The 57,671-nt window shown below is 68.9% G+C and carries 45 protein-coding genes (1 of these 45 running past the window's edge); 30 read left to right on the top strand and 15 right to left on the bottom strand.

Annotated elements, in window-relative coordinates:
* From ALI144C_RS06195 to ALI144C_RS06120, 16 genes are all read left to right on the top strand, one after another.
* Window positions 1-270: the 3' end of an aldehyde dehydrogenase family protein gene (locus ALI144C_RS06195; protein WP_076986039.1), read on the top strand. The gene continues 1,095 nt to the left of window position 1, outside the view; the window shows 270 of its 1,365 coding nt (coding positions 1,096-1,365); the start codon falls outside the window, past its left edge; its stop codon occupies window positions 268-270.
* A 112-nt stretch (window positions 271-382) separates the two neighbouring features.
* Window positions 383-1,783: an NAD(P)/FAD-dependent oxidoreductase gene (locus ALI144C_RS06190; RefSeq protein WP_076986038.1), complete on the top strand. Its 1,401-nt coding sequence runs from the start codon at window positions 383-385 to the stop codon at window positions 1,781-1,783.
* A gap of 38 nt (window positions 1,784-1,821) precedes the next feature.
* On the top strand, window positions 1,822-2,706 hold the full coding sequence (locus ALI144C_RS06185; RefSeq protein WP_083752769.1) for a 2-amino-3,7-dideoxy-D-threo-hept-6-ulosonate synthase: 885 nt from the start codon (window positions 1,822-1,824) through the stop codon (window positions 2,704-2,706).
* The gene (locus ALI144C_RS06180) at window positions 2,687-3,793 is read left to right on the top strand and encodes a 3-dehydroquinate synthase II family protein (protein WP_076986037.1); all 1,107 of its coding nucleotides are present in this window, start codon (window positions 2,687-2,689) and stop codon (window positions 3,791-3,793) included. Before ALI144C_RS06185 ends, ALI144C_RS06180 begins: the two co-directional genes overlap by 20 nt.
* Complete coding sequence (locus ALI144C_RS06175) at window positions 3,790-4,566, top strand: amidohydrolase family protein (protein WP_237774012.1); 777 nt, start codon at window positions 3,790-3,792, stop codon at window positions 4,564-4,566. The genes ALI144C_RS06180 and ALI144C_RS06175 overlap by 4 nt, the downstream gene beginning before the upstream one ends.
* Window positions 4,563-5,882, top strand: coding sequence for a phenylacetate--CoA ligase family protein (locus ALI144C_RS06170; protein WP_076986036.1), 1,320 nt, complete (start codon window positions 4,563-4,565; stop codon window positions 5,880-5,882). The genes ALI144C_RS06175 and ALI144C_RS06170 overlap by 4 nt, the downstream gene beginning before the upstream one ends.
* Before the next feature lie 17 nt (window positions 5,883-5,899).
* Window positions 5,900-7,618: an FAD-dependent oxidoreductase gene (locus ALI144C_RS06165; RefSeq protein ID WP_168211182.1), complete on the top strand. Its 1,719-nt coding sequence runs from the start codon at window positions 5,900-5,902 to the stop codon at window positions 7,616-7,618.
* Window positions 7,615-8,463 carry an arylamine N-acetyltransferase family protein gene (locus tag ALI144C_RS06160; RefSeq protein ID WP_076986034.1) on the top strand — a complete coding sequence of 283 codons (849 nt, stop codon included), beginning with the start codon at window positions 7,615-7,617 and terminating at the stop codon, window positions 8,461-8,463. Before ALI144C_RS06165 ends, ALI144C_RS06160 begins: the two co-directional genes overlap by 4 nt.
* 156 nt (window positions 8,464-8,619) lie before the next feature.
* Window positions 8,620-10,086 (top strand): cation:proton antiporter domain-containing protein, encoded by a 1,467-nt coding sequence (locus ALI144C_RS06155; protein ID WP_076986033.1) that lies wholly within the window; start codon window positions 8,620-8,622, stop codon window positions 10,084-10,086.
* 190 nt (window positions 10,087-10,276) lie between these two features.
* Complete coding sequence (locus ALI144C_RS06150; RefSeq protein ID WP_083752767.1) at window positions 10,277-11,539, top strand: MFS transporter; 1,263 nt, start codon at window positions 10,277-10,279, stop codon at window positions 11,537-11,539.
* A gap of 14 nt (window positions 11,540-11,553) precedes the next feature.
* On the top strand, window positions 11,554-11,934 hold the full coding sequence (locus ALI144C_RS06145) for a MerR family transcriptional regulator (RefSeq protein ID WP_076986032.1): 381 nt from the start codon (window positions 11,554-11,556) through the stop codon (window positions 11,932-11,934).
* Window positions 11,935-12,057: 123 nt separating this feature from the next.
* A complete protein-coding gene (locus tag ALI144C_RS06140) occupies window positions 12,058-13,281 on the top strand; it encodes an SGNH/GDSL hydrolase family protein (RefSeq protein ID WP_202818861.1) in 1,224 nt (407 codons plus the stop codon).
* A gap of 17 nt (window positions 13,282-13,298) precedes the next feature.
* Complete coding sequence (locus tag ALI144C_RS06135; RefSeq protein WP_202818860.1) at window positions 13,299-14,573, top strand: aspartate kinase; 1,275 nt, start codon at window positions 13,299-13,301, stop codon at window positions 14,571-14,573.
* A gap of 64 nt (window positions 14,574-14,637) precedes the next feature.
* Window positions 14,638-15,687 carry an NAD(P)-dependent alcohol dehydrogenase gene (locus ALI144C_RS06130; RefSeq protein ID WP_143230462.1) on the top strand — a complete coding sequence of 350 codons (1,050 nt, stop codon included), beginning with the start codon at window positions 14,638-14,640 and terminating at the stop codon, window positions 15,685-15,687.
* 156 nt (window positions 15,688-15,843) lie between these two features.
* Entirely contained in the window at window positions 15,844-16,284 is a 441-nt protein-coding gene (locus tag ALI144C_RS06125; RefSeq protein ID WP_143230443.1) for a hypothetical protein, read from the top strand.
* Entirely contained in the window at window positions 16,281-17,480 is a 1,200-nt protein-coding gene (locus ALI144C_RS06120; protein WP_076986028.1) for an MAB_1171c family putative transporter, read from the top strand. Before ALI144C_RS06125 ends, ALI144C_RS06120 begins: the two co-directional genes overlap by 4 nt.
* Before the next feature lie 42 nt (window positions 17,481-17,522).
* Here ALI144C_RS06120 and ALI144C_RS06115 read toward each other — a convergent pair whose 3' ends face one another.
* On the bottom strand, window positions 17,523-17,984 hold the full coding sequence (locus ALI144C_RS06115) for a helix-turn-helix domain-containing protein (RefSeq protein WP_076986027.1): 462 nt from the start codon (window positions 17,982-17,984) through the stop codon (window positions 17,523-17,525).
* 386 nt (window positions 17,985-18,370) lie between these two features.
* On the opposite strand from ALI144C_RS06115, the gene ALI144C_RS06110 reads away from it, so the two are divergent.
* From ALI144C_RS06110 to ALI144C_RS06095, 4 genes are all read left to right on the top strand, one after another.
* Window positions 18,371-19,870, top strand: coding sequence for an MFS transporter (locus tag ALI144C_RS06110; RefSeq protein WP_076986026.1), 1,500 nt, complete (start codon window positions 18,371-18,373; stop codon window positions 19,868-19,870).
* A complete protein-coding gene (soxR, locus tag ALI144C_RS06105; protein WP_076986025.1) occupies window positions 19,867-20,340 on the top strand; it encodes a redox-sensitive transcriptional activator SoxR in 474 nt (157 codons plus the stop codon). The genes ALI144C_RS06110 and soxR overlap by 4 nt, the downstream gene beginning before the upstream one ends.
* A 23-nt stretch (window positions 20,341-20,363) precedes the next feature.
* Window positions 20,364-21,167 carry an FAS1-like dehydratase domain-containing protein gene (locus ALI144C_RS06100; protein WP_076986024.1) on the top strand — a complete coding sequence of 268 codons (804 nt, stop codon included), beginning with the start codon at window positions 20,364-20,366 and terminating at the stop codon, window positions 21,165-21,167.
* Window positions 21,168-21,298: 131 nt separating this feature from the next.
* Window positions 21,299-21,970, top strand: coding sequence for a DUF4097 family beta strand repeat-containing protein (locus tag ALI144C_RS06095; protein WP_076986023.1), 672 nt, complete (start codon window positions 21,299-21,301; stop codon window positions 21,968-21,970).
* Between the two features lie 11 nt (window positions 21,971-21,981).
* Here the strand turns inward: ALI144C_RS06095 and ALI144C_RS06090 are convergent, their stop codons facing one another.
* The 6 genes from ALI144C_RS06090 to ALI144C_RS06055 all read right to left on the bottom strand — a co-directional run bounded on the left by ALI144C_RS06090 (window position 21,982) and on the right by ALI144C_RS06055 (window position 33,615).
* Window positions 21,982-24,318: a glycohydrolase toxin TNT-related protein gene (locus ALI144C_RS06090; protein ID WP_076986022.1), complete on the bottom strand. Its 2,337-nt coding sequence runs from the start codon at window positions 24,316-24,318 to the stop codon at window positions 21,982-21,984.
* 2 nt (window positions 24,319-24,320) lie between these two features.
* On the bottom strand, window positions 24,321-24,491 hold the full coding sequence (locus tag ALI144C_RS55295; protein ID WP_168211181.1) for a hypothetical protein: 171 nt from the start codon (window positions 24,489-24,491) through the stop codon (window positions 24,321-24,323).
* Entirely contained in the window at window positions 24,488-25,882 is a 1,395-nt protein-coding gene (locus tag ALI144C_RS06085; RefSeq protein ID WP_076986021.1) for a hypothetical protein, read from the bottom strand. Before ALI144C_RS06085 ends, ALI144C_RS55295 begins: the two co-directional genes overlap by 4 nt.
* A complete protein-coding gene (locus tag ALI144C_RS06080; protein WP_168211180.1) occupies window positions 25,882-31,965 on the bottom strand; it encodes a scabin-related ADP-ribosyltransferase in 6,084 nt (2,027 codons plus the stop codon). The genes ALI144C_RS06085 and ALI144C_RS06080 overlap by 1 nt, the downstream gene beginning before the upstream one ends.
* A gap of 142 nt (window positions 31,966-32,107) precedes the next feature.
* Window positions 32,108-32,959 carry a WXG100 family type VII secretion target gene (locus tag ALI144C_RS06060; RefSeq protein WP_076986016.1) on the bottom strand — a complete coding sequence of 284 codons (852 nt, stop codon included), beginning with the start codon at window positions 32,957-32,959 and terminating at the stop codon, window positions 32,108-32,110.
* Between the two features lie 146 nt (window positions 32,960-33,105).
* Window positions 33,106-33,615: a YbaB/EbfC family nucleoid-associated protein gene (locus tag ALI144C_RS06055; RefSeq protein ID WP_083752765.1), complete on the bottom strand. Its 510-nt coding sequence runs from the start codon at window positions 33,613-33,615 to the stop codon at window positions 33,106-33,108.
* 324 nt (window positions 33,616-33,939) lie between these two features.
* On the opposite strand from ALI144C_RS06055, the gene ALI144C_RS06050 reads away from it, so the two are divergent.
* Window positions 33,940-34,992: a YncE family protein gene (locus tag ALI144C_RS06050; protein WP_143230440.1), complete on the top strand. Its 1,053-nt coding sequence runs from the start codon at window positions 33,940-33,942 to the stop codon at window positions 34,990-34,992.
* Here ALI144C_RS06050 and ALI144C_RS06045 read toward each other — a convergent pair.
* A complete protein-coding gene (locus ALI144C_RS06045) occupies window positions 34,989-35,279 on the bottom strand; it encodes a SelT/SelW/SelH family protein (RefSeq protein ID WP_083752764.1) in 291 nt (96 codons plus the stop codon). The genes ALI144C_RS06050 and ALI144C_RS06045 overlap by 4 nt on opposite strands.
* A 146-nt stretch (window positions 35,280-35,425) precedes the next feature.
* Between ALI144C_RS06045 and ALI144C_RS06040 the strand changes: the two genes are divergently transcribed.
* The 3 genes from ALI144C_RS06040 to ALI144C_RS06030 are packed head-to-tail and all read left to right on the top strand — an operon-like array spanning window position 35,426 to window position 39,611.
* Window positions 35,426-36,235: a carbohydrate ABC transporter permease gene (locus tag ALI144C_RS06040; protein WP_076986014.1), complete on the top strand. Its 810-nt coding sequence runs from the start codon at window positions 35,426-35,428 to the stop codon at window positions 36,233-36,235.
* Window positions 36,232-37,113: a carbohydrate ABC transporter permease gene (locus ALI144C_RS06035; RefSeq protein ID WP_237774011.1), complete on the top strand. Its 882-nt coding sequence runs from the start codon at window positions 36,232-36,234 to the stop codon at window positions 37,111-37,113. The genes ALI144C_RS06040 and ALI144C_RS06035 overlap by 4 nt, the downstream gene beginning before the upstream one ends.
* Window positions 37,110-39,611 carry a hypothetical protein gene (locus ALI144C_RS06030; RefSeq protein ID WP_076986013.1) on the top strand — a complete coding sequence of 834 codons (2,502 nt, stop codon included), beginning with the start codon at window positions 37,110-37,112 and terminating at the stop codon, window positions 39,609-39,611. Before ALI144C_RS06035 ends, ALI144C_RS06030 begins: the two co-directional genes overlap by 4 nt.
* 159 nt (window positions 39,612-39,770) lie before the next feature.
* Here the strand turns inward: ALI144C_RS06030 and ALI144C_RS06025 are convergent, their stop codons facing one another.
* Window positions 39,771-40,787 carry a M23 family metallopeptidase gene (locus ALI144C_RS06025; RefSeq protein WP_076986012.1) on the bottom strand — a complete coding sequence of 339 codons (1,017 nt, stop codon included), beginning with the start codon at window positions 40,785-40,787 and terminating at the stop codon, window positions 39,771-39,773.
* 372 nt (window positions 40,788-41,159) lie between these two features.
* Between ALI144C_RS06025 and ALI144C_RS06020 the strand changes: the two genes are divergently transcribed.
* Window positions 41,160-42,044 (top strand): helix-turn-helix domain-containing protein, encoded by an 885-nt coding sequence (locus ALI144C_RS06020; protein ID WP_083752763.1) that lies wholly within the window; start codon window positions 41,160-41,162, stop codon window positions 42,042-42,044.
* 239 nt (window positions 42,045-42,283) lie between these two features.
* Window positions 42,284-43,159, top strand: coding sequence for a hypothetical protein (locus ALI144C_RS06015; RefSeq protein ID WP_076986011.1), 876 nt, complete (start codon window positions 42,284-42,286; stop codon window positions 43,157-43,159).
* A gap of 285 nt (window positions 43,160-43,444) precedes the next feature.
* Here the strand turns inward: ALI144C_RS06015 and atzF are convergent, their stop codons facing one another.
* Genes atzF through ALI144C_RS05995 form a run of 4 tightly spaced genes read right to left on the bottom strand, consistent with a single transcriptional unit; the run spans window position 43,445 to window position 50,113 of the window.
* Window positions 43,445-45,109 (bottom strand): allophanate hydrolase, encoded by a 1,665-nt coding sequence (gene atzF, locus ALI144C_RS06010; RefSeq protein ID WP_076986010.1) that lies wholly within the window; start codon window positions 45,107-45,109, stop codon window positions 43,445-43,447.
* Entirely contained in the window at window positions 45,106-48,660 is a 3,555-nt protein-coding gene (gene uca / locus ALI144C_RS06005; RefSeq protein ID WP_076986009.1) for an urea carboxylase, read from the bottom strand. Before uca ends, atzF begins: the two co-directional genes overlap by 4 nt.
* Window positions 48,657-49,286: an urea amidolyase associated protein UAAP2 gene (locus ALI144C_RS06000; protein WP_076986008.1), complete on the bottom strand. Its 630-nt coding sequence runs from the start codon at window positions 49,284-49,286 to the stop codon at window positions 48,657-48,659. The genes uca and ALI144C_RS06000 overlap by 4 nt, the downstream gene beginning before the upstream one ends.
* Entirely contained in the window at window positions 49,283-50,113 is an 831-nt protein-coding gene (locus ALI144C_RS05995) for an urea amidolyase associated protein UAAP1 (protein ID WP_076986007.1), read from the bottom strand. The genes ALI144C_RS06000 and ALI144C_RS05995 overlap by 4 nt, the downstream gene beginning before the upstream one ends.
* A gap of 85 nt (window positions 50,114-50,198) precedes the next feature.
* On the opposite strand from ALI144C_RS05995, the gene ALI144C_RS05990 reads away from it, so the two are divergent.
* Window positions 50,199-50,915 carry a TetR/AcrR family transcriptional regulator gene (locus ALI144C_RS05990; RefSeq protein ID WP_083752762.1) on the top strand — a complete coding sequence of 239 codons (717 nt, stop codon included), beginning with the start codon at window positions 50,199-50,201 and terminating at the stop codon, window positions 50,913-50,915.
* Here ALI144C_RS05990 and ALI144C_RS05985 read toward each other — a convergent pair.
* Window positions 50,902-53,319 (bottom strand): discoidin domain-containing protein, encoded by a 2,418-nt coding sequence (locus ALI144C_RS05985; protein WP_202818859.1) that lies wholly within the window; start codon window positions 53,317-53,319, stop codon window positions 50,902-50,904. The genes ALI144C_RS05990 and ALI144C_RS05985 overlap by 14 nt on opposite strands.
* Window positions 53,320-53,890: 571 nt before the next feature.
* Between ALI144C_RS05985 and ALI144C_RS05980 the strand changes: the two genes are divergently transcribed.
* Window positions 53,891-55,015, top strand: coding sequence for an FG-GAP repeat domain-containing protein (locus tag ALI144C_RS05980; RefSeq protein ID WP_168211179.1), 1,125 nt, complete (start codon window positions 53,891-53,893; stop codon window positions 55,013-55,015).
* Window positions 55,016-55,077: 62 nt separating this feature from the next.
* Here ALI144C_RS05980 and ALI144C_RS05975 read toward each other — a convergent pair whose 3' ends face one another.
* Window positions 55,078-56,235 (bottom strand): helix-turn-helix domain-containing protein, encoded by a 1,158-nt coding sequence (locus ALI144C_RS05975; RefSeq protein WP_076986139.1) that lies wholly within the window; start codon window positions 56,233-56,235, stop codon window positions 55,078-55,080.
* A gap of 744 nt (window positions 56,236-56,979) precedes the next feature.
* Between ALI144C_RS05975 and ALI144C_RS55290 the strand changes: the two genes are divergently transcribed.
* Entirely contained in the window at window positions 56,980-57,126 is a 147-nt protein-coding gene (locus ALI144C_RS55290) for a hypothetical protein (RefSeq protein ID WP_168211178.1), read from the top strand.
* Between the two features lie 216 nt (window positions 57,127-57,342).
* Window positions 57,343-57,671, top strand: a 329-nt coding sequence (locus tag ALI144C_RS05970) for a helix-turn-helix domain-containing protein (protein WP_441297535.1), incomplete at its 3' end; no start/stop codon positions are given.

The raw sequence follows: 57,671 nt of genomic DNA, 5'->3' as shown, positions 1-57,671 counted from the left end.
CGGCTCGGCACCGAGTTGCCGTTCCCGTTCGTGATCGTGGCGCCGTGGCACCACGACGACGGGGTGGTGCCCCTGCGCGACTCGCTCGTGCTGAACCTGATCACCGATCGCCGGGACCTGGTCGACCGCGCGGTGCGCGAACCGAGCATCCGCAAGGTGGCAGGCGGCTTGGCCGTTCCGTGGGCGACGGCGCCCGGGATTCCGCACGACGGCAACTTCACCCAGTTCCTGCTGGAACCCAAGGGAATCATCGGCGATATCGCCGGATAACCCGAACGATAACGGCCGCGGCGACGATGGCGGCAACGGCGGCGGCGAGGCCAGGACGAAGCCACCGATCAGCAGATCAGCAGATCGCGAAAGCATACTTGAGGGAGAAACCGTGCACGAATCTGTCCAGATACTCGTGGTAGGCGGTGGCCCAGCGGGTTCGACGGCGGCAACGCTCCTCGCCCGAGAGGGATTCGCCGTCACCCTGCTGGAACGCGAGCACTTCCCCCGCTACCACATCGGCGAGTCGCTCCTGCCGTCCTGCCTGCCGATCCTGGACCTCATGGGCGCTCGCGAGAAAATCGAGAACCACGGGTTCCAGCGCAAGGGTGGCGCCTACTTCGAGTGGGGAACGGAGAAATGGGATCTCCGGTTCGACGAACTCGACGACACCACGTACAGCTGGCAGGTCGTCCGATCGGAATTCGACCACCTGCTGCTCGAACACGCGAAGTCGCAAGGCGTCGACGTGCGTGAGGGCGTGACGGTGAAGGAAGTCCTCTTCGACGACGACGGCCGGGCCGTCCAGGTGCGCTGGGAGAACACCGACCGCACGGACCACGGCGAGATCTCCTTCGACTTCATGGTCGACGCGTCCGGACGAGCGGGTCTGCTGGCGACGAAGCACCTGCGGAGCAGGCGATTCCACGACGTGTTCAAGAACGTCGGGTTCTGGGGGTACTGGAAGGGAACGAAGCCGATCGAGCAGGGCCCGGACGGGGCGATCGCCGTGTGCTCCATCCCGGAAGGATGGCTGTGGGCGATTCCGCTGCACGACGACACCGTCAGCATCGGCGTGGTCACCGGCAAGGAACACTTCCGGGCCGAGCAGGAGCGGCAAGGGCAACTCGCCGACATATACATGGAGAAGATCAAAAGCAGCACACTGACCGCGGACCTGATCGAGGGTGCCGAGCTCGTTTCCGAGATCAAGGCGGAAACCGACTACTCCTACGTGACCGAGAACTTCGCCGGTCCCGGCTACCTGCTGGCAGGCGACGCCGCGTGCTTCCTCGACCCGCTGCTGTCCACCGGAGTCCACCTCGCCACCTACAGCGGGCTGCTGGCGGCGGCGTCGGTGTCCTCGATTCTGCGGGACGGCACCGAAGAGGACCGCGCGCTGCGCTTCTACGCCTCGGCGTACGAGATGTCCTACGAGCGTCTGCTCGTCCTGGTCTCGGTCTTCTACCAGACCTACCGCGGCCGCGACGAACACTTCTTCGAGGCGCAGAAGCTGACCGCCAGGGAGAAGAACCAGCTGAACCTGCACGAGGCGTTCCTGAACATCGTCACCGGGATCGAAGACCTCGCCGACGCCAAGGAGCGCGCGTTCGACGCTGTGGCGGCCCGCCTCGCCGGTCCCGACGCGCTGAGCAACAACCCGCTGGTGAACCACAACGCGTCGATGGAGCAGATGCCCGACTCGCCGAGCCGTGCGCTCGATGGGCTGTACCTGGAAACCGAGCCGAAACTCACCCTCCGGGCAGTCGCGGACGTTCCGGCGGAGGCATGACCTCCCCGGGTAGCTTGACCGAGCGAAGCGAGACAACCATGCGGCATTATCTGTCACCCGCAAGGGAACTGCGGTTGCGCCGGCTGTACCGGCATCACGAGCAACGGCTGATGATCGTGCCACTCGACCATTCGGTGACGAACGGGCCGGTGACCGGTGGCAGGCGGGTCAACGAACTCGTCGGCGGCCTCGCCGCCGCGCAGGTGGACGCGGTCGTCCTGCACAAGGGCGCGCTGCGGTACGTCGATCCCCGGTGGTTCACGACCACTTCGTTGATCATGCACCTGAGCGCGAGCACGGACCACGCGCCCGACCCGAACGCCAAGTACCTCGTCGCCGACGTGGCCGAGGCGCTGCGCCTGGGTGCGGACGCGGTCAGCGTGCACGTGAACCTCGGGTCCAACGACGAACAGCGACAGGTGGCCGACCTCGCGTCGGTCGCGGAAGCCTGTGACCGCTGGAACATGCCGTTGCTGGCGATGATGTACGCACGCGGCCCGAAGATCGACGATCCGCGCGACCCGGACCTGATCGCGCACGCCATCACGCTCGCCGCCGATCTCGGCGCGGACATCGTCAAGACGATGGACACCGGGTCGGTGCGGACCATGCGGGAGATCGCCGCGACCGCGCCCGTCCCGCTCGTCACGGTCGGCGGCCCGCGGCACGACGACCTGGACGCGGTGCTCGCCGCCGTCGCCCGCACGATGCGCACCGGTGTGGCCGGGGTTGCCATGGGGCGCAACATCTTCCAGGCCGCCGATCCGATCGCCACGGCTCGCGCCGTCGCCGCTCTGGTGCACGGCGCCGCGGACGATCTGCCAGACCCGTCCCTCGATCACCTCACGGCGACGCCGACCGAGCAGGCTCCGCCCGCAACACACAACAACGTTGGAGCGCACCATGAAGCTCAGCTGGCTTGACATCCGTCCGCTCACCGACCTGAAGGCGGCCGTGGTGCAGGAGGCCCTGCACCACCGCCTTGACGGAATCCTCGCCGATGACCTGGCGGACCTGGCGGACCTGCCGCCGACGGTCACCAAGGTCCTTTTCCCGCCCACCGGCCCGTTGCCGGACGACTTCGGCGCCGCCGACGTGGTCATCGTCGACGTGCGCGAACACGGCGTCACCCCCGCCGAGCTCGCCGTGCGGCACCCGGACGTCGAGTTCGGCCGGTTCGTGGAGATCGTCGACGCCCCGACGCTGGAGCAGGCGTGCGAGTCGGCGCGCGCCGAACTGTGGAGCCTGCTGCTGTTCCGCGACCCGACCAAGATCCCGCTGGAGATCGTCATCGCCGCCGCGGCCAAGTCGACCGGGAACCTGATCACGGTGGCGGGCGACGTTGAGGAAGCGGAGATCATCTTCGGCGTCCTCGAACACGGCTCGGACGGAGTCCTGATGGCGCCCGGCGCGGTCGGCGACGCGGCCAGGCTCAAGGCGTCGGCGGAAACGGTGACGCCGGAGCTGAACCTGGTCGAACTCGAGGTCGTGGCCACCGAGCACATCGGCATGGGCGAGCGGGCGTGCGTCGACACGTGCAGCTACTTCCGGCCGGACGAGGGAATCCTGGTCGGATCGCACTCCAAGGGAATGATCCTCTGCGTCAGCGAGACCCATCCCCTGCCGTACATGCCGACCCGGCCGTTCCGGGTGAACGCGGGCGCGATCCACTCCTACACGTTGTCCAAGGACGAGCGGACGAACTACCTCAGCGAACTCCAGGCGGGCAGCAAGGTGATGGCCGTCGACATCAAGGGCCAGACCAGGATGGTCACGGTCGGCCGGGTCAAGATCGAGTCGAGGCCGCTGATCTCGGTCACCGCGCAGGCCCCCGGCGGGGAACGGGTCAACCTCATCCTGCAGGACGACTGGCACGTGCGCGTCCTCGGTCCCGGCGGAACCGTGCTCAACAGCACCGAACTCACCGCGGGTGACAAGGTCCTCGGCTACCTGCCGAGCGAGGACCGGCACGTCGGGTACCCGATCAACGAATTCTGCCTGGAGAAGTGAGCGCGGCGACCATGGACCGGCCGGGGGTGTTCGACGTGCACGCGCATCTCGCGCCGGGCGCGGCTGCCCGTGAACGGCTGCTGGATGTGATGGCGCAGAACGGCATCGATCGCGCCGTCGTCGTCGCGGGCGGCGCGGTCGATCCCGATACGCTGTCCCGTCAGATCATCGAGGGTGGCCACACCGAAGCCGACGCCGACAACGCGTCGGTGCTGGCTGCCTGCGAGCAGTCCGGCGGCACGCTGGTGCCGTTCTACTTCGCCAACCCGCACCGGGAAGGCGCGGACTACCGGGCCGACGGTCAGCGGTTCGCCGGTCTCAAGCTCGCGCCTGCCGTGCACGGCGTGAGCCTGCTCGACGACCGCACGCTCGCGGTGGTGGCCCAGGCGCAGCGGTTCGGCCACGCGACTTATTTGCACTGCCTGCCCAAACCGGGGTTCGGGGTCCGCGACCTGGTCGCGCTCGCCGCCGAGTTCCCCACCGGCCACTTCGTGCTCGGCCACGCCGGGGTCGGCGATCTCGATCTGCACGGTATCGACCTGATCAAACCGGTGGACACCATCCTGTTCGAAACATCGGGCGGTTACACCGCCGTGGTCGATGCCGCCATCAACCGGCTCGGCGCGGATCGCGTGGTCTTCGGCACCGAGTACCCGCTGCAGCACCCGAGTGTCGAACTCGCGAAGTACCGCGCGCTGGCGCTGCCCGACCACCAATGGCACAAGGTGGCGTGGCACAACGCCCGGCGACTCATCGGGGAGCGAGACTCTTGAGAACCACACCAGCCGAATTCCCCGCCATCGGGCAGTGGGATTCGATCGCCGAACTCTACGAGTTCCAGGACAAGTGCCTGCCGGAAGCACTGGAGATGGCGCTGCGCGCCCCCTTCCACCGCGGCAGGCTCGCCGCGCGGCGGTTGCCCCGTTCGGCGTCGGAACTGGGCGCCCTGCCGCTGACCACGAAACAGGACCTCCGGGAGAACTACCCGTGGGGGATGCTCGCGACCGGCAAGGACGAACTGGCCACGTACCACGAATCCAGTGGGACCTCCGGCGAACCGACGCCTTCGTACTTCACCGAAGCCGACTGGCACGACGTCGTCACCCGGTTCGTGCGCGGCGCCATCGACCTTTCGCCGTCGGACACGGTCATGGTGCGCACGCCGTATGCCATGCTCACCACGGCGCACCAGGCCCATCAGGCCGCCAGGTGGTGCGGGGCGACTGTGATCCCGGCGGACAACCGGTCGTTGGTGATGCCGTACTCGCGCGTCATCAAGGTCTTGCACGATCTGGCCGTTTCGGTCGCGTGGTGCCTGCCGAGCGAGTGCTTGCTCTGGGCCGCGGCCGCGCGGGCAGCCGGGTTGCGCCCCGAGCGCGACTTTCCCGCACTGCGCGGGTTCCTGGTCGCGGGCGAACCGCTGACCGGGGAACGGCGTGAACGGATCGCCCGGCTCTGGGGCGGCGTACCGGTGTGGCAGGACTACGGATCGACCGAGACGGGCAGCCTGGCCGGAGAATGCCCGGCAGGCCGGTTGCACCTGTGGGCCGACCGGTTCGTCGCCGAGGTGCGCGATCCGGAGACCGGCGCCTGTTCCCGTGAGGGCGTCGGAACTCTGGTCATCACCACGCTGTTCCGCCGGGCCATGCCGCTTGTCCGGTACGACATCGAGGACTGGGTCCGGATCACGTCCGGCGAATGCCCCTGTCACTGGCAGCTGCCGACCATCGAGGTCCTCGGCAGACACGCGGCGGGCGTTCCGGTCGGTGGCGTGCGAGTCACGCAGCACCAGGTCGAACAGGTGGTTTTCGGTCTGCCGGAACGGTTCGGCGTGCTGTTCTGGCGCGCCCGAGCCCGCCGGGACCTGCTTGAGGTCGAGATCGAGGTCGACACGGACCTCCGCGCCGCCGCCTGCGCCGAGCTGATCGCCGCGATCCGCTCCCGGATCGGGGTGGACTGCGCTGTGCGCGGCGTGCCACCGGGCACGCTGGTACCGCGGGAAACCCTCACCGGCGGCCGCGAGTTCGTCAAACCCAGGAATCTCTTCGCCGAGGACGAAGACTGGCACAAGGCGGTGATCTACTACTGATGAGCGTTCCGCCGCCGATGCGATCACCAGATCTCGGCCGTCAGCTCAGGGCCGCGATGCGCGGTGTGCCCGCCCCCGTCGCGCTGGTGACGGTGGGGCCCCCGACCCGCGCCTGCGCGATGACGGTCAACTCCGTGGTGTCGGCATCCCTTGACCCCGCGTTGCTCATGCTGAGCGTGCACGCCGACGCCAGGGTCAAGCCACACCTGTTCGCCGAGGGCCGGTTCGGCGTGAGCTTCCTCGCGGCGGAGCAGCGATGGCTCTCCGAAACGTTCGCGAGCGCCCGGCGCCCGACCGGACCGGATGTCGTCCGGTTGCTCGGGGGCAGGTGCACCACAGCCGGTGTGCCGCTGGTCGACGGCGCCCTGTCGACCATCGAATGCCGTCTTGTCGCCGACTACCCGGCAGGTGATCACCGCGTGCTGCTCGGCGAGGTGATCCAGGTGCTGCGCGATTCGGCGGACCGGACACCGCTGGTCTTTCACCGGAGTACGTACACGACGGTCGCGGCGACCGAGGTCGGGCGCCGGACAACAGGAAGGAGCATCGCCATGTCGGGACGGTCCGAGACCACCGATGTCTGCGTCGTCGGCGGCGGACCGGCGGGTCTGCTGTTCGCCCTGCTCGCGGCCAGGCGGGGCCGTTCGGTGCTGCTCCTGGAAAAGCGGGCGGACCTGGGCGGCGGCCCGCCGCTTTCGCCGTTCCTGCACCCACCGACCCTCCAGGTGTTCGAGCGGGCCGGTCTGCTCGACCGGCTGGCCGCGGGCGGGCAGCGGATCACCGGTGTGTCGGAGCACGGCCCGGACGGTGTCACTTCGGCCTGGAAGTACGGCGAGGTGCCAGGTTGCGCGTTTCCGTACGCACTGAGCGTGCCGCTCGCGCATCTGAGCAGGACGCTGCTCGACGCGTTGTCGGCCGAACCCCGCGTCACCGTTCGCACCGGTGTGACCGTGCGCGAGCTGGTGCCCGACGACAGCGGCAGTTACGCGATCCGCGCCGAGGACGACTCGGAGTTCGACGTCACGGCCGGGTTCATCGTCGCGTCGGACGGGAAGTTCTCCGCACTGCGGAAGATGGCGGGAATCGAATCGGACGTCTTCGAGTTCGACCGTCCACTGTTGCAGTTCCTCGCCCCCCGCGGCGAAGAGCCTGCCCCGCGGATGCGGGTCTACCGGTACGGCGAGAACAGCGCGTGGACGATGCCGATCGCAGGCGACGAGCAGGTGGTCCTCTGGCTGGCGGACGAAGACGAGCTCGCCAGGCATCGTGAGGCGGACGTGCGCGAACTCGCGGACAAGGTCGCCGCGGCGATTCCCGACCTGACCTGGGTGATGGACCGGATCACCGGCTGGGACCAGGTCACGGAGGTCCGGCACCAGGTGGTGCAGCCGCATGCCTGGCATCGGGAGAACGTGGTCCTGCTCGGCGACAGCGCACACGGTGTGCATTCGCTCGGCGGCCAGGGCCTGAACATGTCACTGCAGGACGCGGTCCTGCTCGCCGAGGTGCTCGACGAGGCGGCGCGGGATCGGGGAAGACTCGGCGAGTACGAGGCCGTGCGCAAGCCGTTCGTGGAGAGCTTCCAGCGGCTGCAGATGAGTCTGCCCGCACTGTCGTCGCGGCCGAGGGCGCTGGTGTCCGGTGACGATCCGCCGCCGTCGCTCGTCGACGTCATGGCGCTGGGCCAGGAGGAACTGCGACCGTTGTTCGCCCGGCGCTCGACGGCCGACCGGTGAGCCGGGCGAGCGGCGCGACCACGAACTACCTGGGTCGCATCGGATGCGCCCAGCTCACCACGCCCGATCCGGAGTCCTTGCGGACTCTGCAGCACCGGCACCTGCGCGCGATCCCGTTCGAGAACCTGAACGTGCTGTGCGGAGCCCCGATCACCACGGCCGCCCGTCCGGTCAGGGAAAAGCTCGTCGACCAGGCCCGCGGCGGTCTGTGCTTCGAGCTCAACTCCGCCTTCGCGCACCTGCTGGCGGACCTCGGCTACCACGTCGCCCTGATCGAGGCCGACATCGCGTTCCGGGGAGGTTTCGTCGACGGCATCGGGCATCCGCTGCTGCTGGTGACCGTGGCGTCGGAGCAGTGGCTGGTCGATGTCGGCTTCGGCGGGCTGTCCTACCTCGAACCCTTGCGCTGGAACGCGACGCGACCGCAGCGGCAGCACGGGCAGACCTTTCACATCGAGCGGGTGGGCGACCACCGGGTCATCCACCGCGAGGATGCCGGCGGTGCGGTCACGCCGATGTTCCGCACCGCGGCCGAACCGCCGGAACGGTCCTGGCAGGACTTCGACGAGGCCATGGAATTCCACCGGACTTCGCCGGATTCACCGTTCACCAGAAAACTCATCTGCTCGCGGGCGACCGGCGACGGGCAGGTGGTGCTGGCAGGCGGGCGGCTGACCGTGCTCAGGAACGGGACGACCACCGAAACCCAGCTGAGCGCCGACTCCCCGGTGTACGGCGCGGCGGTTGCCTGGATCCTGCACGGCATCGGAGACTTCACCACGGCCTTCGACCTCGGCACAACCCGGAGTTCGACGCCGTCCATACTCGACCAGCAGGCGTCATGACACCCTTTGTGTCAACCCCAAGGCCCAACGCAGGCCACGTGGCACCCAACCGCACCTCAGGGGAACGTGGCGCGAACCAGCCACCGGTACGCACCGAACTGAACGGTGCCGGCCCAAGGTGACCAAGCGTCGAAATCTCGGGGAGGCGGAACTGTCATGACCGAAGCGCGTCGACAGTCCACACCGGATACCGGAGGCTCGCCGAACCCGATTCGGTCCACCCGGCGCACCATCGCCAGGGCGGTCGGCGGCTACGTCGGGCTGGTCGTCGTCCCGGGAATACTCGCGGTCGTCGCGATCCGGCTGTGGGGCGGCGCGGGGCCGGTGGCCGGACAGGCGGCGAACGCCGAACCCGACCCGCAGTCGTGGCTGTACCGTCTCCTGCTCGCCGTCGCGGTGATCGTGCTCGCCTCGCAGCTGATCGGTGCCGTCGCGGTACGGCTCGGCCAGCCGAAGGTGATCGGCGAGATGGCGGCGGGGATCCTGCTCGGGCCGACGATTCTCGGTGCGACGGCGCCGGATGTGCAGCGCTGGTTGTTCCCGGCTGAGGTCATTCCGCCGCTCGAGGTGCTGGCGAACTTCGGCGTCATCTTCTTCATGTTCTTCGTCGGGCTCGAACTGCCCTTGGACGCGATGCGCCGGAGACGGTCGGCCGCGGTCGTTCTCGGGCACGCGGGCATCGCGATTCCCTTTCTCGCCGGGGTCGTCCTCGGCGTCACCGTGCTCGACCGCTTCCGCCCGGACGGCGTCCACCCGGTGGTGTTCGCGCCTTTCTGCGGGCTGGCGCTGAGTATCACCGCTTTCCCTGTGCTGGCGAGGATCCTCGCCGAGCGAGGGCTGCACCGGACACCGATCGGCGCACTGGGACTGGCCTGCGCGGGCATCGGTGATCTCACCGCGTGGTGCCTGCTGACCGTGATCATCGCCGAGCGGCGCAGCGGCTCAGCCGCCGACGTCGTCGTCACCGTGGTGCTGGCACTGGCCTTCGCCCTGCTGATGACCCTGGTCGTGCGACCGGGCCTGGCCCGGTTCCTCGCCCGCGACCGGGCGGCAGCGGGCACCGTCGCCGCGATAACGCTGCTCGCCCTGCTGTTGCTTTCCGCGTGGGCTACCGAACTGATCGGTGTGCACGCCATTTTCGGCGCCTTCGTCGCCGGCCTTGTCATGCCGCGGGACTCGCCGGTGGTGCGGGAGTTCGCCGACCGACTCGAGGGGTTGACGATCTGGCTGCTGCTGCCCCTGTTCTTCGCCACCGTGGGGCTGAAGACGTCGTTCGGCGCCATCGGCGGGGCGGGCATCTGGTTGATCGCGCTCGCGGTGGTCGTGGTGGCCATGACGACCAAGATGGGCAGCATCGCCGCGGGCGGCCGGTTCCTCGGCATGGACCGGCACGATTCGGCGAGCCTCGCGGTGATGATGAACTGCCGGGGGCTGACCGAGATCGTCGTCCTGAACATCGGGCTCTCCCTGCACATCATCGACGCCGACCTGTTCGCTGTGCTCGTGCTGATGGCGCTGGTGACCACCGCGTTGACCGGACCGTTGCTCGGATTGCTGTGGCGCGACGGAAAACCGCGTGGTCGTCTGGCCCCGCACCGGACCGACCACGGCATTCGGCCATGACACCCAAGACCCCAACGCAGGCCACGTGGCACCCAACCGCACCTCAGGGGAACGTGACGCAAACCAACCACCAGTACGCACCAAACCGAACGGTGCCAACCCAAGGTGACCAAGCGCCGAAATCCCGGGGTGGCGGAACAGCCAACCAGGTTGACCTTGACGCTAGCGTCAAGGTTCTACCGTCGAAAACATGACGAACCCACCCGACGACCACGCACCCGCGTCCCGGTGGCTGCCGCCGTGGCTGCTGTGCCTGGTCGTGCTCACCTTCGCCATCGGCACAGACGATTTCGTCATCGCGGGCGTGCTCCGCGAGATCGCGGACGACCTGCACGTGTCGGAGGCGAGCGCCGGGCAGTTGGTGACGGTGTTCTCGGTGACCTACGCGATCTCCGCCCCGATCGCCGCCGTGCTGACCTCTCGGCTGCCGCGCAAGCCGGTGCTGGTCTTCGGCATGATCGTCTTCGCGCTGATGAACCTCGGCGCGGCACTGGCCCCCAGCTACGGGGTGCTGATGGTCTTCCGGGTGCTCGCCGCGATCGCCGCGTCGCTGATGACGCCTGCCGCCTTCGCCACGGCGGCCACCCTGGCGCCACCGGGCCGGGCAGGCAGGTACATGGGCACGGTGGCCACCGGTCTCACGTTCGCGCTCGTGGTCGGCGTCCCGGTCGGCACCTGGCTGGGTGGCGAGTTCGGCTGGCGGTCGACGATGGTCTACGTGATCGGCCTCGCCTGCCTTGTCGCGATCGGACTGGCCGCCTTCATGCCCAAGCTGCCCGGCGCCGCACCGCAGCCGTTGCGGCAGCGGCTGGCACCGCTGCGCAGGCTCCCGGTCCTCGGCGCACTGCTCGCCGTCACCGCGGGCGGCGCGAGCGGGCTCATGGCGCTGGTGTACATCTCGCCGATCGCCGCCTCGCTGTCGAACGCGGACTCCACCCAACTGTCCGTGCTGATCGCGGCAGGGGGTATCGCCGGGATCGCAGGCGCTGTTCTCGGCGGCAAGGGCGCCGACCGACTCGGCCCCGAGCGAACGCTCATCATCGCGCTCAGCGGCCAGGTCGCCGCGACCGCGTTGCTCGCCGTGATCGGCTGGACCTGGGAGGCGCAGGTACCGATCATCCTCGTTGGCATATTGTATGCAGGATGGGCCATCGGTGGCTGGGCCATCAATTCACCCAGTCAGCTGAGGTTGTTGAAGGTCTCCGGCGACGCCGGGAACGAGGCGGTCGCGCTGAACACCAGCGCCCTGTACATCGGAATCGCGATCGCGGGCCTGGTCGGCGGGCTCGCACTCGAATGGCGCGGCGGCACCGGCGTGTTGACGGCCAGCGCTGTCTTGGGGATCGTGTCCCTTGTGGTGTACATGTTCTCATTCTGGGCAGGGCGCCGGGGCACTGCGGAGTCCGCGGCCAATTCCCACCCCGTGAAAGAGAGCGCGTCGGACCACACGTGACACGAGGAGGGTCGATGCGAATAGGTGAACTCGCGCGCCAAACAGGCACAACAACCCGGGCGTTGCGGTACTACGAACAGCAAGGCCTGATCGCACCGGGACGCGGCAACAACGGATATCGCAGCTACGACCGCGACGCCGTGACCCAGGTGCACAATGTGCGGATGCTGCTCGCCGCCGGACTCACCTCCGAGGACATCCGGCAGTTGGGGGCCTGCCTGAACAAGGACCTGACGGTCGCACCGGTCTGCCAGGGTGTTCTCGATCTCTACCAGAACCGGCTCGCGGCCGTGGAAGAACGAATCGCCACGCTGGTCGACGTGCGGGACAGGCTGCGGTCCCAACTCGCGGCCTCCCGCGGCCAGCAGGCGGCAAACCTCGAACAAGTCGTCTGAGCCAGTCCGCCGCGCGCGATATCTCGGCAAGAAGGAAACGATATCGCATCCCCGCATACTGCGGATATGCGGAATACGACGGCTGGCCGCAAGGTTCGGCTTTGTGCGGCGACACTGGCATTGTTGTTCTTGCCGGTGTCGGCGTACTCGGCTGAGGCCGGCGCGAATACGCCGACCGGTAGACCGGCATGGACGAGCACATGGGCCGCCGCCGCCCAGCAGCCCGCCAGCGGGCTTTTCCACCCGAACTGGTCGCTTCGGGGATTCAGCGACAACAGTGTGCGCCAGGTGATCCGGACCAGCACGGGCGGCAGCGACACGAGAATCCGGCTGGCCAACATCTACACCGGAAAACCGTTGACCGTGTCCGCCGCCAGCATCGGCGAAGCGGCGACCGGCGCGGCGGTCGTACCGGGCTCCACCCGCGAGATCACCTTTTCCGGACGCCGCGACGTGGTCATTCCGCCAGGACGGCAGGTGACCAGCGACCCGATCGGGCTGCCTGCCGCCGCGATGAGCAGGCTGGCGATCACCTTGTACTTCCGGCGACCGACCGGCCCGGTCGATCTGCACGCGGAATCGTCGGCGACCAGCTACCTGGCGAGCGGAGACCAACGGTCCGACGAGAGCGGCGCGACGTTCGGCGAGACGACCATGTCCTGGTACCTGCTGGCCGCGGTCGAGACGCGGCGGGCGCCGGGCAAGCCGAACGGCGGGATAGTCGCGTTCGGTGATTCCATCACCGACGGCGTCCAATCCACTGTGGACGCGGACAACCGGTACCCGGACCAACTGGCCGAACGGCTGGCGTCGTCGAGAACCACGCGGCCGGTGCTGAACTCGGGTATCGGCGGAAACCGGGTGGTGCGCGACTCGTCCTGTTTCGGGGAGAAAGCCACCAGCAGGCTGGCCAGGGACGTGCTGGCGCACGACGGCGTCCGCACGGCCATCGTCCAGGAAGGCATCAACGACATCGGACACAGCGAGTTCCCCTTCCCGCCGTGCATCATGCCGGGCCCGCCGGTGACGGCGGACCAGCTGATCGACCGTCATCGGAAGATCGTCGGCACACTGCGCGCGAACGGGATCAGGGTGCTCGGCGGAACCCTGCTGCCGTACCAGGGATCCTTCTACTACACCGAAGCAGGCGATCGCGTCCGGCACGAGTTCAACCACTGGATGCGAACAAGCGGCGCGTACGACGCCGTGATCGATTTCGATGCCGCGCTCGCCGATCCAGCCAATCGCGACCGGCTCGACCCCCGCTACGACAGCGGCGACAGGCTCCACCCCAATGACGCCGGATACCAGGCGATGGCCGATGCGATCGACCTCGACCTGCTGTGACCGGGAGGTACTGCCTCGTGACCGCAACGAGTGAGCGGAACGGCCAGATCCTGGTGCACAAGTACGGCGGCAGCTCGCTGGCCACCACCCGGCACGTGCGTGCCGTCGCGGAACGGGTCGGCGCGGCGCACCGGGCAGGCGCCCAGCTGATCGTGGTCGTTTCCGCACAGGGGAATCGCACCGACGAGCTGTACCGGGCCGCGACCGAACTGGCACCTTCGCCACCCGGACGCGAACTGGACCAACTGCTGGCCACCGGCGAGACGGCGTCCGCCGCGCTGATGTCCATGGCACTGTGGCAACACGGCGTTCCGGCGGTGGCGCTGACCGGTGCGCACAGCGGCATCCTCGCCACCGGCCCGCACGGCGCCGGTGTCATCGTCGCGGTCGACACCGAGCCCGCGATCCGGCACGCTCGCAGCGGCCATGTCGTGGTGGTGCCGGGTTTTCAGGGCCTCAACGAGGCGGGCGACGTCATCACCCTCGGCCGGGGCGGGTCGGACACCACCGCGGTGGCCATCGCCGCGGAGCTCGGCGCGGGCCGCTGCGAGATCCACACCGACGTCGACGGGGTGTTCACCGCCGATCCGCGGGTGGTGCCGTCCGCCGAGGTCATGCCTGTCGTCCCGGTCGACGTGATGATGGAGATGGCGTTCGCAGGCGCCAAGGTGATGCATTCCCGGGCGGTCGAGATCGCGGCGATGCACGACATCGACATACATGTCAGGAACTCCGGCTCGACTGCGGCCGGAACGGTGATCACCGGAAGAAATGGCGGCGCTATGCTGGAATCCGAAGCGGCCGTGGTGGCCGTGGTGCACGATGCCGACCGCGTGCGTGTCACGCTGCGTTCCATCGGTCCTGGCGAGGAGATCGCGGCGGGTGTCTTCCAGCTCCTCGCCAAGCATTCCGTGCCCGCGGACGTCGAGATGTTCCCGGAACGCTCGGCGGCGGGATCGCGCGTGGAGATGGCATTGGGTTCGGCCGATGCCCGCCGCGTCCGGCAGGCCATGACGGAGTTCGCCCACGAACGGCGCGGACGGCTGGAGTTCGACGACTCCGTCGGCATGGTGTCCGTCGTCGGGAACGGACTGCTGAACCGCCCGGAGTACACCTCGCGCATGCTCCGCGCGCTCGGCGCGAACGGGATCTCCGCGAGCTCGATCTCGACGTCGCAACTGAAGATCTCGCTCACGATCCCGGCCGCCGAGGTCGTGCTCGCGACGAAGACGCTGCACGACGAGTTCGAACTCGGCGGCCAGCGGACCAAACGACAACTGGCGCGGCCGTGACCATCTTCGGCGATGTCGCGGGCAGCCATCGTGCCCACCTCCCGCAAGGAGAAACCGCATGGCGATGAACGCCGTCACCGCTTACGCCGCGCCTGCGGCGAAAGCACCGCTCGCGCTGACCACCGTGCCCCTCCGGCCGGTTGGCGACCACGACGTCCTGATCGAGGTCAGGTTCTGCGGGATCTGCCACACCGACGTCCACCAGGTCCGCGCCGACTGGGGAAACGCGATCTTCCCGATGGTGCCCGGACACGAGATCACCGGGGTGGTCGCGGCCGCGGGTTCGGCGACGACGCGCCATGCCGTCGGCGACCGCGTAGGTGTCGGCTGTTTCGTCGACACCTGCCGTACGTGCACGAACTGCGTCGCTGGGCAGGAGCAGTACTGCGGGGATCAGGTCGCGACGTACAACGCCGTCGACGCGGACGGGCGGCCGACCTACGGCGGCTACAGCACACACGTGGTTGTCGACGAGAACTACGTGGTACGCATCCCGCCGGCCATCGACCTCGCTGAGGCGGCGCCGCTGCTGTGTGCCGGGGTCAGCATGTACTCACCCCTGGTGCGGTGGAAAGTGGGCGTCGGTACCCGGGTGGGCATCGTCGGTCTCGGCGGCCTGGGACACCTCGGAGTGCGCATCGCCGCGGCGATGGGCGCCGAGGTGACCGCGCTGAGCCGCGGCGCCGGAAAACGGGACGACGCTCTGCGCTTCGGCGCGGACCACTTCCACACCACCGACACCGACCGCGCCTTCGACGAACTGCGTGGCCGTCTCGACCTGGTCGTCAACACCGTCAGCGCCGACCTCGACCTGGACCGCTATCTCGGCGTGCTCGATCTCGACGGAACTTTCGTCAACGTCGGAGTGCCGGAGCGGCCCCTGTCGTTTTCCGCGTTCGCATTGATGGTCGGTCGCAAACGGGTCGCGGGATCGCTCATGGGCAGCATTCGGGAGACGCAGGAACTGCTCGACTTCTGCGCCGCGCACGGATTCGGCGCGGAGATCGAAGTCGTCCCGGCGGAACAGATCAACGAAGCGCTTCGCCGATTGTCCGATGGCGACGTTCGCTACCGTTTCGTCGTCGAAGCCGCAACGATTGGATCGGGCCAATAGTGGTCACGAACGATCTCCCTTGACCCTGCCCTCGGCGTTCGGGAAGACTGATGTCGAGTCTGGCTGGTCCGGATGGGCCAAGGGGGGACTGTGAGATCGTCACACTTGCGACGACGCTGCCGACGACTGGTCCGTGCTCTGCGAATGGACCAGCCGATGTCGGTTGCCGTTCTCTGCCGCGGCATAGCCGAACACCGGGGCAGGCCGCTGCACGTTCGTACCTTCCCGAAAGAGGCAGCCTGTTTGGACATCTGCGGCACCTGGATCGCCACCAGCCAGGCGGACTACATTTTCGTGGAGAGGTGCACGAGCCGCATTCATCGTGATCACATCGTCTTGCACGAGATCGGCCACATGATCTGCGACCACCGGCTGGCGGTGCTCGGGCCGGACCCGTCGAAGCTCGATTCGCTGTTCGAGGACCTGGATCCGGAGACGGTCCAGCGCGTGCTCGGCCGGACCGACTACTCGGTGACCCAGGAACGGGAAGCCGAGCAGGTGGCCGGCCTGTTCGTCGAGGAAATGGCGAGAATCCCCGGCCCGCGGATCGCGACCGGCCAACTGGCTCGTGCCGAGCAGGCTCTCGGCATCGGATGACCGACCGCGATCCGATATCGCTGCTGGCACCGCTGGAAACCGTCGCAGTCACCCTGATGTGGCTGATCATGGTGCTGCGGGCGCCCGGCGCGATCAGGTCGGGACGACAGCGCTCCCTCTGGCTCGCGGTCGGTCTGGCGGCGACAGCCATGACGTTGCAGCTCGACGCTGTCTCCGCCGCTGCCGAGCGATTGTTCGGGCCGACGCATCTGATCGACCTGGGCCGGGAGATCATCGGGCTGTGTGCCGCCACCGCCGTGTTCACCTTCGTGATCACCGTGACCGGTCGTCGCGCGTACGCGCGTTTCTCCATTGGTCTGGCAGTGGTCCTCGCCGCCGTTCTTGTGGTGATCGACTTCAGGTCGGGGAGTCACGCACGGCACAAGGTGCCCGCTGATTCCGGACTCGATCCGGAGCCGACAGTCGCGTATTGGCTGCTCCTGCTCCTGTATCACATCGCCGCGAGCGTGTCGTGCGCTTTCGTTTGCTGGCGCACCAGCCGCTCGGCGAAGAGCAGGTCGTTGCGCGCGGCGTTGTTGATGTTCTGTTTCGGGAGCGTGACAGCTTCGGCTCTCATGTCGTCCTCGATTCTGCACCTCATGACCCGGTGGACCTGGATTCCACCGCTTTACCCCGCGATCTGCGCGACAGAGGCGCTGTTTCTGACGGCGGGCGCGGCCGTGCCGATAGCGGCGGACCTCCGACGCAGGTGGGAGGACATCCGCACGCTCCACCGGCTGACTCCGTTGTGGCACGAGTTGGTGACAACCGTTCCGGAGATCGTTCTCGACCCGGTTCGGGGGCCTCTCGCAGATCTGGCCGGGTCCATGAGGAGCACGCGCCGGAAACTGTATCGTCGCGTCGTCGAGATCCGTGACGGAATGCTGGCGGTGAGCCCTTACGTGTCCGTTGATTCGGCCCGGGGGCTGAATCGGCACGTGCGCCACGCGGAATTGCTGGGGGTCACTTCGGCGGCCGTGGCCGTGGCCTGCTGGGTCCGGCTGGGCTGCCAGGAGAAGCGCGCGAACGCGGAACCGACCACACCGCAGGCGGAACTGTCCGCGGTCGGCGGGCACGACCTGGCGAGCGAAATCCGGTTCTTGCTGGAGGTCGCGCAGGTGTGGCAGTCGGACCTGGTTTCCGCGGAGGTGGAAGCCTGGCGGGAGAAGTGCGCGGGCAACGAGGTCGGGGTGTGACCGTCGGACGGTGGCGGTGCTGCCCGGTTCCGGGCTCGGGAGCTATCCGACCGGCGGTTCGTCCTCGCGCCCGGCGCGGCGTCGCGACTGGGCAGGCGGCGGGTTTTCGAGCTCACGCACGGTATCGATCATCGAGATGAGCGCCTCGCGGGCCCTGGCCGACAGCTCACCCGCGCGTACCGCGATGGTCGACACGGTGCTGTCGGCCATCGCCGTCAGCAGTTCGAGTTGTCGATCGACCTTCGCGGCGTACTCGTCATCGAAGAAGTAGACAGGGGCGACGCCGAAGAATCGCGCGAGGCCTTCCAGGTGCTTGATGGTCGGATTGTCCCGTTTGCCTTTGCGCAGCTGCCAGATGTAGGTGTGCGATATGTCGACACCGTTTTTCCTGATCGCCGAGGCGACCTCCTCGTAGGAGTACTCGCGACCGTCGGTCGGCCGAACCGTGCGGAAGAGGTGGTCCAGTTTTTCCGACAGCGTTCGGTTCGCTGAAACCTCGGCCACGGCAGCCGCCTACTCTCGGATGTGCGGAAATTTACGTCAGCAGTGTACTCCCTCAACACCCGCTGACGCGAGTCGGCTTCTGAACACCCGCCGCGCGTGGATCAGGTCGAACGCCGATTCGGGCAGCGGATCGGCGACCACGTCGTGCCGGAGCACCTCGCGGATTCCGGGTTGTCGTTGCCGAAGAGGCACTGCCCTTGAATGTCCATAGTGAATGACGCACAAACTGTTCGGCCGTAACGGATGGCGCGCCGATGATCGGGGGCCGCGCTGCGCACAGCATCCGGAACACCGCGACAGCCTGTCCAGCGACTTCAGCGACGCCTGAAACCACCCGGTTGCCGAGCTTGACCTTAACCATTGTTCAGGTTTTAGCGTGGGTCAGCATGAACACGGACACCGCGTCGCGGGCCGGACGCAGGCAGTGGGCCGGGCTGGCCGTGCTGGTCCTGCCCACCCTGCTCGCGTCGCTCGAACTGACCCTGCCCAACCTCGCGTTGCCCGCGATCTCGCAGGACCTTTCGCCGTCCGCCGCCCAATCGCTGTGGATCGTCGACATCTACGGGTTCCTGCTCGCCGGTTCGCTGATCACGATGGGCACGCTCGGCGACCGGATCGGCCGCCGCCGGATGCTGCTGATCGGGTCCGCCGCGTTCGGCCTGGCCTCCGTCCTCGCGGCGTACTCGGTGAACGCCGAGATGCTGATCGCGACGCGGGCACTGCTCGGGATAGCCGGTGCGACGTTGATGCCGTCGTCGTTGTCCCTCGCCGCCACGATCTTCCGTGATCCGAGGCAGCGGACGGTGGCGATCGGGATCATCATCGCCTGCGTCGCCGGGGGCACGGCGATCGGGCCGCTGCTGGGCGGCTGGATCCTCCAGCACTTCCGCTGGGGCGCGGTGTTCCTGATCGCCGTGCCGGTCACCGCGGTCTTCCTCGTCATCGGGCCGCTGCTGCTGCCGGAACACCGGGAGACCAGAGCCAGGAAGATGGACCCGCTCAGCGCTGTCATGTCCGTTGTCGCGGTGCTCACGGTGATCTACGGCCTCAAGAGCTTCGCCGAGCACGGGCTGGGTGTGGCCGGTGTCGTGTCCATTGTGGTCGGTCTGACCGTCGCGGTTCTGTTCGTGTGGCGGCAGCGCACGCTGGCCCATCCGCTGATGGACCTCCGGCTGTTCCGGTCGCCGTCGTTCAGCGTGTCGCTGGCGACGCTGCTGTTCGGCGTGTTCGTCCTGTTCGGAGTGAACTTCTACCTGGCGCAGTACCTCCAACTCGTGTTCGGCCTGTCGCCGCTGCACGCCGGACTGTGGACGGCACCGGCGGCGTGCGGGGTCATCGTGGGGTCGACGCTCGCGCCGGTACTCGTGCGCCGCGTCCCGCCCGGAATGGTGGTCGGCACCGGTCTTCTGCTGTCCGCCGCGGGGTTCCTCGTCCTCACCCAGGTCACCCCGGCAGGGGGGCTACCGGTTCTGGTGATCGGTTCCGTCGTCGTCTCGGCCGGGCTCGGCCCGATGATGACGCTCACCACCGACATGGTGGTCGGCTCAGCGCCGGCTGACCGGGCCGGCGAGGCGTCCGCGTTGTCCGAGACAGCACCCGAACTCGGCGGGGCACTCGGCATCGCGGTGCTCGGCAGCGTCGGCACCGCGATCTACAGTGGAATGGACATCCCGCCCGGTGTTCCCGCCGAAGCAGCGGAAACCGCACGCAGCACACTCAGCGGCGCCATATCCGTCGCGGCACAGTCACCAGCGCCGATCGGCGTCGAGTTGCTCGCCGCGGCACGCGCCGCGTTCACCGAGGGCCTGCACCTGATCGCGGGGATCAGCACCGCCGTGCTGGTCATCACCGCCGCGCTCTTCGCCCTGCTGGTCCGCCGGTCGTGAAGCCACCGGCCTGGCACCTGTCCGAGCTGACCGTCGGCCAGCTGTCGGCACGCAGCGGCGTTCCGGTGTCAGCGTTGCACTTCTACGAACGCCAGCACCTGATCACCAGCAGGCGGACACCGGGAAACCAACGCAGATACCCTCGGGAAGCCCTGCGCCGCGTGGCCTTCATCCAGATCGCCCAACGCGTGGGCATCCCACTGGCCGAGATCCGGGAGTGCTTCGCGACACTGCCGGACAACCGGGTCCCGAACCGCAAGGACTGGGAACGGCTCTCCACGCTGTGGCGGGCCCAACTCGACCAACGCATCCACTACCTCACCCAACTGCGGGACAAGTTCGCCGACTGCGTGGGCTGCGGCTGCCTGTCGATCGACCGGTGCGTGCTTGTCAACAAGGACGACAAGCTCGGCGAGTCGGGGATCGGCCCTCGCCGCCTGCTGCGGCCGGTCCGCGACGACTCGACGTAGTCGCCAGCTGGAAAGATCGCAGTGTGCGCGATGAACGGACCGAGATCCTGCTCCCCGAACCGGCTCAGGCGTTGGGCGCGTTGCTGGACGTGCCCGTGCCCGATCTGGCGACCGACGGCCTGCCGCTGCTGTGGCACTGGTTCTACCTGCTTGACCGACCGGCGCAGGCCGATCTCGGGCCGGACGGCCATCCGGTGCGCGACACCGTCCCCGCCCCGCCCGGCCCGGGACGTCGCCGGATGTGGGCCGGTGGCCGGGTCCGCACCCACGGTCCGCTGCGCTGTGGCCTGCCCGCCACGAAACGAACCACAGTCGCGTCGACACAGGACAAGCAAGGACGAACCGGGCCGCTGACGTTCGTCGTCGTCGAGCACGTGGTCAGCCAGGCGGGCTCGGTGGTGGTCGAGGAACGGCAGGACATCGTCTACCGCGACGCCGGTTCCCAGCTCACGGTCGCCGACGACGGCCCGGTGCTGCCGGTCGCCGAGGACGAGTGGCCGGTCGAGATCTCGCCGACGCTGCTGTTCCGGTTCTCCGCGTTGACCTACAACGCGCACCGCATCCACTATGACCGGGATTACTGCCGTGACGTCGAGGGCTATCCCGGGCTGCTCACCCACGGCCCGTTGCAGGCGCTCGCCATGGCCGAGGCCGCGCGTGGTCACCGGGATGATCCGCGGGGTGACTTCGAATACCGGCTGACCTCTCCCCTGTTCGACCACCAGGGCATGGTGGTTCGTGCCGTCCCCGGGCCGGACGGCATCACCACGTCCGTGCGCGACCGGCACGGGCGGCAGACCGCCGCGGGGACCCTCCGCCCCTGGTAGGCGGCTGTCTGCGGCATGTCAGGCACCGTGTCAGGACCGTGGCTGTTCGCTGTCAGGACGGCGGGCGAATCTCATTCCCGTCACCAGGTCGCCCCACCACGGGGGACCGAACGAACAGCCAGGAGAACACGATGCAGAAGTTCGACACCGCCGCCCCGATCGCCGCCGTCCTGGACATCCCCGCCGGTCGCGTCCAGTTCATCGCCTCCGACCGGGCCGACACCGTGGTCCAGGTCCAGCCCGCGGACGCGGGCAAGGGCCGTGACGTGAAGGCCGCCGAGCAGACCGAGGTCGACTACGCGGACGGCGTCCTGCGGGTCCGCACCCCCGCCGAGGGCAACCAGTACTTCGGGCGGTCCGGGGCCGTGGCGATCACCGTCGAACTGCCCAGCGGTTCACGGCTCGAGGCCAAGGCGCAGGCTGCCGAGTTCCGCGGCGCCGGTCGCTTCGGCGATGTCGCCATCGAAGGCGGCTACCGGCAGACCAAGGTCGACGAGGCCGCGAGCGTCCGCATCACCGCGGTCGAAGGCGACGTCGAGGTCGGCCACGTGGGCGGTTCCGCGGAGATCAGCACGACCAAGGGCGACATCCGGGTCATCGAGGCCGTGCGGGGCACGGTCGTACTGCGCACCGAGGCCGGTGGTATCACGGTCAACGCCGCCGCCGGGGTCTCGGCGACCCTGGACGCCGGCACCTCCTACGGCCGCGTCAGCAACGCGCTGAAGAACTCCGAAGGTGCCGCCGCCCAGCTCGACATCCACGCGACCACCTCGTACGGCGACATCGTCGCCCGCAGCCACTGAGCCCGTCAGGGTCAGGCCTGCTGGGGCACCCCGGCGGCCTGCATGATGTCCTCACCCGGCAGCTCGATGCCGAAGGCACCGCCGGGGTTGACGATCACCGTGAGACCGGACAGCGCGGGCGCGAGTTCACGACCCGAGGTCTGCATGACTGCCTGCGCGTCCGGCGGCACGTACCCGGGCGACGAGTAGACCGCGAGGAACTCGCGGCCGTTGCCGTCCACGCCGATGCGCAGGCCGCCGTTGCCGTCCGTCTCCAGCAGGAACGGTGCCTCCAGCGAGACCGGCACGATCTCGTGGTGCGGCAGCCACCCGGCCGCCACGTAGCCGAGGACCAGCTCGAAGTCGGTCTGCGGCTCCGGGTAGCCGCGCAGGCGCGGGCTCGGCCGGTAGTCCTCGTTGACGAAGGTCTCGCCGGTGAACTGGCCGTCCGGGCCGACCTTGTACCCGCCGAGCACCACCGGCAGCGGGATGCCCTCGATGAACCTCGGGTCGACGTCCGGGTCCGCGCAGTACACCCAGCCGTTCGGGTTCTGTGCGGCAGCTGCCCGCATGTCGTCGTTGATCGGCGGCAGGCCCGGGTGCCCCGCCTGGGCCACGACCTCTTCGAGGTAGCCCTGCCGGAGGTACTCCTCGATCGGCTTCGGCAGCACGTAGCCCCGGCCGCCTTCCGCGGCCACGACGGACACCACCCGCCACGGGTCACCACTGATCCGGTACCGGTGGTACGGGCGGTTCGCGTACTCCGGGGGCAGGCCACGCTGCTCGAACGGGGTTTCGGCGACGTAGACCAGGTTGCCTTCCTGGCTGCCGTACCGGTCGACCTCGACGTTCTGGATCATCACCGTGCTGACGGCGGCGAACGACTCGACCGGCGGGTCGTCGGACAACACGACCAGCGGCGACTGCCAGGCCGGGATCTCCTCCCCCAGCTCGTACTCCAGGCTGGGCCCGTTCGCGGCCAGCTGCCCCGCCAGGTACACGGCGGCCTGCCGGACGTCGTCGAACAGCACGGCGGTCCGCTCGTCGTGCGACCACTGCACCCGGTACTGGTCGCCGTCCCGGACCAGGCACCACGCGTCGTCCCGTTCGGCGAACACGCTGTAGAACCGGGGGCTGATCCGGTGGGTGAGGATCGCCGCCTCGACCGGACCGAGCGCCTGGTTGGCCTTGTTGTCCACTTCGGACTCGTTCCACGGCCGCCCCATGGCCAGCGCGGACGCGCGGTCCAGCGCGATCCCCGGGACGGACTTCGGCAACTGGTGCCGCACCGACCGGATGTGCTCGACCAACGCCAGTGCGGGCGGAACTCCGTGCTTGTCCAGGTAGTACCAGGCGGCGCTGGACCACACGAACCGGCCGTCGGTGTGGAAACCCATCGGCACCGCGTCCTCGACGCCCGCCAGCTCGTCCCGCGTCTGCCCACGAGCCGACAGCACGAGCCGCGCGGACCGCATGTACTCCAGCACTGCCTGCCGTTCCAGCTGGCTGAGCACCGGCCGGTACCAGGTCGGCAGGCCGGTGTCGTCGCGGCCGTCGAACAGCGGGACCGTCTCGGGCCGCCCAGGCGCGAGCGGCTCCTCGGCGTACGCGCTGCGCCCAGCCTGCTGACTGCGCACGGCGGCGTCGAGAAGCCAGCGCGGGACAGCATCGGCGTTGCGGGGCAGCAACCGCAGTTCGTCGGCGCAGTCCTCGGCGTCGGTCATGAAGCTCAACGGGCTCAACGCGTCGACGTCACGCACCACCGGCGCGTTCGGGGTGAGCTCGAACCTGGCGCGGAACCACACGCCCCGGCCCGGGTGGTAGTCCCGCATCCGCAACCGGTGCAGCCACTGGCTGACCACGGGCGGCGGTGACCAGTGCCGGACTGTGCCGTCGGCCATCGTCACCATGACCGTGACCACCATGCGCGACACCAGCGCCTCGCAGTCGATGCTCACGCCGCTCCAGCCGTCCGGCGCGGCCGCGGCCACGGCGGCGCCCAGCGACGCGAGCAACGCACCTGACGCGGTGTTCGGGTCGCCCTCAGGCGCGGCCTCGGTCGGCAGCGCGGGAAACCACACCGCCACGCGCTCGTCCCGAGCGACCTCACGCACTTGCCGCACGACACTGTCGGGGGGCGCGAGATACCCGGCCAGCGGATCGGCGTCGGCCACGTCGAGCCCGTCGCCGTCCACCGTGTGCAGCGTGAACACGGATTCCAGTTCGGTCAACGACACCTGCTTGACCGCACGCCCGTCCGGCAGCGTGACCAGCTGCCCGTCGACCGGCGTGTCCTGGCTGACGTATCCGGTCCGGTCCGGCCCGTCCTCGACGCCGAAGACGGCGCCACCGCTGACCCCGATGCGCATGCTCACGAGTCGTCTTCCCCCGCTGGATTGTGCACTTCTCTGACAACACCAAGACGCGCGTCGGCGGCGATCGCGCGCACGTCACGCGAAAGCTGGTCGCCGCCCGGATGGGACAGGACAAGCGACCCCGGTCCGGCGGACGGCGTCGATTCGACGTAGTGCGACGTGGTCATGGTTGCTTCGGCGGGAACCGTTGTTCGTGGCCGACCGTCAGACCCGCCGCCGTCGCGGCCGTGTGGATGTCGCGCGCTATGTGGTCCACAGTGGCCAGATCAGGCGGTGTGTCCTGATAGGACAAGCTGAGGTACCAGTCGGTCGCCGACCTGCGGGACAGCATCAGCCGGACGAGGCGGTTCTCGCCCTCGCGCAGGACACGTTCGCCGAAGTACTCCTCGCTGTCGTCGTCGATCCGGCCGCGCTTCCCGATGCCCAACGCGTCACGGAAGCCGTCCAGGGACGCAGCGGTGAACTCGCCTTCCAAGTACGCGCGGTAGAGCACATGTACCTGACCCGCTGCTGAGCGCGTCGGCGGTGGCACAAGGGGCGTACGGAGTTCCGGTGTCGGCCGTGGCCTGAGCCAGTCGCGCTCGAACACCAGGCCGACGCCGGTCGCGGCCGCCGTGATCTCCTCGTGCCACTGGTCGATGGTCTCCTCGGGCGGCCGCTTGCCCTCGTAGCCGATCTCGAAGCGCCACAGGTCGTCGTCGCCGAAGGTGCGCCGCAGACGCAACTGTGCCCGGTACCGGCCGTCGTTGGGCAAGTACCCGATGCCCCACTCCAGTTCGGTGGAATCGTCGACGTCGAAGCTCCACTCGGACTGGAGACCCAGTTGCTGCTGGAGAGTCCGCAGCACGCCCTCGGTCATCGCCCCGCGGAACCACAGGACGAGCAGCCAGTCCTTGTCCGGCAGCGTCTCGGCCCGAGCCCGTTCCGAATACGGGAACGACGGCTGCGTGGCGACCTGTTCGTCGACGATCTCCAGGCCGAGCTCCGCCGCCAGGGGGTACACCTGCTCACGCAGCCCCTGGATCACCCGCTCGTCCGGAGTCAGCCGCACATAGAGGAGACTGAGGAAACAACCCTGTTCGCCCGCGTAGTCCAGTTGGAGGTTCCAGCGCGCACTCGCGTCGCTGCGCAGCACCCGCAAGGCGATGTCCCGCTCAAGCGGATCAAGCGAAGCGCGCCGGGTCATGCCAAGGCGATCGATCAGGGTTCCGACGACCTCGTCGGTCGTCTCCCCGGTGAGCCTGACTGTCCAGGCTTCGCCGACACCCCACTCCGCGATGACGGGAGGCCGACCGGCGTTGTCCCGCCCCACCTCCATGGCCGTCCGCAGCCACGCCATGACCTGTTCGGCCTCGTCCGGATGCACACCGTAGAAGTCCCAGTCGGAGCGGCCCCGCTCGTACTTCCAGAGCTCGTCGTCCCCGAACCAGGTCCCGTCGGGCGCCGCGAAGATCTCGTCGACCCGGCCACCGCGCTCGGTGTCCGGCCGCCGCCGGTAGACCGCGGCCGGGCCGTGCCGTGGCGTGGATTCGACGTAGTACGAAACGAAGTGCGCCATCAGGACTTGCCTTCCTCGAACCGCACGATGCGTTCCACGCCGGGCGGGAGCGGGATCCGGTTGAAGTACTCGTGCTGGAAGGTGTTCCACCTCGCCTGGTCGCTCTTGGAAACGCTGTCGCTCTTCTCGTACTCGTAGGCGTCATGCGTCACGCTCTTCACGTGCCAGCTCTCCGGGGTGTGGAACTGGACCTCGAAAAGCAGTCCGGACTCCGGGTCGCGCCACCGCGTGTTGACACCCTTGTACGGCTTCTTCGTCTGCGTCCACGAGCTCTTGCGCAGCACTTCCTCGAAACCCCGTTGCCGCAACTCGTCGTTGATCCGCGCCATCCCCCGCATGTAGTTCTCGGGATCGAGGCTGAAGGTGTAGCGGATTCCGTCCGGGATCTCACGCAGGATCTCTTCCGGCGACCGCGTGCTGTCCGCCCTGAGCTCGGTCGCCACCTTCTCCTTGAGCCGGTCGGGGCCCTTGAGGTCGTACTGCAGGCCTTCGAGGCGGGTGTACGGAACTCGTTGCTCGATGTCCTGCATCACGCCCCGGATGCCGCCGTTGTCGTCCGCGCCGTGTCCGACCTCGGTGAACTTCGGGATGAAGCTGTCGACGGCCTGGTTGGCCTCCGCGCTGAGGGTGCGGCCCTTCCAGGTCCAACCGCCGTCCTCGGTGGGAGCAGGGGGCGGCTGTTGTTCCAGTGTGGGCGGCTCAGGCGACTCAGGCACGTCGGTCAGCACAGGAGAGTCTGCCGGTGGCCTGGTCGACGGGCGTTCGGTCGGCTCAACGGTCGAGTCGACGAGGTCGTCCGGTCTGGCCACGCCGACCGTACTCGGGTCGACCGGGTCCGGCCGGTCGCCGAGCGGCGCGGCGTCCGGGCCGAGCATGGGCCAGCCCCGTTGCGCCTTCTGGCCGTCCAGGTGGCTTTCCTGCCGCGGGTCGTGATCCAGGCCGAACAGCGCGGGCGCCACCTCACGCCCGAGTTCCCGTTCCCAGTGCTCCGCCCATTTGTTCAGTTCGGGGAACTGCTCCCGCATCACGTCCTTGTGGACGAAGCCGTACTTCTCCCGGACGACCGGTGCGGGCTGCCACACCTTCTTGCCGTCGACCTCGACCTTGTGCAGCACCGGGGAGAGTGCCTGGCGTTCCCTCGCGATGCGCACCAGGTCGTCCGAGCGGATCTGGACGTCGAAGTCGCTCTTCTCCCTGTCGCCCGCTCCCAGCCGGTGCATCGAGTCGAACGGGCGGCCGGTCGGGCGGTTCGGGTCGTCGCCGAGCCACTCGTCCATCAGCGCGCGGCTTTCGTCGGTGTGCTCCGCGTTCTCCAATGTCTTGCGCGGGTTGGAGAAACCGTTGACACCGGAGCCCTTGAGCCGGATGTCCACGTCGCGGGCGTCGACGCCCTCGGCGCGCATCGCGTCCGCGAGGCTGGCACGGAAGTCGTGGTACTGCCGGGGCGTCATGCCCAGCGGCGCGTCGCCGTCCTGCCACCACTTCATCTGTTCGTCGGAGTACCCGAGGAAGTCCTTGTCGCGCTGATTGATCTGGTACCCGGACTTGGGGTCCACCGGTGTGTCCGGGCGTTCCGGCCGAGCCCGCTCGGACAGGTCCAGCAGCCAGTTGCCGTCGGTGGGTTTGGCGTGCCTCGACCGGCGCTGCTGCGGCTCGTTCTCCAAGCCGTACAGGCGGAAACCGAGCTTGCGGCCGGTCTTCTCCTTCCAGCGCTCGGCGAACTCCTCGAAGCCCTTGACCGCGCCGCGTGCCACGTCCTTGTCGACGTGGCCGTGCTCGTGGGAGAACTCGCCTTCGCCGTCCCACTTCGACCTGGCCAGGTCGACGACGTCGTCGGAGTAGACCGACAGGTCGTAGTCGCTCTTCGCGGGATCGAGGCCCAGCCGGTACTGGACGTCGAACGGCCTGCGCTCGGGCATCCCGTCCCGCTCAGGACCTTCCCACCGGGTCAGCCGCTCGCGGCTTTCCGGCGTGTGCTTGAGCCCGTAGTCGTCGCCTTCCATCCGCTTGTTCCAGCCGGAGTAGAAGCGCACGGATGAGCCGACCAGCCTCAGCTGGGACCTGTTCGGGTCGATTCCGTTGGCGCGCAACAGATCGCCGAGCTCCGACTGGAACCGGCGGAACTGGTCGGGGTCCATGCCCAGCGGTGCTTTGCCGTCACGCCACCAGTCCACCTGGCGTTCAGTCAGGCCGAGGGCGTCAAGGTCGCGCTTGCGCAGCGGTGCGCCGTTGGCCGGGTCGGTCGGCCACCCTTGACGGGCGTCGCTGCGGCTGTCCTTGCGTTCGGGCGCACGGCTCTGGTTCTCGTCCGCCGGACGACTGTCGTCGGGGTGGGCCTGGTCTTCGCGGGGTGGCTGGGTGCCTTGCTCCGCGTGGCGCCTGTTCTGCTCGGCGTCGATCGCCGCGGACCGGTCCTTGTGGTTGCGCTCGATCTGGTCGCGGCGCTGGTCCTTCTCGGCGACGAGTTCGGCGAACTTGCGGTCGAGCTCCTTGCGGGCGGGTTCCGCTCGCCGGTCCGCCTCGCGGTTGACCGCGTTCTCCCGTTCGGCCTGGTTCTGCCTGACCTCCGCCGCTCGCTGGTCGAACTCGTTGTCGACCTCGGCTCGGCGGGCCGGGTCGTCACCTGCGCGGGCGAGTTGCTCCGCGCGCTGCCGCTCGACCTGGTCGAGCTGGCGGTTGGTGTCCTGCTGGACCTCGACCAGGCCTCGTTCACGGTTTCGCTCGGCCTCGTCGATGTGCGGTTCGGCTTCCAGCTCCAACTGCTTGACGCGGTCGGCAGTCTCCTGGTCGAGCGCTTTGAGCTGGTCGTTGCGCTCGTTGTCCGCTTCCAGCCTTGCCTGGTCGGCGGCACGGTCGATCTGGTCGGCCTGATCCGGCCGGTCGACTGGCTGGTCCTGATCGTCCGGCCGGTCCTGATCGGCTCGGGGGTCGGCGTCCGTGCGGTCCCGGTCCGTGCTGCCGTGGTCGTCCCGGGATGGCGGCGGTGGCGTGCTGTCGTCGCCACGGTGGTAGGCGGCGACGACCGGGCGGTTCGGGGGTTTGTCCTTGTCCCACCCGGGGTTGTGCCCTGGCGGGTACGGGGTGTCGCTGACCGTCGCCTTGCCGCTCGGGTCGTGGGTGGTCCACGAGCCGTCCGGCGGGAAGGTGGGCTTCGGCGGCTTGCCGTACTGCTGAGGGGCGTTGGGGTCCCGGCTCGACGCGAAGGTGTTGCCGTCGTGGTCGACCCACGCGTCGCCGTTCGGCGCGGTGACGGGAGACCCGAGCTCCTGAGCCACCTTCGCCGCGAACCCGTTGTTGCCCGAGCCGCAGCCGAACAGGGTGACCGGGCCGCCGTCGTAGCCCGGGTGGGCCCGGATCATGTCGGCGACCTGCTTCTCGTCCAGCCTCGTCTGGCCGACCCGGACCCCGTCGTACGTGCCGTGCATGTCGACGACGAACTGGCCGGGGATCTTGGGCACCCTGCCCGCCGTGAACTTGTCGTTCTCGTGCGACACGTCGTGGCCGGACGGGGCGAACACCGCCATGCCGCTCTCGGTCGCCTGCATGTACGGCCGCAAGGAGTCGAGTGTCGGGTCGTCGAGACGGCCCATGTGATCGCCGAGGCTGCCGATCATGACAGGAGGAGTGGTGCCGTCCTGTTTCGCCCGCAGGGCATCGGGGTGCTTCGGACCGACCGCGGCGGGGTCACCCGCCACGTACTTGTCGCCGATGTAGTCGGGGTTGGGGATGAAGTCGCCGCGCTGCCACCCGCCGTCCCTGTACTCGACCTCGTACCAGCCCCGGACGTACCGGAAGTCGATGCCACCGGGGAAGAGAACCTCGTTCTCGCCGTGGGACTCCTTGCCGGTCTTGGACTCCATGGTCGGGTCGGTGTGGATGCCGCCGGGAGCGTTGATGACGTAGACGTACTGCTTGTTGCCCGTGAAGCTCTCGCTGACCTTCGCGTTCGTCGAGGTGGACACGAACGCGTTCGTGTCGCCGCCGACGTGCTTCGCGAGATCCGGCTTCGCCCACTCGGGGTGGTTCTGCCAGTCCTTCTTGCTCATGAACGGCGGGCGGAACCCACCATCGGCCTTGATCTGCGCCGGAGAACGCGTGTCGCCGCGGAACAACGACATCTGGTGCCGCGCCCAGTCACGCACACCGCGGTAGAAGACCTGCGGGACGCCGTACTTCGACCGCTCGGTGGCGTACATCGCCACCGGCGGACGGCCGTCTCTCGCGGGTGCGTCCCGGTCGCCGTCGTACATCGCCGGGTCGTCGAGCGGGCTCGCGGGCCGTTCGTGCAACGGCAGCGGCCGTGGCGGCTGCTGGTTCGGGGTGGTGTTCTGCGGCGCCTGCTGGTCCTGGCGGTTCTGCTGGTCCTGGTTCGGGGCTTGCTGGTTCTGGCGGTCGTTCGGCGACTGCCGGTTCGGCGTCGTCTGCTGGCCCTGGTCGACCGGCCGCTGATCCTGCCGCCGGTGCTGCTGGTCCTGGTGCTGGTTCGGCCCTTGCTGCTGGTTCGGCCGCCCCTGCTGATCCTGATGCTGGCTTGGTCCCTGCTGGTTCGGGCGGCCGTCGGGCGCCTGCCGATTCGGCGTCGGCTGGCTCTGCTGCTGATCACGCCGATTGTCCGGCGATGGCCGATGGGGGCCTTGCTGGCCCTGGTCGACCGGCTGGCGGTGCTGCTGGTCCTGACGCTGGTTCGGACCCTGCTGGTTCGACCGGTTGTCGGGCAACGGCCCCTGGTGCTGGTTCGGGCCCCACTGCTGCGGCCCTTGCTGGTTCGGCCGTTGCTGCTGGCCGAACTGGTCGTTGCGCGGCTGCTGGTTCAGGCGGCCGTCCGCTGCTTGCCCGTTCGCGGGCGGCCGACCTTGCTGACCGGGCCCTTGCTGCTGTCCGAGCCCTTGCTGGCCTTGCCGGTTGAACGGCTGGCCCTGCTGGTTCTGTCCCTGTTGGGTGAAGGGCGGGGACTGCTGGTTGAACGGCTGCTGGCCTTGCCGATTCGGCACCGGCTGCTGGCCCTGCTGGCCGGACCACTGACTCTGTTGGCTCTGCTGGCTACCGGGCCGCTGCCCCGGTAGCCCTTGCTGCCCCTGCTGGCCGGGGGCCGGACCGTATCCGGGGCTTTGGGTGTTGCGCGGTGCGAATCCGTCGCCGCCCTGCCTGGGCTGCGCGCTGCCTTGGGGGCCGAAACCCTGGTTGCCCCGCACCGGCCCGCCACCCTGGCCATGGCCTTGCATGGGGGCGGGCGGGCGTCCTTGCTGTCCCTGGTTCGCCATCGGCATGCCGCCTTGCCGCATGCCCTGCTGTCCCTGACCTGGTTGGGTCGGCATCGGGCCGTTCGCCCGCGCCATCGGCTGGCTTCCCTGGCGACCGCCGGCCTGGCCCTGTCCTTGCGTGCCACCGAACGCATTTCCCTGACGCGCACCGGCGTTGTTCGCGAGACCCGACTGCCCAGCCGGAACACCTCCGCCCCGCGCGGCGAGAGGCTGACCGGTGTTGCCCTGCGGCCGCGCGCCCTGCTGCTGGCCACCGGGATTGCCTTGGCGCACACCGGTTTGACCGTCGACCGGGCGGCCGGGCGGGTTGTTGCCGCCGCCGGACCGCACGGGCGCCTGACCGGAAGGGGTTTTCGGGGCGGCGATGGGACGCTGCGCCGCGCCAGCCGGCCCTGACCTGGTGTCGACGGGCCCACCTGAGCCGCAGGGCGTGTTCGTCGGTCCCGCTGTCGCGGCCACGCCCGCGCGGGACGAGCCACCGGACACGCCGCCGCCGGAAGCGCCCTTGGACCCACCCGACGCCTTGTCCAGCCCGTCACCCGACTTGGTGACCTTCGAGGCGTTCGACTGGTCCGTCCCGCGCACCATCTCCGCGGTTTTCTTGACCTTCTGCCCGCTGTGCTCGGCCGCCGCCGCCGCGCGTTCGGCACCTTCCCGTGCCGTCTTGATCGCCTCGTCGGCCTTGGTCATCGCGACCTGGCCGAACACACCGGCGCTGTCCGCCGAGGCACCGATGTTCAGCTTGCCGCCGATGCCGTCGCGGATCTGGCCGCCGCGGCCGTTGAACCGATCGCCGATCGACTCGACGGCGTCCGGGTCCATGTGGGAGCCCTGGCCCGGTGCCACTCCCCCGGTTGCGGGCGTGCCCGGTGTCGGCCCGCCACCGTGGGATGACGACCCGTGACTCCCGTGGTGGCTGCCGGAGGACCCCGACCCTTTGCCGCGCGCCATCGCCTCAGGTCCGCTAGCCTGCCGCGCCGGGGTTCACGCCCGGGGTCTGCGGCTGGGCCTGCGGCATGTCGTACGGCTTGACGGCGTCGTACGCGGTCTTGGCGTAGTCGCCGTAGTCCGCGAACTTCTCCAGGCCCTTCATCAGTCCGGACATCTTCTCCTGCAGCTTGGCGATCCGCACGCCGAACCGCTTCATCGCGGCCATCAGCTTGCTCAGCCGGGACGCCATCTTGGTGGCGAGCATGGCCGCGCGGGTGCCCGCGTAGCCGCAGTACGCCGCGATCGAGCCACCGAACGTCACCGCCGCCGACGCCAACGCGATCAGCGCGCCCGCGATCAGCTCACCGATCAGGTCCGAGATCCAGTCGAAGACCATCGCCCGCAGCTCGACGACCAGCGCACCGGACAGCGCGTACGTCGACGCCGTCCCGTCCATGGTCTTGCCGAGCGCCTCGTACTGGCCCGCGATCGTTTCCTGGTTCTGGCGGAACGCCTCGTTCGACTCGCCCGACCACGAGCCGCCCATCGCGGCGACGTCCTGGCGGTGCTCCTCGGCGATCATCTTCATCTCCAGCGCCGCCGACTTGAGCTGGTGGGTGTTGGCGTTGATCTCGTCGGGGTTGCCGAGCAACGCGTCCAGCGGCTCACGGATGAAGCTGATGTGCTCGAGCAGCCAGCCGACTCCGGCCGAGAACACCGCGGCGAGCGGGTTCGCGGCAGAGGAAACCAGGTCGACGACCATTCCGGCGCCACCGATGGCCGCGTCGATGACGTCGACGCCCTCACCTTCGGACTCGGCGGTCAGCGTGTCGACGAACCCGGCGACGCTCTCGACGACTCCGGCGCCCTCGTACCACTCGGTCACAGCCCTCCCCCAGTTCCTTCCGTTCGCTTGTGCGGGTCAGATGACCGCCGCCCCGATTTCGTTCCCGTACAGACTGTCACATTCGAACTCGTTCGCACGCGCGAACCGGGGATTCCAGCGGTCGCAACCACTCGTGGTCACGACCACTAGCCGCGGAAGATCGAGCCGCCGCCGAACTCGGAGTCGTCGCCCTCGTCCGGACGCGGCGCGGGGCGACGCGGCGGCTCCGGGCGGGCCGGGGGCTGCTGCTGGTCGGCGCCTTCCTCGAACCCGAACTGCTGGGGCTCGAGCTCTTCTTCCTCGTCCTCCTCCTCGGCGGGCGGGAGGTACTCGGTGATCAGCCTGTACGACTCCGACCCGGCGCCGTTGACCTGCTCGAACGTCTCGGCGACCTGCGTGGCGGCCGACCGCTGCGCGCTGCGGGCCACAGCCATGATCTCGGCCGCCAGCTGCGAGTGCGACATGCGCATCGCCTCGGCCGTCAACCGCACGTTGGTCAACGCTCCGGTCGGCGCGACCGTCACCGTCACCGCGCCGTCCTTGGACGACGCGCTGCCTTGCGCGTTCGACAGCCCCTGCTGCACCGCCGCGGCCTTGGCCTGCGCGTCGGCGATCTTGGACTCGAAGTCCCGCATCCACTCGTCGGGCGTCTTCACGTGCTACCGCCTGTTTCCGTCTGGCTGAAATCTCCGCACAGGATGTCACATCCGCCCAGCTCGCGCGGCCGAACCGCGGAGAAGGGCCGATCAGGCCGCGAGACGGGCCACAAAGGACGTCAGCGGAGGTGATCTTCGTCTTAACGGCTTTCTTCATTGCGTGAACCAAGTCGTGGATCCAGCAGGTCCACCCGGGAAGTTCGCATCGCGAACCAGCCTGGCCCCGAATCGCCGCGCAAAAGCCGCCATCGATGTGTTGACGTTTCGTCCGGTTCCGGCTTCTGTCTGGTCGTGACTCGTTCAACCCTCAACAAGGAGCCGTCCATGAAGGACAACGGGATCTCCCGGCGCAACGCCATGAAGTTAGCCGGTGTGGCGGGCCTGTCACTCCCGGTGGTCGCCGCGCCGACGGCCACCGCCGCCCCCCTCGACGACGCGGCGGCCCAGGCGGCTGGGGACGTCCTGGCGTTGGTGGAGAAAGGCGACCGGCGACTCGCGTTCTTCGACGCGTCCTCCGGCAGGCGGCTGTCGGAGGTCGTGCTCGGTGACTACCCGCACGAGATCACCGCGGACCGTGAACGGCGGTTCGGGTACGTCGGGCACTACGGCGTCGAGTTCGCCAACGTGGTCGGACCCGGCGCGTCCGCGGTGTTCGTCGTCGACCTGAGGGCACGCACGCTGGTGCGCACCATCGAACTCGCGCCGTTCAACCGGATCCACGGCATGGGCATGGACAACAACAACCGCCTGTACGCGTTGTCCGAGGAGAAGGGTGTACTGCTCGGATTCGACTCACCCGTCGGCACCAGCCCCAGCCGGGCGGTGAACACGGGTGCCATCAAAGCGCACATGTTCGCGGTCAGCCGCAGCGGTGAACGGGCTTACGTCACCGGCCTGCTCTCGCACACCGTCAGCATGGTCCGCCCGTACGACGCCGCGATCGCGCCCGTCACAGTCACACCAGGACAGCTGCCGGAGAGTTGCTGCCTGGGCCGGGACGAACGCACGCTCTACGTCGGCGCGCGCAAGAACCCCGGTGTCGTCGCGGTGGACGCGTACACCATGCGTGTCCGTGACGAGTTGCACCTTCCCGGCACCGACCCGCTACGCGTGTACACCGTGTCCGACGACCAACTGTTGGTCACCGATCTGGCCAACAACGCCATCTCGATGGTCAGCACCCGACTGCGTCCGATCTGGACAGCCTCGCTGCCGGGCAAGCCGTCGGCCGCGACAGTGCACCCGACCAAACCGCTGGCCTACGTGTCACTGCTGGACACCGCCCAGGTGGCCGTGCTGGACCTGGTACGCGGCCGGGTCGCCGGGACCTTCGCCACGCTCCGCCAGCCGGACGCGGCCGTCGTGGTCACGGGTTAGGTCCTGCGGCGGTCGCTGTGGCCGAGATCGCGATCGGGCGCGATCCGGTCACGCACCGCCTGCTTGAGCACCGCGAGATCGGGGAAGCCGCCGTCCCGGGAGCGCGACCAGATCGTGTCCGCGCCGATCCGCACGTCGAAAACCCCGCCCCTGCCGGGAATCAACGCCACCTCGCCGAGTTCCTCGGTGAACGTGGTCAGCAGCTCCTGCGCGGTCCAGCCCGCGCGCAGCAACCACCGGCACTGCGTGCAGTACTCGATCTCCAGGCGTGGCTCTCGCGTCGTCACAATGCCCAGTATGCCGCCGTTTTCGCGCCGTCCACACCTGACGACAAGCGCTTACCAAACGTACCGGCCAGCCGTTGACTGTTCACATATGTAGTCATAGGGTGCCCTAGTAAGCGCTTACTGAGAGGCTGCTCATCCTGCCGAACATGCTGATCTTCGGCGTGTTCATCATCTACCCGGCCATCAACGGCTTCTACGTCAGCGGTTTCGACAGTTCCAACGGCCGCACGTTCACGCCGGTCGGCGCGGCGAACTACGGCAAGCTGGTCGGTGACGACGAGTTCTGGTCGGCGGCTCGCGCGTCGCTGATCTTCGTCGTGGCGTTCGTGCTGGTCTCCACGGCCGCCGCGATCGGGCTGGCGCTGCTGCTGACCCAGCCGATCCGGGCTCGCGGCTTCTTCCGCGCGGTGTTCTTCCTGCCGGTGCTGTTGTCGCCGGTGGTGGTCGGCCTGCTGTGGAGCTGGATCCTCGAACGCCGGTCCGGCGCGCTGAACTCGGTGCTGGGCCTGGACGTCGGCTGGCTGGTCGACGGGCCGACGGCGCTCGGGGTGACGGTGTTCGTCGGCGTGTGGACGCACGTCGGCTTCTACACGTTGATCATCATGGCCGGGCTGCAGGGCATCGACGGCTCGTACTACGAGGCCTCCCGGATCGACGGGGCCGGGGCGTGGCAGCGGTTCAAGCACGTGACGTGGCCGTTGCTGCGCCCGACGACGCTCGTGGTGGTGATCCTGTCGCTGATCGCCGGGTTCCAGGCGTTCGACTTCATCTACACGCTCACCGGCGGCGGCCCGCTCGGCGCCACCACGCTGATGGTGCAGTACATCTACGAGCACGCGTTCCGCTCCCCCATCCAGTACGGGCTCGCGGCGGCCGGGTCGGTCGTGTTGTTCTGCACGATCTTCGCGCTGACCATGCTGAACTTCCTGTACGGCCGACGCAGGGAGTCCATGTGATCGGCCTGGCTCCACGGCGGGCGACCAAGAGGTCCACCTGGACCTCCGCGTCCGCCACCGCACCGCCCACCACGGCGAAGGTCCTGATGTACGCCGGGCTGATCGCCTTGTCGATCCTGTTCCTGGCGCCCGTGGTGTGGACCGTGCTCTCCTCGTTCAAGACGCGCACCGAACTCGCGGCCCGGCCGCCTGCCCTGCTGCCGGACTCGTTCTCGCCGGACAACTACACCGAGGCGTTGTCCAGGTTCGACTTCGGCGTGTACCTGACCAACAGCACCATCGTGACGGTCTCGGCGACCGCGCTCACCCTGGTGATCAACACGATGGCGGCGTACGCGTTGGCCAAGTACAACTTCCGCGGCCGCAACGTGCTGTTCCTGGTCACCCTGGGCACGATCATGATCCCCCTGCAGATCATCCTGATCCCGTTGCACCAGGTCGCCGCCGACACCGGGATGACCAACTCGCTGCTCGGGATGATCATCCCGCCCGCGGCGACGCCGACCGGGGTGTTCCTGCTGCGCCAGTACATGCTGACCATCCCGGACGACCTGATCGAGGCCGCCAGGATCGACGGCGCCGGTGAGCTGCGGATCTTCCTGCGGCTGATCCTGCCGCTGTGCCGCCCCGCGCTGGCGGTGGTCACGATCTTCTCGGTGATCTGGCGGTGGAACGACTTCCTGTGGCCGCTGGTGATCGCCCAGTCGCAGGACCTGTACACGCTGCCGGTGGCGCTCGCGCAGTTCAGCAGCGAGGAAGTCGTGCCGTTCAACTACATCCTGGCCATGTCGGTGGTGAGCATGATCCCGGTGATCATCGTGTTCCTGTTCACCCAACGGCAGATCGTCAGGGGAATCGCGCAGACGGGACTCAGATGAGCGGACGCACCACGCACCGGCTCGACGAACGCGGGACGGTGCGGGACTGGCTGGTGGCAGGCGGGTGGGCCGAGCCGGTGGATCTCTCCGGCGCACTGGCGGCCGACGGTTCGCCGTGGGGCCCGGACGGCCGCTGGGTGCTGACCAACGGCCCGGACGTCACTCCCCTGAAGGCCAGGCTGCACGAACGGTGGCCGCTGCGCGACCAGCCGCTGCCCGCGGTGGTCGAGGGCGGCGAGGTCGCGTACACCGGGCCGACCGGCGCCGAGCACCGGGGAACGTGGCGGCGCGTGCACACGGCGTCCGACGGGTTGGTGGACTGGAGCGAGTTCTGCTTCACGCCGGAGTTGCGGATCGCCGCCGCTGCCACCGCCTTCGAGGTGGACCAGGCCGAATGGCGGACGCTCAAGCTGGCGAGCACCGGGCCGGTCCAGTTGTACGTCGGTGGCGAGTGCGTGCTGCGCACCGGGCAGGTCACCTACATGGAGCCCGCCGAGCACGAGGTGAAGGTGTGGCTGCCGTCCGGTGTGTCCGAGGTCGTGGTGTGCTCGTGGCAGATCGGGTTCCGCGAGTGCCGCCAGGTCGTCCGGTTGCGGGTGGGCGGGCTGCCGGTTCGCGTGGTCGTTCCCAGCCCGGGTGCCGACGAGCTGTCGTCCGAGTTCGCCGAGCAGGTCCTCGACGGCGTCGGCACGCCGCGCTGGGGTCTGATCGAGCCGGAGGTCGAGCTCACCGCGCCGGACGGCGTGACGTTGAACGTCCGGTGCGGCCACATCGACCGCACGGTCACTGTGGACGGTGGAAGTGTCACGATCCCCTTGGCGCACATGACCGGTGACGCCGGAGTCGGGTCGGCGTCGATGCTGACGACGGGCGAGCACACCGTCCGGGTGTCGGTACCCGGGTCGCCGTTGTTCCGTGACTTCCCCGTGGTGATGTTGCCGCACGGGCGCACGACACCCGTGGGCGGTCCCGAGGACTGGCGGCGCGAGGTGCTGGAACACGCGGCGCAAGGTCCCAACGGCTGCGCCGCGGAACTCGCGGCGCTGGCACTGGACCCGGGACACGCGCTACGCCCGAAAGCGCTCGAACGGTCGCTGTGGATGATCGGGAACCGGGCGGACTGCGCGGACTTCGAGGCGTTGGGCCTGCTGCACCTGTGGCACCGCCGGGAGGATGTCCGTGAGCACGTCCGCGAACCGTTGCTGGGCCTGAAGTACTGGATCGACCAGCCCGGCCTCGACGCGATGTGCTACTTCACCGAGAACCACCAGGTGGTGTGGCACACGGCGGAACTGCTCGCCGGGCAGGCGTTCGCGCAGGACGTCTTCCAGAACACCGGCTGGAGCGGCACGCGGCACGCCGAGCACGGCAGGGACATGGCCGAGCAGTGGCTCACGCGCAAACTCGCCGGCGGCTACAGCGAGTTCGACTCGAACGCGTACCTCGCTGTCGACGTGCTGGCGTTGACCTCACTGGTGGAGTTCGCGGACGACGAGACGATCCGGGACCTGGCACGGCGGTTGCTGGACAAGACTCTGCTGACGTTGGCGTTCAACTCCTGGTACAGCGCGCACGTCTCGGCACACGACCGGTCGTACGTGCAGACGCAGCGCACCGCGCGGCTGGAGGAAACGGCGTCGATCATGTGGCTGTGCTGGGGCATGGGGGCGCTCAACCACGCCACGCTGCCCGCGACCGTGCTGGCCACCGCTCAGCGCTACCAACTGCCGCCGCGGCTCGCCGAGGCGTCTCGTGTGCCCGAGGAGTGGCTGGGTAAGCAGCGTTACCGCGGCGAGTACCGGCTGCGCCACGACTTGCTGTGCCGTCCGTACGCCTCTGATCTGGTCGTGTACAAGACCCCGGACGCGATGCTGTCGAGTGTCCAGGACTACCGGTCCGGCCTGCCGGGGCTGCAGGAACACATCTGGGGCGCGACGCTCGGCCCGGAAACCCAGATCTACGTGACGCACGCGCCCAACGACGCCACGCACTCGTCCGCACGCCCGAACGCCTGGGCGGGCAACCGGATCCTGCCGAGGGTCCACCAGCACCGCAACACCGTGCTCGCCGTGTACCGAATCCCCCATGACGACCCGATGGGCTTCACCCACGGCTGGTTCCCGCTGTCCACTCTGGACGAATGGGTGCCGGTCGACCCGTGGCTGGTTGGCCGCAGAGGCGACGGGTACGTCGCCCTCGCCACCCAGGGCGGTTGCCGCGTGCTCACCACGGGCCCGAACGCCTACCAGGAGATCCGGGCGCGTGGCGCGGGCACGTCGTGGGTGTGCGTGGTCGGCAGGCGGGCCGTCGACGGCTCGTTCGCCGAGTTCATCGGCGGGTTGGACGAGCCTGAGTTCGAGCCCGACGGCGTGGACTACCGGGGTCTCAGCCTGCGCTGGACCGGCCCGTTCACCGTGGACGGGCGACCGGCCGGGCTCGGCGAGGAGCCGCTGCACCTGGACAATCCCCTGTGCCGGATGCCTTTCGGGACACCATGACTGTCGTCATGGCCCCCGCTGGATCGCGTCCACCCTCCGCCGCACCTGATCGCGCATGCCGGTTGGACAGGGCCGCGGTGGCCGACTTCACCAGCGAGACCAGCTTCAGCTGAGGGAGCTGCCTTCCGGGCGAGGGGCGTCCGGAAGGCAGCTCGGCACTCAGGCGCAGGCCGGAGCGATCGGTTCGCTCGAACCTGTGTCGAGGAACCCGTCGCTGATCCACCCGCCGGTGTTCAGCTTGTTCCACAGGTCCGTCGGACCCCACACACCCTGGACTGTCTCACCTCGCGCGGTGCACGAGATCTGGACCACGGTGCCGTTGTCGACGGTTCCGGTCACGTCGTAGCTCAGCCCTGGGCCGGAGCGGACGTTGACCGACGGGTTGTCGCCGCCGTTCACGGTTCCGGTGGGCAGTGAAGGAGTTCCGCCGCCGCCGTAGTTCGTGACGCGACCGCCCACATTGACCCGCACGCCGTTGCGCAGCGCGTAGCCGCCGTAGGCCGACGAGCCTTCGTAGAACGTCCAGCCGCCGATCGTCTGGTTGTTCACGCTGATGTGCGTGTTGCCGCGCAGCAGGGACAAGTGCACGTGCGCACCTGAGCTCGAACCGCCGCAGGGCAGTTCGTTGCCGATGTGCCCGAGGTAGGTGCCGGTCTGCACGTTGGAGCCGTCGGCGAGGTTCGTCAGGTCGTACATGTGGTAGTACGTCGTGCTGTAGCCGTTGGGGTGCACGACCTTCACGAGTGCGCTGCGGCCACGGATGCAGCTCTTGTACACCTTGCCCGGTCCGGCCGACAGCACGCGGCCGTCGCCGCCGTTGAAGTCGATCGAGCTGAACGGGCGGCTGTTGCCGCTGTTGCCGTGCGGGCCTCCGCCCATCCACCACGACACGCCCTGCGGCCAGGGCAGTCCGAGCCCGGTGTCCGCGGCCAGGGTGTTGCGGGACTGGAAGTTGCTCGCGAACAACTCCTTCTCGCTGTCGCTGACGACCTCGCGCGGGGCCTGGTTGGCGAGTTCGACGAACCCGGCGGTGCCTTCCAGCTCGACACGCCACTTGCGGCCGAGGTTGCGGGCCACGAACAGCGAGCTCTGCGGGGCCTCGTGGGCGTCCGACGACGTGGGAACCGTCGTCGACCCGAAGGCCCAGTTGCCGTGTGTGCGGCTCGTCTCGACCACCGGTGACGCACCGTGCTCGGAGATCGTGACGCCACGGACTTGGTCGGTGAGACTGGACGGCGCGGCAGAAGCCGGTTGTGGTAGGACTAACGCCCCTAAAGTGACCACGACCATAGCTCTGACCAGAAACATGTGTCCTCCAACAGGGATTGGGACACCAGCAGGGGTTGACCGGTCAGAACGAAAGAAATACCCGGCGGTCGAAGTGCGTCAAGCGGCTCGGCGCCGCCGGGCGGAGTCCTTGAACACGAGGACCAAAACTGTGAACGGACGTGACCAGCGGCGCGCTGGCGCGTTGAGTGATCGGGTGGACGAACTTTGTGTTCGTTCACAGAGTCACCCCAGCCGAGCCGGAATGGAGGAGTGCGAGCCGTGCCGGACCAGTTCCATTCCGCGCTCAGGGCCGCGATCGAGGACAGCGGCCTGACGCTCGACCGGTTGCGCCACCGGCTGGCGCAGCGCGGCATCCGGGTCAGCGTGACCAGTCTGAGCTACTGGCAGCAGGGCCGCTCCAGACCCGAGCGCGCCGACTCGTTGCGTGCCGTGCACGCCATCGAAGGCATCCTCAACATGCCCCGGCATTCCCTGGTCGCGCTGCTCGGGCCGCCGCGTCCCCGTGGCCGGTGGACCAAGCGCGACCGGGACTACGACGGTCTGCTCAATCCGGCGGACGCGCTCGCCGAGGCGGTCACACCGATGCTCGGCCCGTCGGACTCGCGACTGGGCGTGATCAGCCAGCAGGACACCGTCGCGGTCGGCGCGGACCGCACGATCCACTCTGTACACACGCGGCTGGTCGTCGAGGCGACCGCGGACGGCCCGGACCGGTACCTGGCCGTCTACTGCGCCGAGCCCGGCACGGATTCGGCGGACATCGCGGTGCAGGCCCTCGCGAACTGCCGCACCGGGCGCGTCCGGCGGCACGCGGACGCCGCTGTGATCGCCGCGGAGCTGCTGTTCGACCGCAGGCTGCGGGTCGGCGAGACCCAGTTCTTCGACTACGCGGTCACGATCTGCGCACCGCCGGTGAGCCTCGAGTACCGCAGGGGCTTCCGCTACCCGGCCGAGTTCTACCTGATGCGGGTCCGGTTCGACGACGACGCCGTGCCCGCCCGGATCCACGCCTTCACCCAGCCCAAGCCGCACGCGGACACCCACGTCGGCGAGGAGCTGATCGTGACGTCCGGGCGCTGGGTGCACCACACCGACCGCGGCGTCAAACCCGGGGTGATCGGGATCGCGTGGGAATGGGACTGACCATTCTGTGACACAGAGTGACCGAATGAGTCCGATTGCGCTAAGGGTACCCTGGGAAATCCCTGGCTCGTACCGGGGATCACGGCAAAACACCGTCGTGACGACCTTGGGCGGGTTACCCTCGAAAGAGGAGTCCCGGTGACCCGATGTCACCGGCTTGCCTGGACTCTCGGACCGTCCGAACGTGGACGCTGGATGAAACCCGTCCCGTCGGGCGAGCTGAGATTGGGCGACTGCTTGTGACGAACCTGCTGATCGCGATCACGCTCTGCGTGGCCGTGTCCATCGCGTACGCGGTCGCCGCGTTGATCCAGGCCCGGTTCGCGCACCTCACCGTCGCCCAGCTGGTCAAGGTGCCGGTGCTGTGGCTGGCGATCGGGCTCAACGCGCTCGGCGCGGCGTTGCACGTCGCGTCCCTGAACTTCGGGCCGTTGTCGCTGATCCAGCCATTGGGCGCGCTCACGCTGGTCATCGCCGTGCCGCTGGCGGCCGCGGCCGCGAAGCGGCGGCCGACCCGGCTGGAGATGACCGGGATGGCCTATACGGTCGTCGGCCTGACCGGCCTCGCCCTGATCATCACCACCTCAGGCAAGGCGGACACGCTCAGTGACAGTGAGCTCATCTGGCTCGTCGCGGCAACGGTCGTCATCGTGACCGCGTTGGCGCTGGTGGGTCGCCGCCCGGGGGCGTCGACGTTATGGGAGGCCATCGCGGGCGGCATCGCGTTCAGCGTCTGCTCCGCGCTGTGCCAGACCATCGTCGTGACCGTAAGTGATTCCGGGGCTGGGGTGTTGCTCCAGCCGATCACGATCTTCGCCGCCGTCGCCGTCGGGGCGTTCGCGATCGTCGCCACCATCCTCACCCAGCGCTCCTACCGCGACGGGCTCAGTGCCCCGCTGGCGCTGACCAACCTGGTGAACCCGGCCAGCGCCACCATCATCGGGGTTGTCCTGCTCGGCGAGACGCTCGCGACCACCAACCTCGAGATCGCGCTCGCCGTCATCTGCGCCTTCCTCTGCGGGCTCGGCGTGGCCCAGCTGGCGCGCGCCCGGGATGTCGCGGAGGTCGTTCCCGCTTCCCCGCCACGCGAGGACGTCACCGCGACCGCCGCCTGATCGCAGCTTGACCTTTGCGCTTACGCGCGGTTTGCATCAGGCCCCGCCTGCGCTTGCGCGCTGCCTGCGGTAGACCCGGCTCGGGCTGCGGTTGCGTGCGGCTCGCTTTCTTCCGCTGTCCGCCATGCAGGTGAACCGCAAGAAAGCCGCAAGCGCGCGCTGCCATCGTCTGCGGTGAGCCGAGGAGGGGAAGGTGACTCGTGCCCGGCCTGGATCCCCCAGAATCCGCGGGCCTATGGGCACGACGAGTGGGGTGTGCTCCAGCGCCCGGAGCACACACCATTCTCACACGTCCGCCAGCCAGGCCAGCCAGCCGCCGTACGCGGTGATGTCCTTGCCCGCCGCCGCCGTGACCGGATCACACTGGAAGCCAAGGACTTCCTCGCCCGTGTCCAGTCGGATGCGGCCCAGTGACATCGGCAGCGGCAGCGCGGCGAGGAACGCGCCCAGGCCAGCCGTGGGCAGCAGCCAGCGTTCGCCGCGCAGGCTGCCGCCGTCGCTGGCACGCACGATGCCGGGCTTGGCCGGATCGGTCGGCAACGCGACCATCCGGTACTCCGGCGCGGTGACGATGTCGCTGTCGAACCGCGCGCCGATGCTGGTCAGCTGGTGGTTCAGTGGCTGACCACGCAGGTGCGCGCCGAACACCGCCAGCGCGATCGACGGGGCGAACGGCTCGGGCGCGGGCTCGCCGGTCAGCAACGCCGCGATGTCCAGCGCCACCTGGTCGTCGAAGGCACGGGTGATCACGCTGAGCCCGAACGGACTGCCGTCCACCTGCCCCGCGGGGACCGCGACCGCGGCGAAGTCCAGCAGGTTCACGAAGTTCGTGTACGTGCCCAGTGCGCTGTTCAAGCCGACGGGATCCGCTGCGACCTCGGCGAGCGTGGGGTGACCGGTCGTGGTGGGCAGCACCAGCGCGTCGAACCCGGCCAGTGCGGCCATGGCCGCCGACCGCAACTCCGCGAGCCGTGCCTGGTCCGCGGCGAGCCGGTGCGCGGGCAGGTCCCCGGCCGCGAGGATGATCCCGGCCACGGTCGGGTCCACGTCGCCGTGGTGTGCCGCGATGAACTCGCCGACAGCGGCGTACCGCTCGGCCACGAGCGCGCCGTCGTAGAGCAGCCTCGCCGCGTCCAGGAACACTGTTATGTCCACTTCGGACACGTCAGCTCCGGCCGCGCGCAGGGTCGCCACACCGGCATGGAACTCCGCACGCGCCTCGGGCGGCAACGGCTCCAGGCCGCTCGCTGTCGGCACGGCGACCACCGGACGTGGACCGGCGGCGAGCCGGACCGTGGCCGGCCAGTCGCGGCTGCCCGGGTCGGCGTCGTCCGGTCCGGCGATCACGGCGAGGACCCGTTGCGCCAGCGTGAGATCCTCGGCGAACACGCTGACGCTGTCATACGGCCGGGCCGCCGGGACAACGCCCGTGTTCGGCACGAGACCGAGCGTCGGCTTGAGCCCGACGATGCCGTGCACCGCGGCCGGGACACGGCCGGACCCGGCGGTGTCGGTGCCCAGTGCGAAGTCCACGATCCCGAGCGCGACCGCCACCGCAGATCCGGAGCTCGACCCGCCGGAGATCCGGTCCGGCCGGAAGGCGTTGCGCACAGCCCCGTACGGGCTGCGGGTGCCGACCAGGCCGGTGGCGAACTGGTCCATGTTGGTCTTGCCGAGCACGATCGCGCCCGCCTCGGTCAGGCGCCGCACGGCCGTGGCGCTTTCCGCGGGCGTGTACTCGAACGCCGGACAGCCCGCGGTGGTCGGCAGGCCCGCCACGTCGATGTTGTCCTTGATCGCGCAGACCAGGCCGGACAGCGGCAGATCCGGCCTCATCCCGGCGGCCTCGGCGAGGACCTCGTCCTCGCCGCGCAACGTGATCCACACTTCCGGGCGTCCGGCCGCGGCGATGCTGCGGTACGCCATCCGCACCCGCTCGACGGCGTTCACGCCTGGCCCAGCACGACGACGGCGGTCCCGGGAGCGACCTGCGTTCCCGGCTGCACCAACAGCTCGACCACCACGCCCGCGGCGGGCGCCACCAGTTGCGTTTCCGTCTTCATCGCCTCCAACGCCACCAACGGTTGCCCCTTGTCCACCTGATCACCGGGCCGCACGTCGACCCGCCAGACCGTCGCCGCGAACGGCGCCTCCACCACCCGGCCGCCGGGCGGCGCCGTGACCTTCGCGGTGTCGGCGATCACGGGTTCCGGTTCGGGTTTCGGGTCGAACTCCCCCGCCGCCGCCCACGCCTGCCGCTCGGCTTCGAACGCGACCGACTGCCGGGAGCGGAACTCGGCGATCGACTCGGCGTTGTCGGCGAGGAAACGCTCGTAGTCGGCGAGCGCGAACCGCCCGTCGGTAATGTCCAGTTCGAGCTGCCCGGCCGTGGTCGCCGCGCGCAGATCCAGCAGTTCCTCGGCGGACACCGGGTACCAGGAGATCCGGTCGAAGAACCGCAGCAGCCACGGCGATCCCGGTTCGAACGAGCCGCGTTGCTGCCAGCCGCTCCACACCTGAACGGTCCGGCCCACGAACTGGTAACCGCCAGGGCCTTCCATACCGTAGATGCACAGGTAGGCGCCGCCGATGCCGACCGAGTTCTCCGCCGTCCACGTCCGCGCCGGGTTGTACTTCGTGGTCACCAGGCGGTGCCGCGGGTCCAGCGGTGTCGCCACCGGGGCACCGAGGTACACGTCACCGAGGCCGAGAACCAGGTATTCGGCGTCGAAAACGGTCCGGTACACGTCGTCCACACTGGACAGACCGTTGACCCTGCGGATGAACTCGATGTTCCACGGACACCACGGCGCGTCGTCGCGGACACCGGCCATGTAGCGCTGGATCGCCTCACGGGTCGCCGGATCGTCCCACGACAGCGGGAGCCGCACGGTCCGGCTGGGCACCACCAGGTCGCCGGTCGCGGGCAGTTCCTGTTCCAGTTCACGGACCAGGCCGAGGGCCTTGGCCACCGACAGCTGGTCGGGGTCGGTGTGCACCTGCAGCGACCGGATGCCGGGCGTGATGTCCACGATGCCGGGCACGTCCGCCGATGCGAGCCGCTCGGCCAGCGCGTGCACCCGCATCCGCAGCGCCAGGTCGAGTTTCATCGGGCCGTACTCGACCAGCAGGTTGTCGTCGCCGCTGCGCCGGTAGGTCACCGCCGGGCGGTCCGGGTCGGGCTCCAGCCGGTCGAGCACTCCCCCGTCGGACAACGGGACCGCTCTGATCGTCCCGGCCGGGGCGCGGCGCAGGTCAGCGGCCTGTTCGACGTCGACGGGGACGAACCGGACGGTGTCGCCCGGCCGCAACTGGCCCAGCTTCCACCGCTGCCCGGTGACCACCGTGGCCGGGCAGACGAACCCGCCGAGGCTGGGGCCGTCCGGGCCGAGCAGGATCGGCAGGTCCCCCGTGTAGTCGACGGCGCCGACGGAGTACGGGGTGTCGTGGATGTTCGACGGGTGCAGCCCGGCCTCGCCGCCGTCCTCACGTGCCCACCCGGGCGTGGGGCCGACCAGCCGGACGCCGGTGCGCGCGGAATTGAAGTGCACGCGCCAGGTCGCGGCGTAGAACGCGTCGATGTCCTCGCTGGTGAAGAACTCGGGAGCGGCGTGCGGGCCCTCCAGCGCGCCGATCTCCCACTGCTCGGTGAAGACCGGGCGCTGCGCGTCGGGGACCGCGCCGCCGGGGAGGATCTCCGGTTCGGTGCCGGTGGTGAGCACGTCACCGGCTGCCAGCGCCCGTCCGCCGTGGCCGCCGAACTTGCCGAGCGTGAACGTGGCCTTGCTGCCGAGGAACGCGGGCACGTCCAGTCCCCCGCGGACCAGGACGTACGTGCGCAGGCCGAGGCTGCTCGGCCCGACGTCGAGCTCGCCGCCCGCCGGCACCGCCACCGGTGTCCACTGTGGAACTGCTTGGCCGTCCACAGTGACGTCGGCGGGAGCGCCCGTCACGCAGACGACCGTCTCGTGGCTGAACCTCAGCGCCGGGCCGTCCACAGTGCACTCAAGACCGGCCGCGCCTTCGTCGTTGCCGAGTGCGAGGTTGCCCAGGCGCAGCGACAGGTCGTCCATGGGGCCGCTCGGTGGCACGCCGACATGCCAGTACCCGATGCGCCCCGGCCATTCCTGTACGGTGGTGGACGTTCCGCCGCGCAGCACGTCGATGCGCCGGTCGACGTCCGGGACGGCGTCCAAGGTCGCGGTGTCGTGCCGGGCCTCGCGGACATCCGGGTGCTCAGCCGCCGCGCGCAGTTGGCCGAGATTGGTGCGGATCCCGTCGATCCGGGTCTCGGCGAGGGCGACGCCGAGCCGGTCGAGCGCGTCGGCGCGATCGGTTCCCGTGACGATCACCTTGGCCAGCAAAGGATCGTAGTGTGTGGTGACGGTCGAACCGGCTTCCACCCACGTGTCCACGCGTGTACCGGCCGGGAAGTGCACGCCGGTCAGCAATCCGGCGCTGGGCCGGTGTCCTTCGTTGGGGTCCTCGGCGTAGACGCGGGCTTCGACGGCGTGCCCGCGTGGTGTCAGGGTGCCGCTGAACATCGCCGTGTCGCCGTCGGCCAGCCGGAGCATCCACGCCACGAGGTCGATCCCGTACACCGCCTCGGTCACCGGGTGCTCGACCTGCAGGCGGGTGTTGACCTCCAGGAACGCTTCCTCGCGGCGGTCCGGGTCGTAGACGAACTCGACCGTGCCCGCCGAGCGGTACGAAACCGACTCGCCCAGCGCGACAGCGGCAGCCACCAACCGGCGCGACACGTCGTCCGGCAGGTCGGGGGCCGGGCATTCCTCGACGACCTTCTGGTTGCGCCGCTGCAGGGTGCAGTCGCGGGTGCCGAGTGCGAGCACGCGGCCCGCGCCGTCGCCGAAGATCTGCACCTCGACGTGCCTGGCCCGTTCCACCAGCCGCTCGAGGAAAACCCCTGACGTGGCGAAGCTCTTGGCCGCGATGCTCTGCACCGACTCCCACGCGGTCAGCAGGTCCGCGGGGCTGTGGCAGGCGCGCATCCCGATCCCGCCACCGCCGCCGGTCGCCTTGAGCATCACCGGGTAGCCGATCAGGTCGGCCGCGTCCAGCGCCTCGTCCACTCCGGTGAGCAGCCCGGTCCCCGGCAGCAGCGACACTCCGGCCGCGGTCGCCTTCTCCCGTGCGGTGTGCTTGCTGCCGAACACATCCAGGTGCTCCGCTGAGGGTCCGACGAACGCGATTCCCGCCTGCTCGACGGCACGGGCGAAGGCAGCGTCCTCGGAGAGGAAGCCGTAGCCGGGGTGGATCGCGTCCGCACCGGTGTCCCGTGCCGCACGGATCACCGCGTCCGCGTCGAGGTAGCTCTCGCGGGCGGCCGCCGGGCCGAGGCGCACGGCCTGGTCGGCCATGCGCACGTGCGGCGCGGTGCGGTCCGCGTCGGAGTACACCGCCACGGTCGGGGTGCCGAGCTCACGCGCGCTGCGCAGGATCCGGGTGGCGATCTCGCCGCGGTTGGCGACGAGCAGTCTCACCCGGCACCGCCACCGGTGACGACCATGCGCACCGGGGTCGGGTCGAAACCGTTGCAGGGGTTGTTGATCTGCGGGCAGTTCGACACGATGACCAGCGTGTCGGTCTCCGCGCGCAACTGGACTTCCATGCCGGGCGCGGAGATGCCGTCGACGATGCCGAGGGTGCCGTCCTGTTCGACGGGCACGTTCATGTACCAGTTGACGTTGCTGACGAGGTCACGCTTGCCCAGCCCCCACCGGGCGCCCTCGGTCAGGAAGTTCTCCACGCACGCGTGCTGGTGACGCGTGTGCTGGCCGTAGCGCAAGGTGTTGGATTCCTTGCTGCACGCGCCGCCGAGCGTGTCGTGCCTGCCGCACGTGTCGGCGACGACGGTCATCAGCGGCGCGCCTTCCTGGGTACGCAACACGCTGCCGGTGGTGAGGAAGATGTTGCGCTGAGCGGCGATCGTGACCGCCGCGCTGTAGCGCTTGCTGGTGTCGTCGGCGTCGTAGGCCAGGAAGTCCACGGCCTGGTTGCCGCCCAGGTCGATGATGCTCAGCACCTGCCCGGCCTTGACGATCGTCGAGAACGGCGCGCGGGCCGCGACCTCGGTGTCCAGCACGATGTCCTTCTGGGCGGCGGTCACGCGATCCCCCTGGCGGTGAGGTAGTCGGCGGTGTTCTCAAAGGCCCTGCGTGCTTCGGGGGTCGCGTTCCACTCCGGGCGGTCGGGCGTGGTCGGCTGCGCCCGCCACGCGAGCACCTGCAACGGGGTCACGGTGTAGTCCGACCGCGGGTCGAGCGGGTGGGGCACGTTGGCGATGAGCACGATCACGGGCATCTCCGTCCGCAGCACCACCGACTTGCCCGCACCGGCCGAACCGGTGAACGTCAGGACACCGCTGTCCTCCACCCGGACGCCCTGGAAGAACGAGATGCTCGGCGGGATGTCCCGCGGCTCGAGGCCGTGCTTGGCCGCGGCCAGGGTGAACAGCCCGAGCCCGGCCGGCGACTCGCCCTGCGGGCTGCCGTCGCCGTAGCGTTCGGCGTTGCCCGACACGGTGGACGTGCCGCACAGTGCGTCGTGGTGACCGGACTCGTCGGTCACGACCGTGGCGAGCACGCGTGCCTGGTCGGACAGCAGTCCCATGGCCGACCCCATGTACGCGTTCCACTGGACCTTGACGGTGTCGGCGACGTTCAGCCGCTCCCACGGGGCGTCGGCGTTGTACACGAGCACGTGGGCGCAGGCGTCTCCCCGCAGGTCGGTCAGGCGCAACTCCGTACCGCGTGCCAGGACCTTGTGCGTGTAGCCCCCGCCGGCGACGGTTTCCGCCCACACCATCTGCTCGGCCGCCACCCCCTCGGGCCGCTCCGGCCAGTTCGCCGCCGGGATCGTCGGCATCGTCTCGACGACAGTGCCGTCCTGGGCACGCGCGTGGTCGCGTGCGCCGTAGGTGGTGGCCGTGGTCACGGCGGCACTCCTTCCGGGATGGGGTCGGGGCTTGTGCTAATTTCTATCGCCTGATCGAAATCAGGTCAACAGGAGTGCATACGGCGTGAGCAGCGGAGTCGGACGACCGCGGGCCAGCGGGGCTACAGCGAGCAGCCAGGACGCGAAACGCGCGGTCCTGGAGGCCGCGGCCGAACTGTTCACCACGACCGGGTACGCCGCGACCACCACACGGGCGATCGCCGAGCGCGCCGGTCTGCGACAGGCCTCGCTGTACTACCACTTCCCCGCCAAGGAAGACATCCTCTGCGCGCTGCTCGCCGAGACCGTGCACCCGTCGCTGGAGGTCGCCCGCGCGCTGGTCGACGCCCGTGCGGCCGTCGGCGTGCGGCTGTGGGCACTGGCCTATTCGGACACCCGGCTGCTGGGCACCGCACGGCACAACCTCGGCGTGCTGTACCTGCTGCCCGAGGTCTCCGCACCGGGGCTGGCCTCGTTCCGCATGGAGCGCGCCGAACTGAAGGCCGCGTACGGCAAGCTGATCGACCGGATACCCGACGACGCCCCCGCGTCCACCCGCACCGACCTGGTCTTCGGGTTGGTGGAGAGCATCGCGGTCATGCGCCGGGACGAACCGGACCGCGACATCGAGGCACATTCCCGGCATTGCGCCGACGGCGTCCTGCGCCTGGCCGGGCACCCGCGCCTGGCCGGAGACCAGCGCTCGGCCGCACTCGGGCTGCTGGAAACCCCCGGACAGCCGAACGGCTCCCGGGTTCGCCGGGAGCCGTCCAGTGTGGATACGCCGATCAGCTGGTCTTGATGATCGATGCCACGCTCGGCACGCCGTTGGCGTCGAGCGCGAACAACATGTAGTCACCGGGCACCAGCACGCCCTTGTCCGCGGGCAGGGCCAACGTGTATGTCGTGCCGTTGGACGAGGTGGTGGTCAGCGGAACGCGCCGCTGGTCGGTGTTGATGTTGTGCGTCACCGCACCCATCTTCACCAACGAGAACGACGAGACCGCCGAACCGGTGGTGACGTTGATGCTGCCACCCGCCGCCGCGGTGGTCGGCGCGTTGGTGATCGCCGGTCGCGGTGCCGGGCTGCCGTCGGCCTGGAACAGGTACGGCGGCGTGAAGATCTGCGCGTCCGGGTGGTTGGTCGGGCACGTCCCGCACAGCCCGCCGCCGCCGCTGAACACGCGGCCGTCCGGCAGCAACGTCGCCACGCTGTGGTAGTTGCGCGGCACCGCCATCGTGCCCATCGGCGTGAAGGTGTTCGTCGCCGGGTCGAACATCTCGGCGGGCATGATCGACGTCGTGTCCGAATACGGGAACGCGTACGAGCTCCCGCCGACCACGACGACCTTGCCGTCCGGCAGGACCACGCTGTTGTGGAACACGCGCGGGTGGTTCATCTGCGCGATGGGCGTGACCGTCACGCTCGCCGGGTTGTTGATGTCGATGAGGTTGGCGTTCCTGGTGGAGTACGAGTTCCAGTAGGACGGTGCGCCACCGGTGGTGAGGATCTTGCCGATGTCGTACATCACCGCGTTGCCGTTCATCGCGTCCGCGTCGTTGCCCCGCGGACCGGCGTTGGCGTAGCTACCGTTGCCGCCGGTGTTGAACCAGTGCATCTGCTTGCTCGGACCGGCGTGGAACACCTTGCCACCGGGTGCCGCGAACAGCCAGGAGTGGTTGTCGGCGCGGTAGACGCCCTCCGGGTCGGCCGTCAGGATCGGCGTGTCCGGAATGCCCGGCAGGGTCTTCCACGTGTTGGTCTGCGGTGACCAGATCTCACTGCCCTTGCCGCCGATCGCCCCGCTCCACGAGCCGCCGATCAGGAACACCTGACCGTCGGACAGCGTGACCTGGCTCTGGTACCCGCGCGGGGTCACCGTGGCGGGACCGGGCGCCCAGCTGTTGTTGGCCGGGTTGTAGATGGTGGTCTTGTTCTCGTTGCTGCCACCGGTGATCATGATCCGGCCGTCCGGCAACGTCGACGTGCCGGGGCAGAACATGTCGTGCTGGGTCTGGTTCACGTTCGTGTGCGTGACCACACCGGTGTTCAGGTCCATGGTCGCGGTCGAGGTCTTGCCGGACTCCTGCGGCTCGCTGTCGTACGAGTCGCCCGCCGCCCACGTGACCAGCTTGTTGCCCGGTACGACGGCCGCCGCGACCGGGACCAGGGGGAAGCCGATGGTCGGCCCCCACGAACCCGCCACCTTCGGGTTCTGCGCGGGGACGTTGCCGAGGACGTTGATCTCCGCGGCACTGGTGTAGCCGGCGTTTCCGCCGTATGCCTCGGAAGTGGCGGTGAGCCGGACGTAGCGACCCGTTTTCTGCGGGAACGTCACGGTCTTCTCGGCCTGCGAGGCCGGCCACGCACCGACAGCCACCGCGGGACCCAGGTTGTTCGGGTCGTCGCTGACGAAGATCTGGTAGCCGCCGATCGTGCCGTTCTGGTTGTTCGGGTGCTGCCTCGGCAGATAACGCAGACCCGACACCGGCTTGCTCGCCTGCATGTCCAGCTGGATCCAGTGCGGCAACGGCGGGGCGGGCGGGGTGAACTTGGTGTGCCAGATCGAGTCCGGCTCACCGTCGATCGCGTTGGTCGCCCGGAAACCGGCCTGACGCGTCTCCTGGCTGTCCGTGGTGACCGTCCACCCCGTCCGGTCCAGCGTCGGCGCCGCTCCACCGCCGTGCACGTCCAGTTCGGCGACGGACACGACAGCGCCGCCGACAGCCGCGGTCGAGATCGCCTGGAAGGTCACGTACTGACCTGTCACCGGCGGGAAGGGCACGAACTTCGCTGCCGCGCTGTTGAGGAACGTGCCGCTCGCCACCTGCGTACCCCAGTTGCCCGGAGTCGGCGCGGTCGCGCTGACGAAGATCTTGAAGCCGCCGACCGTGTTGGCGTTGTTCCCGGCCGGCAGGTAGGTCAGGCCGGAAACGCTTTTCGCGGCCTGCATGTTGATGGTGAGGCGTTGCGGCAACGCGGCCGCACTCGTCCACACCGTGGCGTTGTTCTCGTCGAGGACATTGCCCGCCGCCGTGCCCGGCGCCGTGCTGTCGACGGTCGCTGTCCACCCCGCATCCGGCAACACCGGATCAGCCGCGACCTTCTTGATGTCCTTCGGAATCACGTGCCGGTGTCCGCCGTGTCCCTCGTGTCCGGAATCGTCGGCCGACGGAATGGACACGACGCCGACGGTCACGAGCACCGCGGCTCCGATGACCAGTAAGCGTGATGTGACTGAAATCCTGGCCCAGCCGAACCTTCTCGGTCCCTCACGGCTGGCTCGCTGCGTTCGCACAGCTATCTCCCCCACCTAAAGCGACGTCCCCTGCCCGGGGTCCAGATGATCGACACGAGCGCACCTTGACGCACACCCTGTGTTGTAAACAAATCCGCAGAACCACCCGTTAGCGTTACAACAGTCACCCACATCAGTCCGATTGGTACACGCATGGTGGACGTCTAGCCGCCCAACCAGGTTGCCCCCGATGATCACGGATGGGTGACGATAGGTGGACCAGTGACCGAACTCGCACGTTCCGCATGCGCCCGGAGCCGCATCCGGCCGATCCGTTAGGCCATTTGCCCGCTGTCGCAGGGCCGTTTGCTCCAAATTCGCTGTTACCGCGCAACTTCGGCGGGGTCTCGAACGACACGAAGTGCGGGGGACGAGAACTCTCGCTCGGGATGGTCCACACCTTCTCACCGGCCCCGGCCGCGACTCATCGCTACAGCCGTGCCGTACCCCTGCGCGCGAACAGTCAGGGATGACGCCGATGCACCAAGTAAGACCCATCAGCCGCCGGGTCGCCCGCGGCGTGCTCACCGCGGTGTCCGCCGTGGCACTGGCAGCGTCCACAGTGGCGCTTTCCCCCAGTGCCGCCGCCGCGCCGACAACGCCGACCCAGGCGGCGAAGGCGGGGGAAGACCTGCCTAAGCCACCACCCGCACCCAAGCGGAAGGTCCACCAGAAACCGGCACCGCGGCCGTCCGGTGGAGTCAGCACGCGGTCGGCGGCCAGCGGTGGCTCGTCGGGCAACTTCAACAACGACGCGTGGCCCGACATCCTCGCCCGCTCGAGCGTCACCAACGAGCTCAAGGTGTACCCGCACAGCGGGACCTACACGGGCGCGCCGAGCACGTACCCGACAGCCGTCACGATCAACAACGGCTGGGGCGGGGTCCGCTGGATCGGCCGGGGCCGGATGGCGGGCGCGGGCGGGCAGCCGCGGGCACTGTCCGATGTGATCGCCATCGAGAACACGCCGCAGACCGCGGGCAACATGTATGTGCACGTGCACAGCGGTGTGTTGAACGGCACATCCACCCTCAGCTCGAAGGTGCTGATCAGCACCGGGTGGCAGCCGGGCGACCTGATCTTCGTCTACGACTGGAACAACGACGGCTGGGACGACATCCTGCGCAGGCCCGCCGTCGGCAACCCGAACGGGAACACGTACGTGTACCTGCACAGCAAGGTCTTCAACGGGACACAGACCTTGCTGCCCGCCCAGCTCGTCATCGAGGGCGGGACGTACGACATCGAGCAGAACATGGCCGACATGACCGGTGACGGCATGCCGGACCTGGTGTACCTGCAGTGGGGAACCACGCAGAACGACCAGTGGCTGAGCGTGTACGACTTCCAGACCGGACAGGCCTACTCGTTGGGCACCGGCTGGCAGTCCACCAACGCCCTGCTGATCAGCGATGTGAACAAGGACGGCAATCCGGACGTGGTCGCCCGGGTCCCGGGTTCCACCCCGCCCGCGCAACTCGTGCCGTACCTGCACTCCGGGAAGTTCATCGCGGATCCGATGGGGCGCGCGTTCGGTGTGCTGCTGGCACCGAACGGGGCCAACTTCGGCTACGGCTGGAGCGGCAACGACGTGATCACCTGATCACGCAGTGTCCTGGGTAGACGGGGCCGGAGCGCGGTGACGCGGTCCGGCCCCGTTCGCGTTCACGACCACGTGCCCGACAGGACCAGGGTCACGGTGGTGCTGAGGATCCGGATCCCCCTGACCGAGAGGGGATCCATTGTGGTCAGCTCACGGACCCGGCGCAGGCGGTAGTCAAGCGTGCGCGGGTGGATGTGCAGTACCGCCGCGGCCGTCAGGCGGTTCATGCCGTTGCGGTAGAAGCAGTCGAGCGTGCGGACCAGGTCGGGTCCGGTGGCGAGCCGGTCGCCGAGGTCACGCAGCCAGCCGTCGATCTCGGGCATCTGCCGGACACCGAGTTCGGTGAACAGGTCCGTCATCACGTTGAGCCGCAGCGGCTTCGCCTCGACCGGGGCGACCTGGCTCAGCCCGCGCGCCGACGCCAGCGCCGCGGCGAGGTCCCCCAGCGCGCCGGTCGCGGCCGCGACCGCGCAGGGACGGCCGAGCAGTTCGGCGAACCGCCGGACCAGTCGCAGTGCCGGACCGGTGTCGTCGGCGGGCAGCAACGCGACGAGTTCGCCGGGGTCGTGCCACGTCATCGGAACGCGGTGGTCCACGAGGATCTCCTCGATGATCTCGTCCCGCCGTTGCCCGGCATCCGGCAACGAGGCGTCCGGGATGCGGACGACCACGACGACATAGCGCGTCACGAACGGCATACCGAGACTGACGGCCACGTCGGGCGCCGCGGGGTTGCCGGTGAGCAGCGCACGGGCGAAACCCTGGACGCGCCGGACCTCGGGCACCCGCCGCTCCAGGCCGTTGAGGTAGCCGTCGGTGAAGGCGTTCTGCGCGGCCAGCCCGTTGCGCGGCAGCCACGCGAGCATGTGCGTCAACTGGTCGCTGTCGGTGGGCCCCGTTGCCTCCTGGATCTCGCGGAGGGTCAGCGTGGCGTGCAGGACCAGCACCCGTTGCTGGGACGTCAGCGACACGCCGGACATGCCACGGGACATGCCGTGGGCGCGCATTCCCGCGAGGTCGGATTCGGTGAATGGTTCACCATCCGCGGCCAGTTCGGCCGTCCGGCGCCGCAGCACCGTGGCGAAATCCACCAGTTCGGCCCGCGTCGGCGCGTTACCGGCCATCGCACGGTATTCGGGCAACTGCTCTGTGTACACCTCGATCGCGCGCTTGGCATTTCGATCGACACGTGACCGCAACAGCGTGAAAAGACCGCTCATCATCGCAACGATGGCAGCGTGGCCGGTGAGTTGTACCGCCATGTGCGGGATCGCGCGTACCGCTTGTCGGCTGCGGACAAGTGTGCGGGTGGCACGGCCTCCAACCGTGCCACCTGCAGCGGCGGTGAGCACTCCCCGGTCAGCTCAGGCGTGCGATGCCGTGGATTTCCTGTGCATCGACAATTTGACGAACCCCTATCAAAACAGCGTCAGCGCTTTCGCAAAGACGACCCGACGGCAAAGTGTGGACTGGGACAAAACCCAGTCAAGCGATCGGAACAGACAGCGTCAAGCCCATCTCACAGCGTTTGTGAGGTGTGACAAATACCGACGACCAGTCATATCGCCGTTTTTCGGTGAATCACATACCGGTGAGTGCCGCTCGGGTGGTACGCGCCGCGGGCATCGACCGTCCGTTCGAACGGCGCGCCCCGGGGGGCAACCGCGGCGAGGCGACTCCGGCGAGCCGGACGGCGGCGCGGCGCGCGACGCCACGAGGGCCAGACCTGACCCACCATCGGCACCGCACCGCCACCAGGTCGGCAGGCAAGGTTATGGGAGCACCGCGGACGACCCATTCGGCTGCCCCTCACTGACCATGCGAAAAATGCCATCGGTGTTGGCAAGGCGCTTTCCCCTGTCGGGAATCGACATATTTCGCCCGTGGGCCACGGTATTCTCAGGCCATTCCGGCCAGAATGGGACTGGCCAGTCGTCGAGCGGAAAAAGTGGCTGTGGAGGCCCTTGATCCGACGCGACACCGCGTCATTGGCCGAGCGGGTCGGTGAGCGGGCGAGCCTGCGCCCGCCGTCCAGATGCGACCCGGTGAAATCGCTTCCCGGCAAGCCGCACTTGGGCATCCGCAGCCGTGCGCGGCCAGTTCTCGGCTAGTGGTTGCGAACGGGAGTTCGTTGGGGGTATTCGGCGGATCCAGGTTTTCGCTGGGCGTGCCGGGCGAAGGAGCCGGTACCGGGGTTGTACCGGCTCCTTTGGCCGGTGCGTCCAGCGGGAAGCTGGGCCGTCGAGACCCCCGACAGACTTCCGTTCGTGACCACTAGTAGCGTGTCGCTGCTTAGTTCAGGTGCTTTTGGCTGGGAGGCTGTTGTGATGGCTTCCCAGTTGAAGCGGCCGGTCAGGTTGTCGGCGCGGGATCGTGAAGAGTTGCTCCGGCTGACCACCACGGGTGTGCATCCCGCGTCGTCGATCAGACGGGCGCGGGTGCTGCTCGCGCTGGACACCTCGGTGGGCGAGCCCGATCCGAAGGAGGCGATCGCGGCCCGGCTTGAGGTCTCGGGCGAGATGCTGCGGCTGGTCGCGAAGCGGTTCGCCGAGACCGGTGGTGACGTGCATGCCACGATCTTTCGCAAGAAGCGTGAGCTTCCGCCGGTGCCGTCCCCGGTGACCGGTGAGGTCGAGGCCCGGCTGATCGCCCTGGC

The organism is Actinosynnema sp. ALI-1.44 (genome assembly GCF_001984155.1).
In the GTDB taxonomy this organism is placed as follows: domain Bacteria; phylum Actinomycetota; class Actinomycetes; order Mycobacteriales; family Pseudonocardiaceae; genus Kibdelosporangium.
Note: the sequence above shows the minus strand (reverse complement) of the source record. Positions and strands in the feature narration are given on the sequence as shown.

Excerpts from the sequence above, each read along its gene's own strand:
- ALI144C_RS06185 (WP_083752769.1), top strand. The coding sequence starts at position 1,822 with ATGCGGCATTATCTGTCACCCGCAAGGGAACTGCGGTTGCGCCGGCTG.
- ALI144C_RS06180 (WP_076986037.1), top strand. The coding sequence starts at position 2,687 with ATGAAGCTCAGCTGGCTTGACATCCGTCCGCTCACCGACCTGAAGGCG.
- ALI144C_RS06165 (WP_168211182.1), top strand. The coding sequence starts at position 5,900 with ATGCGATCACCAGATCTCGGCCGTCAGCTCAGGGCCGCGATGCGCGGT.
- ALI144C_RS06155 (WP_076986033.1), top strand. The coding sequence starts at position 8,620 with ATGACCGAAGCGCGTCGACAGTCCACACCGGATACCGGAGGCTCGCCG.
- ALI144C_RS06150 (WP_083752767.1), top strand. The coding sequence starts at position 10,277 with ATGACGAACCCACCCGACGACCACGCACCCGCGTCCCGGTGGCTGCCG.
- ALI144C_RS06145 (WP_076986032.1), top strand. The coding sequence starts at position 11,554 with ATGCGAATAGGTGAACTCGCGCGCCAAACAGGCACAACAACCCGGGCG.
- ALI144C_RS06130 (WP_143230462.1), top strand. The coding sequence starts at position 14,638 with ATGAACGCCGTCACCGCTTACGCCGCGCCTGCGGCGAAAGCACCGCTC.
- ALI144C_RS06125 (WP_143230443.1), top strand. The coding sequence starts at position 15,844 with ATGTCGGTTGCCGTTCTCTGCCGCGGCATAGCCGAACACCGGGGCAGG.
- ALI144C_RS06120 (WP_076986028.1), top strand. The coding sequence starts at position 16,281 with ATGACCGACCGCGATCCGATATCGCTGCTGGCACCGCTGGAAACCGTC.
- ALI144C_RS06110 (WP_076986026.1), top strand. The coding sequence starts at position 18,371 with ATGAACACGGACACCGCGTCGCGGGCCGGACGCAGGCAGTGGGCCGGG.
- ALI144C_RS06095 (WP_076986023.1), top strand. The coding sequence starts at position 21,299 with ATGCAGAAGTTCGACACCGCCGCCCCGATCGCCGCCGTCCTGGACATC.
- ALI144C_RS06090 (WP_076986022.1), bottom strand. The coding sequence starts at position 24,318 with ATGCGCATCGGGGTCAGCGGTGGCGCCGTCTTCGGCGTCGAGGACGGG.
- ALI144C_RS55295 (WP_168211181.1), bottom strand. The coding sequence starts at position 24,491 with ATGACCACGTCGCACTACGTCGAATCGACGCCGTCCGCCGGACCGGGG.
- ALI144C_RS06085 (WP_076986021.1), bottom strand. The coding sequence starts at position 25,882 with ATGGCGCACTTCGTTTCGTACTACGTCGAATCCACGCCACGGCACGGC.
- ALI144C_RS06080 (WP_168211180.1), bottom strand. The coding sequence starts at position 31,965 with ATGGACCCGGACGCCGTCGAGTCGATCGGCGATCGGTTCAACGGCCGC.
- ALI144C_RS06050 (WP_143230440.1), top strand. The coding sequence starts at position 33,940 with ATGAAGGACAACGGGATCTCCCGGCGCAACGCCATGAAGTTAGCCGGT.
- ALI144C_RS06040 (WP_076986014.1), top strand. The coding sequence starts at position 35,426 with ATGCTGATCTTCGGCGTGTTCATCATCTACCCGGCCATCAACGGCTTC.
- ALI144C_RS06030 (WP_076986013.1), top strand. The coding sequence starts at position 37,110 with ATGAGCGGACGCACCACGCACCGGCTCGACGAACGCGGGACGGTGCGG.
- ALI144C_RS05980 (WP_168211179.1), top strand. The coding sequence starts at position 53,891 with ATGCACCAAGTAAGACCCATCAGCCGCCGGGTCGCCCGCGGCGTGCTC.
- ALI144C_RS05975 (WP_076986139.1), bottom strand. The coding sequence starts at position 56,235 with ATGAGCGGTCTTTTCACGCTGTTGCGGTCACGTGTCGATCGAAATGCC.